Origin of the sequence: Bacteroides sp. ET336, assembly GCF_024733815.1 — a bacterium.
GTDB lineage: Bacteria > Bacteroidota > Bacteroidia > Bacteroidales > Bacteroidaceae > Phocaeicola > Phocaeicola cellulolyticus.
This window is the reverse complement of the sequence record NZ_JANRHK010000013.1, coordinates 1-57,671: the sequence shown is the minus strand read 5'-3', so window position 1 is coordinate 57,671 and position 57,671 is coordinate 1. Positions and strand designations below refer to the sequence as shown.

Annotated in this window: 39 protein-coding genes and 2 pseudogenes (1 of these 41 running past the window's edge); 14 read left to right on the top strand and 27 right to left on the bottom strand. The window is 41.2% G+C overall.

Features of this window, described 5'->3' with window-relative positions; all coding sequences use genetic code 11:
• From NW213_RS11830 to NW213_RS11820, 3 genes are all read right to left on the bottom strand, one after another.
• On the bottom strand, positions 1 to 563 hold the 5' end (the start) of the coding sequence (locus NW213_RS11830) for a hypothetical protein (protein WP_258322893.1). It extends 1,975 nt beyond the left edge of the window; the window shows 563 of its 2,538 coding nt (coding positions 1–563); the start codon lies at positions 561 to 563; the stop codon falls past the left edge of the window.
• 462 nt (positions 564 to 1,025) lie between these two features.
• Positions 1,026 to 1,307 carry an AraC family transcriptional regulator gene (locus NW213_RS11825; RefSeq protein ID WP_258322892.1) on the bottom strand — a complete coding sequence of 94 codons (282 nt, stop codon included), beginning with the start codon at positions 1,305 to 1,307 and terminating at the stop codon, positions 1,026 to 1,028.
• A 348-nt stretch (positions 1,308 to 1,655) separates the two neighbouring features.
• Positions 1,656 to 2,882 carry a pitrilysin family protein gene (locus NW213_RS11820; protein WP_258322891.1) on the bottom strand — a complete coding sequence of 409 codons (1,227 nt, stop codon included), beginning with the start codon at positions 2,880 to 2,882 and terminating at the stop codon, positions 1,656 to 1,658.
• Between the two features lie 180 nt (positions 2,883 to 3,062).
• On the opposite strand from NW213_RS11820, the gene NW213_RS11815 reads away from it, so the two are divergent.
• Positions 3,063 to 3,596 (top strand): TIGR00730 family Rossman fold protein, encoded by a 534-nt coding sequence (locus tag NW213_RS11815; protein WP_258322890.1) that lies wholly within the window; start codon positions 3,063 to 3,065, stop codon positions 3,594 to 3,596.
• A 74-nt stretch (positions 3,597 to 3,670) separates the two neighbouring features.
• Positions 3,671 to 4,591 (top strand): carbohydrate kinase, encoded by a 921-nt coding sequence (locus tag NW213_RS11810; RefSeq protein WP_258322889.1) that lies wholly within the window; start codon positions 3,671 to 3,673, stop codon positions 4,589 to 4,591.
• Here the strand turns inward: NW213_RS11810 and mnmA are convergent.
• The 5 genes from mnmA to polA all read right to left on the bottom strand — a co-directional run bounded on the left by mnmA (position 4,563) and on the right by polA (position 11,441).
• Positions 4,563 to 5,693, bottom strand: a complete 1,131-nt coding sequence (mnmA, locus tag NW213_RS11805; protein WP_258322888.1) for a tRNA 2-thiouridine(34) synthase MnmA — start codon at positions 5,691 to 5,693, stop codon at positions 4,563 to 4,565. The two genes, NW213_RS11810 and mnmA, sit on opposite strands and share 29 nt — an antisense overlap.
• Before the next feature lie 71 nt (positions 5,694 to 5,764).
• Entirely contained in the window at positions 5,765 to 6,679 is a 915-nt protein-coding gene (locus NW213_RS11800) for a ketopantoate reductase family protein (protein WP_258322887.1), read from the bottom strand.
• Between the two features lie 12 nt (positions 6,680 to 6,691).
• Positions 6,692 to 7,795 (bottom strand): redox-regulated ATPase YchF, encoded by a 1,104-nt coding sequence (gene ychF, locus NW213_RS11795; RefSeq protein WP_204403140.1) that lies wholly within the window; start codon positions 7,793 to 7,795, stop codon positions 6,692 to 6,694.
• Between the two features lie 323 nt (positions 7,796 to 8,118).
• A complete protein-coding gene (locus NW213_RS11790) occupies positions 8,119 to 8,505 on the bottom strand; it encodes a DUF3836 domain-containing protein (protein ID WP_204392886.1) in 387 nt (128 codons plus the stop codon).
• 152 nt (positions 8,506 to 8,657) lie between these two features.
• Positions 8,658 to 11,441: a DNA polymerase I gene (polA, locus tag NW213_RS11785; RefSeq protein WP_258322886.1), complete on the bottom strand. Its 2,784-nt coding sequence runs from the start codon at positions 11,439 to 11,441 to the stop codon at positions 8,658 to 8,660.
• Between the two features lie 94 nt (positions 11,442 to 11,535).
• Between polA and NW213_RS11780 the strand changes: the two genes are divergently transcribed.
• On the top strand, positions 11,536 to 12,510 hold the full coding sequence (locus NW213_RS11780; RefSeq protein ID WP_154044738.1) for a polyprenyl synthetase family protein: 975 nt from the start codon (positions 11,536 to 11,538) through the stop codon (positions 12,508 to 12,510).
• A 40-nt stretch (positions 12,511 to 12,550) separates the two neighbouring features.
• Here NW213_RS11780 and deoC read toward each other — a convergent pair whose 3' ends face one another.
• The 8 genes from deoC to NW213_RS11740 all read right to left on the bottom strand — a co-directional run bounded on the left by deoC (position 12,551) and on the right by NW213_RS11740 (position 20,604).
• Positions 12,551 to 13,441, bottom strand: coding sequence for a deoxyribose-phosphate aldolase (gene deoC / locus NW213_RS11775; RefSeq protein WP_258322926.1), 891 nt, complete (start codon positions 13,439 to 13,441; stop codon positions 12,551 to 12,553).
• Between the two features lie 71 nt (positions 13,442 to 13,512).
• The gene (locus NW213_RS11770; RefSeq protein ID WP_154044736.1) at positions 13,513 to 13,833 is read right to left on the bottom strand and encodes a nucleotide pyrophosphohydrolase; all 321 of its coding nucleotides are present in this window, start codon (positions 13,831 to 13,833) and stop codon (positions 13,513 to 13,515) included.
• A 137-nt stretch (positions 13,834 to 13,970) separates the two neighbouring features.
• On the bottom strand, positions 13,971 to 14,423 hold the full coding sequence (gene dtd / locus NW213_RS11765; RefSeq protein ID WP_235340757.1) for a D-aminoacyl-tRNA deacylase: 453 nt from the start codon (positions 14,421 to 14,423) through the stop codon (positions 13,971 to 13,973).
• A gap of 12 nt (positions 14,424 to 14,435) precedes the next feature.
• On the bottom strand, positions 14,436 to 16,262 hold the full coding sequence (gene uvrC, locus NW213_RS11760) for an excinuclease ABC subunit UvrC (RefSeq protein WP_258322885.1): 1,827 nt from the start codon (positions 16,260 to 16,262) through the stop codon (positions 14,436 to 14,438).
• 17 nt (positions 16,263 to 16,279) lie between these two features.
• The gene (locus NW213_RS11755) at positions 16,280 to 16,804 is read right to left on the bottom strand and encodes an adenine phosphoribosyltransferase (RefSeq protein ID WP_204392898.1); all 525 of its coding nucleotides are present in this window, start codon (positions 16,802 to 16,804) and stop codon (positions 16,280 to 16,282) included.
• A gap of 130 nt (positions 16,805 to 16,934) precedes the next feature.
• Positions 16,935 to 18,806 carry a tRNA uridine-5-carboxymethylaminomethyl(34) synthesis enzyme MnmG gene (mnmG, locus tag NW213_RS11750; RefSeq protein ID WP_258322884.1) on the bottom strand — a complete coding sequence of 624 codons (1,872 nt, stop codon included), beginning with the start codon at positions 18,804 to 18,806 and terminating at the stop codon, positions 16,935 to 16,937.
• A gap of 120 nt (positions 18,807 to 18,926) precedes the next feature.
• Positions 18,927 to 19,349, bottom strand: coding sequence for an rRNA maturation RNase YbeY (gene ybeY, locus NW213_RS11745; protein ID WP_154044731.1), 423 nt, complete (start codon positions 19,347 to 19,349; stop codon positions 18,927 to 18,929).
• Between the two features lie 22 nt (positions 19,350 to 19,371).
• Positions 19,372 to 20,604 carry a nucleoside recognition domain-containing protein gene (locus NW213_RS11740; protein WP_258322883.1) on the bottom strand — a complete coding sequence of 411 codons (1,233 nt, stop codon included), beginning with the start codon at positions 20,602 to 20,604 and terminating at the stop codon, positions 19,372 to 19,374.
• Positions 20,605 to 20,818: 214 nt separating this feature from the next.
• On the opposite strand from NW213_RS11740, the gene NW213_RS11735 reads away from it, so the two are divergent.
• Positions 20,819 to 21,880 (top strand): DUF3810 domain-containing protein, encoded by a 1,062-nt coding sequence (locus NW213_RS11735; protein ID WP_258322882.1) that lies wholly within the window; start codon positions 20,819 to 20,821, stop codon positions 21,878 to 21,880.
• 186 nt (positions 21,881 to 22,066) lie between these two features.
• Here NW213_RS11735 and NW213_RS11730 read toward each other — a convergent pair whose 3' ends face one another.
• The 3 genes from NW213_RS11730 to NW213_RS11720 form a co-directional block, all read right to left on the bottom strand.
• Entirely contained in the window at positions 22,067 to 23,302 is a 1,236-nt protein-coding gene (locus NW213_RS11730) for a TolC family protein (RefSeq protein WP_258322881.1), read from the bottom strand.
• A 138-nt stretch (positions 23,303 to 23,440) separates the two neighbouring features.
• On the bottom strand, positions 23,441 to 26,581 hold the full coding sequence (locus tag NW213_RS11725) for an efflux RND transporter permease subunit (RefSeq protein WP_258322880.1): 3,141 nt from the start codon (positions 26,579 to 26,581) through the stop codon (positions 23,441 to 23,443).
• Positions 26,578 to 27,651, bottom strand: a complete 1,074-nt coding sequence (locus NW213_RS11720; protein ID WP_258322879.1) for an efflux RND transporter periplasmic adaptor subunit — start codon at positions 27,649 to 27,651, stop codon at positions 26,578 to 26,580. Before NW213_RS11720 ends, NW213_RS11725 begins: the two co-directional genes overlap by 4 nt.
• Positions 27,652 to 27,824: 173 nt before the next feature.
• Between NW213_RS11720 and NW213_RS11715 the strand changes: the two genes are divergently transcribed.
• Entirely contained in the window at positions 27,825 to 28,736 is a 912-nt protein-coding gene (locus tag NW213_RS11715; protein ID WP_258322878.1) for an AraC family transcriptional regulator, read from the top strand.
• A 64-nt stretch (positions 28,737 to 28,800) separates the two neighbouring features.
• Here the strand turns inward: NW213_RS11715 and NW213_RS11710 are convergent.
• From NW213_RS11710 to NW213_RS11680, 7 genes and pseudogenes are all read right to left on the bottom strand, one after another.
• Positions 28,801 to 29,829: pseudogene (locus NW213_RS11710) on the bottom strand (arabinogalactan endo-beta-1,4-galactanase); the annotation flags it as partial.
• A gap of 57 nt (positions 29,830 to 29,886) precedes the next feature.
• Positions 29,887 to 32,319, bottom strand: a pseudogene (locus tag NW213_RS11705) (glycoside hydrolase family 2 TIM barrel-domain containing protein); the annotation flags it as partial.
• A 272-nt stretch (positions 32,320 to 32,591) separates the two neighbouring features.
• Positions 32,592 to 33,671, bottom strand: coding sequence for a glycosyl hydrolase 53 family protein (locus NW213_RS11700; RefSeq protein WP_204403169.1), 1,080 nt, complete (start codon positions 33,669 to 33,671; stop codon positions 32,592 to 32,594).
• 13 nt (positions 33,672 to 33,684) lie between these two features.
• Positions 33,685 to 35,445 carry a DUF5114 domain-containing protein gene (locus NW213_RS11695; RefSeq protein ID WP_204507512.1) on the bottom strand — a complete coding sequence of 587 codons (1,761 nt, stop codon included), beginning with the start codon at positions 35,443 to 35,445 and terminating at the stop codon, positions 33,685 to 33,687.
• A 21-nt stretch (positions 35,446 to 35,466) separates the two neighbouring features.
• Positions 35,467 to 37,044 carry a RagB/SusD family nutrient uptake outer membrane protein gene (locus tag NW213_RS11690; protein ID WP_204403173.1) on the bottom strand — a complete coding sequence of 526 codons (1,578 nt, stop codon included), beginning with the start codon at positions 37,042 to 37,044 and terminating at the stop codon, positions 35,467 to 35,469.
• An 18-nt stretch (positions 37,045 to 37,062) separates the two neighbouring features.
• Positions 37,063 to 40,023, bottom strand: coding sequence for a TonB-dependent receptor (locus tag NW213_RS11685; RefSeq protein ID WP_258322877.1), 2,961 nt, complete (start codon positions 40,021 to 40,023; stop codon positions 37,063 to 37,065).
• A 138-nt stretch (positions 40,024 to 40,161) separates the two neighbouring features.
• Positions 40,162 to 44,046, bottom strand: a complete 3,885-nt coding sequence (locus tag NW213_RS11680; RefSeq protein ID WP_258322876.1) for a two-component regulator propeller domain-containing protein — start codon at positions 44,044 to 44,046, stop codon at positions 40,162 to 40,164.
• Between the two features lie 223 nt (positions 44,047 to 44,269).
• Between NW213_RS11680 and NW213_RS11675 the strand changes: the two genes are divergently transcribed.
• Positions 44,270 to 44,803, top strand: coding sequence for a hypothetical protein (locus tag NW213_RS11675; protein ID WP_258322875.1), 534 nt, complete (start codon positions 44,270 to 44,272; stop codon positions 44,801 to 44,803).
• Positions 44,804 to 44,927: 124 nt separating this feature from the next.
• On the opposite strand, the gene NW213_RS11670 is transcribed toward NW213_RS11675, so the two are convergent.
• Positions 44,928 to 47,036 (bottom strand): HRDC domain-containing protein, encoded by a 2,109-nt coding sequence (locus NW213_RS11670; RefSeq protein ID WP_258322874.1) that lies wholly within the window; start codon positions 47,034 to 47,036, stop codon positions 44,928 to 44,930.
• Between the two features lie 226 nt (positions 47,037 to 47,262).
• On the opposite strand from NW213_RS11670, the gene NW213_RS11665 reads away from it, so the two are divergent.
• The 8 genes from NW213_RS11665 to NW213_RS11630 all read left to right on the top strand — a co-directional run bounded on the left by NW213_RS11665 (position 47,263) and on the right by NW213_RS11630 (position 57,601).
• Entirely contained in the window at positions 47,263 to 48,396 is a 1,134-nt protein-coding gene (locus NW213_RS11665) for an N-acetyltransferase (RefSeq protein ID WP_258322873.1), read from the top strand.
• An 87-nt stretch (positions 48,397 to 48,483) separates the two neighbouring features.
• Complete coding sequence (locus NW213_RS11660) at positions 48,484 to 50,424, top strand: DNA topoisomerase IV subunit B (protein ID WP_258322872.1); 1,941 nt, start codon at positions 48,484 to 48,486, stop codon at positions 50,422 to 50,424.
• A gap of 5 nt (positions 50,425 to 50,429) precedes the next feature.
• Entirely contained in the window at positions 50,430 to 50,882 is a 453-nt protein-coding gene (coaD, locus tag NW213_RS11655; RefSeq protein ID WP_154044722.1) for a pantetheine-phosphate adenylyltransferase, read from the top strand.
• Positions 50,883 to 51,147: 265 nt separating this feature from the next.
• On the top strand, positions 51,148 to 52,710 hold the full coding sequence (locus NW213_RS11650; protein ID WP_258322871.1) for a S41 family peptidase: 1,563 nt from the start codon (positions 51,148 to 51,150) through the stop codon (positions 52,708 to 52,710).
• Positions 52,711 to 52,944: 234 nt separating this feature from the next.
• The gene (locus NW213_RS11645) at positions 52,945 to 53,634 is read left to right on the top strand and encodes a succinate dehydrogenase/fumarate reductase cytochrome b subunit (protein WP_235339698.1); all 690 of its coding nucleotides are present in this window, start codon (positions 52,945 to 52,947) and stop codon (positions 53,632 to 53,634) included.
• A gap of 33 nt (positions 53,635 to 53,667) precedes the next feature.
• A complete protein-coding gene (locus NW213_RS11640) occupies positions 53,668 to 55,650 on the top strand; it encodes a fumarate reductase/succinate dehydrogenase flavoprotein subunit (RefSeq protein WP_204392579.1) in 1,983 nt (660 codons plus the stop codon).
• A gap of 48 nt (positions 55,651 to 55,698) precedes the next feature.
• Positions 55,699 to 56,454, top strand: coding sequence for a succinate dehydrogenase/fumarate reductase iron-sulfur subunit (locus tag NW213_RS11635; protein WP_204444126.1), 756 nt, complete (start codon positions 55,699 to 55,701; stop codon positions 56,452 to 56,454).
• Positions 56,455 to 56,935: 481 nt separating this feature from the next.
• Positions 56,936 to 57,601, top strand: coding sequence for a hypothetical protein (locus tag NW213_RS11630; RefSeq protein ID WP_258322870.1), 666 nt, complete (start codon positions 56,936 to 56,938; stop codon positions 57,599 to 57,601).
• The last annotated feature ends 70 nt before the right edge of the window (positions 57,602 to 57,671 follow it).

Sequence of the window (57,671 nt, the reverse complement as noted above, 5' to 3'; positions counted from 1 at the left end):
GCCACATAGTACTTATGGTTAGCAAGGTAGTTTAATTGATTAAGCTTTAATTGGCTCAAAGTATTTTGTTCATTGCTTAAATCTTGTAAAGCTGTACTTACAGCATTTCTTAAAGTTAAAATTTCCGATTGGAATTTGTTATCTCTATCTGTGAGTTGTGCTAATTCAAGTGAGTTCAATGCTTTTAATAATGCTTCTTGAGCAGTAGCAATATTTTTATCTGCATAAATCATTTGCTCTTCATACTGTTTTTGCATTAACTCAATCTGAAGTTGAATGTCAAGCTTGTCTTTTTCATTTTGAGCCTGAGCAAGTTCTAACTTCAGTTTTTCAGTTTCAAGAACAATATTGTCCAATTCCAACTGAACTTTTTCCCTATCTATTTTAACTTTTTGTATTTCAACTAAAGCTCTTTCATATTCAGCTTTAGCTTTAATAAAGTCAGCTTTCGCACCACGCAATGCTTCGATACCTGCAGGTTCGGTAGTGTCAATACAGCTTGTGAAAGTTGCAGCTGTTCCGCTCATGAGTAGAGCAGCCACGAGATAAGTCCATTTTCTCATACTGTTTCCTTTTTTAGGTTAATTAATAAGGTTATTAGTTTAAAGTTTTATCTTTAAGTTCGTTTCTAATAATAGGCAAAGTTGCGGGGGAACTTTGCATTTTAAATTAATATTTTATTGTTTTTGGTCTTTCTCGTTTTTTATCATCGTGTTTCCCAAAATTATTAAATAATAATACAAATTGTTTGTCTATTGGTAAAATTTTATTGATTGATGTTTCATAACATATTTTCGTTGCAATAAATAATTAATTTAAATATTTTAGTATAAAAGTGTAATTTTTACGCTATATATTCAGATTTTTTTGTTTATGTGTTTTATGCAAGTATAGTTAAATGGTATTTCTTATTATGTCGAATTTTATGATTTGTATAATAATAAATATTAAAGAGTTGATATTGTATTCTGTCTTTAATATCATTATTTCTTTTATATTTCCTATTAATATTAATAACAGTTCATTTACTTCTCAGCATTTTCCTTTTTCCATTTTGTAGGAGATATACCAGTGACGACTCTGAATTGCTTACAGAAGTGTGCCTGGTCAGTATAGCCTGTCATTGAAGCTATTTGTCCGAGTGATGTCTGAGGATTTTCCAAAATGAGTCGTTGTGCTTCGGCAATCCTCATCTTGTGAATCCACGTATTGAAGTTTGTCTGATAAGTATCGTTGATATAGTTTGATATATAAGTACGGTTTATCCCCAATACTTTACCCAGTTTCTCTACTCCTATGTCGTGCATAAGGTATTCTTTATTTCTGACCCATTGATCTACAAGATTCTTTATTTTTTCCGAATCTTTCGCCTTGCGTACTTTGTTTTCCTCACCAATAAATCTTTGATTTCGCTTTGTTTTCCCTTTGTTAAATTACTCCAAAATTAGTTTTTACTTTACTCTTTTACAAACGCACTTTTGTCGATTTGTTACTATCCGGTCGTATCTGTGTACTATTGTGTAAAAATTTGCGACTATGTGGTAAAAACTTTTTTCGAGTGTGTTTTTCTGGTGCGAAATTTAATGATTTATTAACAAGAAAAAACCACCGAAAACCGTGATTTTGGGTGGTTTGTAATTTAAAATGATATTTTTTTATTCATAAATCAGCGTAGATAGGCGTTCTTCGCTGAATATTTCATTGGATATTTCGAGAAGTTCTTTCGAAGTGATACTTTCTATTCGCTTATAGACTTTTTCTTTTTCTTCGTAGCGGTTATAGTGAAGGAAGCATTTTCCCATGTCGAGGGCACAGTTCTCAAAATTGTCTGATGCCACTCCCAGCTGTCCTATAATCTGCTTCTTTGCTGCCGAGAGTTGGCTCTCTTTCATCAGATTGTCTCTCAGTTTCTTGAGTTCCTTCCTTGTCAGCTCTATACAGCGGTCTCTGTCTTCCTGATCGCAACCGAAGTATATGCTGAACACTCCCGTGTCGGTGTATGATGAGAGGTTCGATTCTACGTTATATACAAGGGCGTTTTTCTCTCTGAGTACTACATTCAGACGGCTGTTCATTCCCGGACCGCCAAGTATATTGTTAAGCAGATAGAGGCCTGTCCGCCTGTTGTTATGTGCATCGTAGGCTCTTGTGCCTATCATGACGTGCGACTGATGGGTGTCTCGGCTCAGAATGAGGTCGCGTGGAACGTAAGGCAGGGGAGAGGTACGTCCGCCTACGGGAGATGTATATGGTGTGATGTCGCGAGTAAGTTTCCCTATTGTATCTGTAACTTTCCTGAACGGGATATTTCCCAAAATGAAAAATACCATGTTGCCGGTCTTGTATCTGTTGCCGGTGAAGCGCAGTGCGTCTTCCGGACCGAAGCCTCTGAGGAGCTCCGGTTTTCCGAGGATATTTCTTCCTAGCGGATGGTCGGGAAATATCAGTTCCTCGAAATCGTCGAATATAAGTTCGGCAGGGCTGTCTTCGTAACTCTGTATTTCGTCTATTATGACTTCCACTTCTTTCTCAATTTGGTTTTCCGGAAATGTGCTGTGGAACACGATGTCGGTCAGAAGTTCGGCGGCACGCATGAAATGCTGTCGCAGGAAAGCACTATAGACAACTGTCTCTTCCTTGTTGGTATAGGCATTGAGGTCGCCCCCTACGTTTTCCATACGGTTGAGTATGTGCCATGCGCGGCGGTGTGTGGTGCCCTTGAACAGGAGATGTTCCACAAAGTGGGCTATTCCCTGTTCGTTGTCTTTTTCATCGCGTGTGCCTGCGTTTATGGCGTATCCGCAATAGACTACGTCGGTTGGGCTAGGACAGTGTATTATCCTAAGTCCGTTAGCAAGTGTATATGTAGATATTGTGTTCATTTTTAAGTTATTGTACGGTGCAAATTTAAGAAAGGTTTTTGTTATAAAAAAACGTGGGCACGTTTAAGGTAAAATGGACGCACGTTTAAGGTGAAATGGACGCACGTTTAAAAAAAATGTATCGGGCATGCGAAAAGTGTCGTTTTTTATCTCCATATTTGTAAATAAAATTCATCTGAAATGGAACATATAGCAGTATTCTGTTCTGCATCGCAGGACATTGATAATATCTATGCCGAAAAGGCACGCGAGCTTGGTGCCTGGATGGGTGATAACGGCAAGACTCTGGTTTATGGCGGTACAAGTTCGGGACTGATGGAGGAGATTGCCGCCGAAGCTAAGGCACACGGAGCTATGGTGATGGGAGTGGTGCCTACCATAGTGGAGGAACGCGGGAAGACCAGTGACCTTTGCGACGTGGTTTTCCGTACTGACAATCTGAGTGAAAGGAAAGACGTGATGTTGCGTGAGTCGGATGTGTCGATAGCATTGCCCGGAGGAGTTGGAACATTGGACGAGGTGTTCAGCGTAATGGCATCGGCTACTATAGGATACCACAGGAAACAGGTGATTTTCTACAATATAAACGGATTCTGGGACGGAGTCATTGCATTCCTTGACGGACTGGAGAGGCAGCACTTTGCGCACTCGCCGCTGAAGAACTTTTATAAGGTGGCAAATTCGTTCGAAGAACTTGTGGAGATGATTAAATGAGATATTAGATACTAGGGGCTAGGGACTAGGACACCTCGTCAACTAGTAACTATTTAACTTGTAAACTAAAAAAGATGCGAAAGATTATAGGAATAGGAGAGACAATACTAGATATACTTTTCAGAGACGGACAGCCACAGGCAGCTGTGCCGGGAGGTTCGGTGTATAACGGTATTGTGTCGTTGGGAAGAATGGGCATGGACGTAACGTTCATAAGCGAAACAGGTAACGACAGGGTAGGACAGATTATCCTTGAGAATATGCGTGAAAACGGTGTGAAAACTGACAGTGTGAATGTTTTTCCAGACGGGAAATCGCCAGTATCACTGGCTTTCCTGAATGAGAGGAACGATGCGGAATATATTTTCTACAAGGATTATCCTAAGTTGAGGCTGGACGTAAAAATGCCGGAAATCGGTAGGGATGATATACTGATGATAGGTTCGTATTATGCTATATCGCCTTTGCTTCGTGACAAGATTAAGGAAGTAATGGACAAGGCCAAGGATAATGGCGCCATAATATATTATGACGTGAATTTCAGAAGCAATCATCTGTCGGAGGCTATTAAGCTTATGCCTACAGTGCTTGAGAACTTTGAGTATGCGGATATTCTGCGCGGCTCTACTGAGGACTTCCAGAACTTGTTCAAAATAAATGATCCGGATAAGGTTTATAAGAATAACGTAGGTTTCTATTGCAGGAACTTTATCTGTACTGATGCCGACAAGGATATACATCTTTATACAGGTAATTTCAGGAAGGAATATGGAATTGAGCCAGTTGAAACGGTAAGTACCGTAGGTGCTGGCGATAATTTTAATGCCGGAGTGGTATATGGGCTCATAAAGAACAATATCGGGAAAGATGATTTGTCCGGTCTTTCTGAAAGCGATTGGGACAAGATAATACGCTGCGGCATTGACTTCAGCGCTGAAGTGTGCCGCAGTGTACATAATTCTGTTTCTAAAGAGTTTGCTGCGTCATACCGCTGACAATCTTCTTCACTTCGTTCTGGAAGGCAATGAAACCGCCTCCCAGAACGCGGTTGCCGTCGTAGAACACGGCAGACTGTCCCGGTGTGATGGCCGATGCCTCGACGCTGAAATGCACCATCATGCGTCCGTCGTCCAATAGGGTAGCGGTGCATGGAATAGGTTTGCTTCTGTAGCGTATTCTTACCGATAGTTCTGGACATGTAAGAATCTCGTTTATGTCGGCAGCGTTGATATCCTCCACCAGCATGTATTCTGTCTTTAGCTGCTCGGCGTCGCCCAGCATTACAGTATTCTTTGCAGGGTTTATTTTCAGTACGTAGGCAGGTTTTCCCAGTGCTATTTCCAGACCTTTGCGCTGTCCTATGGTGTAATAGGCAAAACCCTTGTGCTGACCTAATTTCAGTCCCTTGCTGTCAACAAACCATCCCGGACCTATCTTCTCGTCAATGTCAGGACAATGCTCTTTCAGGAAGTCTCTGTAGTCCTTATCGATAAAGCATATTTCCATGCTTTCTCCTCCCTTGGCCTTGGCTTCGAAGCCTTTCGATGCAAGGTATTCCCTTACCTCTACCTTAGTCATTCCACCTAGCGGGAACATCATTCTGCGGAGTATTTCCTGAGGGAGTTTCCAAAGGAAATATGACTGGTCTTTTGTACTGTCATCGCCCGTGAGTATATATCTGTTGCCGTTTCTTTCCTCCATACGGCAGTAATGACCTGTTGCTATGTAGGCACAATTGGTCTTGTCTGCCCATTCGCACAATATCCTTTCCTTGAAAAGCGGATTGCACATAACGCATGGGTTAGGGGTGCGGCCACGCATGTATTCATCGATGAAATACTTCACTATCACCTGCCTGAATTCCTCGCGAACGTCTGCCACATGGTGTTCTATACCCAGTCTTTCTGCCAGTGCTTTTGCTTCGAGCACAAAGTTAGGCTCTTCCTGACCGGGGGTGGTGAACTGCGACGCTATGTCCCATGTGCGCATGGTTACGCCCACTACTTCATATCCTTTTTCCTGAAGCATGATGCATGTGGCAGAACTGTCTATTCCGCCGCTCATGCCTACTAGTACTCTCTTTTCTCTGTCTTTCATTCTTAGTGTCGTTTTGTATTAAATAACAGCAGGTGTGGCGATGATGTTCATACAATAGGAGCTACCTATACTTATTTTATGAACTTTTTGGCAACCTTATGATATGTATCAAGGTTTACTCCAAGCTTTTCGCCTAGGTCTATCATATCAAATAGCATTCCCTGTATTTCGGATTGGTGTCCGCGTGCTATATCTTTCTGCATCGATGCCGTGCTGTGAGGATCGAGCTTGTCTATAACCTTCAGATTATATTCTACAGGGTCTTCAGGGAATACTACTCCAAGGCGACGGCCTATCTCAGCACTTTCGGTTGACAGGCCTTTAAAGGTGTCGCGCACTTCGCCTTCGTGCTGTACTTCGCCCATCGGCACATCGTGATATGCTCCTGTACAGGCCATGGCAGAAATGAATGCCCATTTGATGAATGTATCACGGTTTATATCGTCGGACACATCTACCTTAATACCGCATTTGCGCAGCGTATCGGCTATTTCTTCCAGTCTTTCATGGGGAACACCCTGCTCCGGACGTGCACCGAATACGAGGCGGAAAATTGTTCCCATCTGGGTTATTTCGCCTTCGCCGGATACGAAACCTACTATGTAGATACATCCGTCGAGTACTTTCACTGATGGTGCGAGACGGCCTATTCTAGGGCCTGTACCATAGACATTAAGTATCGGAATAACCAGTGTGTCGGGTGTGGAAGCGCGCTCAAGGACATCTTTTATGGAATCGATGGAATATCCTTTCACGCATACAAAAATAACGTCGGCCTTGTCGTTGTATTCTTCGGATGTACAGGCCTTTACGTTCAGAAAGTGTTCTCCTTTAAGATCGGATTTCAGGTGCAGTCCTTTGCTTCGGATTGCCTCAAGGTGCGCGCCGCGTGCTATGCAGGTGACGTCCTCACCTTTTAATGCCAAAAAACCGGCGATGCTACCTCCAACGCCGCCGGTTCCTATGATTAGATATTTCTTTTGCATATATAATTGAAATTATACATTGAATCTGAAGTGCATGATGTCGCCGTCCTGAACTACATAGTCCTTTCCTTCGACATTCATCTTACCAGCTTCTTTTACAGCCGCTTCAGAACCGTATTTGATGTAATCGTCGTATTTGATTACTTCGGCACGGATAAAGCCTTTTTCGAAGTCTGTGTGGATGACACCGGCACATTGTGGAGCCTTCCAGCCTTTGCGGTATGTCCAAGCTCTTACTTCCTGCACTCCGGCTGTGAGGAATGTCTCAAGGTCAAGCAGTTTGTAGGCAGCCTTGATGAGTCGTGTAACGCCTGATTCTTCCAGACCTACTTCCTGAAGGAACATCTGGCGGTCTTCGTATGTTTCAAGTTCGGCAATGTCTGCTTCTGTCTTGGCTGCAACGATAAGGATTTCAGCATTTTCGTCTTTTACGGCTTCGCGAACCTGTTCAACGTATTTGTTTCCGTTTACAGCGCTTGCTTCATCCACATTGCATACATAAAGTACAGGTTTGCTGGTGATGAGGAACAGTTCTCTTGCTATCTTCTGTTCGTCTTTTGTCTCGAACTGTACTGTACGTGCCGATTTTCCCTGTTCAAGGGCTTCCTTGTACTGTACAAGTACCTCGTATGTCTGTTTTGCAACCTTGTCGCCACCTGTCTGTGCCTGTTTCTGCACTTTCTGTATGCGGCTTTCAATAGTTTCAAGGTCTTTCAACTGAAGTTCGGTATCGATAATCTCCTTGTCGCGTACAGGATCAACGCTTCCGTCAACGTGAGTGACGTTATCATCGTCGAAGCAACGCAAAACGTGGATGATTGCATCTGTTTCGCGGATATTTGCAAGGAATTTGTTACCAAGACCTTCGCCCTTGCTGGCTCCTTTTACCAGACCGGCGATATCAACTATTTCTACTGTTGTAGGAACTATTCGGTTAGGATTTATAAGTTCTGCCAGTTTGTTAAGACGTTCGTCAGGTACAGTGATTACACCTACGTTAGGTTCGATTGTACAGAATGGGAAATTGGCTGCCTGAGCCTTTGCATTAGATAAGCAATTGAAAAGTGTCGATTTGCCTACGTTAGGTAGGCCGACAATACCACATTGTAGAGCCATAAATATATTTAAGTTTTTTATTTTTAGATCTAAAACTCTGCAAAGGTACTTATTTCTAATAATATAACCAAAGAATGGTAGTCATATAGCAAAAAAGAGGGTGTGTCAAAATTCATTTTTTGAAAAAATGAACTTATAATTTGAAATTTGAGCACCCTAAAAGAGTAAAAAAGGGCCGCATCATTACTCAATACAGAGTTTGATACGGCCCCTTTTAAATATTATAGTTATAATCTGTAACTTTAGGGAGTAGTCATTTTAGTTTTGACACACCCTCTAAAATTTAGAGAGATTTATGTTTACTGATTTTATCTGCTTGTTTTTTATTTATCCATTGTAACTGTCATGTCAGGAATAAGGATGAATGTACCCTTCTTGCTGTTCCATTTGTAGTATTCTGTTGTAACGCTCTTGTTGTCATAAGTATAACAGATTTTCAAGTCGTTTACCCAACTGTTGCTTTCAGCATTCCATTTCTGTGACAAATTTTCAGTCATCTGGTTATTTTCATCATATTTATAGTTGTACTTCATGTATTTAGTTAGCAGATTGTTATCCATCTTATAGACTGTTTCTGCAACTTTCACTCCGTCAACTTCTTCTGCGTTGTAAATCAGGTTGTTATTCAACTTCGCAGCTGAAATAGTAGCATTAGCGATAAAAACTGTTACAATTACTAACAAGGTTTTGATAAAATTCATAGCTTTCATATTTTTATTGTTTTAGGTTTAACTTACATTTTGTTCTTGATTGCGGTGCAAATATAGATGTTATTTTGATATGTTGTATAGTTTATCCCTAAAAAATAGCTATAAATTAGCAAAATGTTAGTCATTTAACTTCTGTTTACAATTTAGATGAATTAGTGCGCTTCAAGCCAATTTTGACCCCAACCACAGTCTGCAAGCAAAGGTACTTTCATTTTGTAAGCAGCCTCCATTTCGGATATCACAATTTGCTGCACTTTTTCCTTTTCTTCTCTCAACACGCTGAAATTGAGTTCGTCGTGTACCTGTAGTATCATTTTAGACTTGATGCCTTCGTCCATGAAGCGTTTGTATATTCTTATCATGGCTACTTTGATAATATCGGCTGCACTACCCTGAATAGGGGCGTTAATTGCATTTCGTTCGGCATACCCTCTAACAACGGCATTTCTTGAGTTTATGTCAGGAAGATACCTTTTGCGCTTGAAAATTGTCTCAATGTAACCTTTGTCCCTTGCAGAACGTATGCTTTCGTCCATATATGCTTTTACTTTCGGATAGTTTTCGAAATATCCGTCAATAAGTTCCTTGGCTTCTTTGCGATCTACATTCAGACGTTCCGCAAGCCCGAAGACAGAAATACCGTATATAATTCCGAAGTTCGCAGTCTTAGCCTTGCTTCTTTGCTCTCTGGTCACTTCGTCTATATTTATCTTATATATTTTGGCTGCGGTTGCCGCATGAATATCCTGCTCCTCTCTGAATGCTTCAATCATATTGTCGTCTTCACTCAGGTGTGCCATTATTCTAAGCTCTATCTGAGAATAGTCGGCAGAAAAGAATTCGCATCCGTCATCTGGGATAAATGCTTTTCTGATTTCTTTTCCGTCATCGTCTCTGACAGGAATGTTCTGCAGGTTAGGATTGCTTGAGCTTAATCGTCCTGTAGCAGTTACTGTTTGGTTGAAAGATGTATGTATCCTTCCTGTCTTCGGATTGATAAGTTCAGGCAGTGCATCTACATATGTACTGAGCAGTTTTTTCAATCCTCTGTAGTCAAGAATTTTTTCTACTATCTGATGTTTGCCTTTCAGGCTTTCCAGAACCTCTTCCGATGTTACGTATTGTCCTGTTTTGGTTTTCTTGGCTTTTTCTACAATCTTAAGTCTGTCGAAAAGAACTTCGCCTACCTGTTTAGGGGAAGATACATTGAATTCCATTCCTGCTAGCTTGTAGATTTCTTCTTCTATTTCGCGCATTCTTATGGTGAAATGTCTGGAAGTTTCTTTCAGGGCCTCGGTATCAATTCTCACTCCGTTTCTTTCGATGTATGCAAGCACAGGAACAAGTGGCATCTCTATTTCTTCAAACAGTTCTTTCACACCGTTAGTCTCAAGTTCCTTTTCAAGAATGTTCTTAAGTTTGAGCGTTACGTCTGCATCCTCGCATGCATATTTATATATATCGGTAGGAGAGAGGTCGCGCATGTTCCGTTGGTTCTTTCCTTTTGCACCTATCAGCTCTTCTATCTTTATGGTGTCATATTTAAGATATACTTCAGCCAGGTAGTCCATGCCATGATGCAGTTCCGGCTGCAACACGTAATGAGCAATCATGGTGTCGAACATCTGTCCTTTAATGCTGACTCCATAATTGCCAAGGACAATCATATCATATTTTATGTTCTGTCCTACCTTTATGGATTTTTCATTTTCGAATACAGGTTTGAACTTATCGACGATTTTTTGAGCTTCTTCCCTGTCTTGCGGAACAGGAACATAAAAAGCCTGGTTTTCTTTGTAACTGAAGCTCATTCCTACCAGTTCTGCGCTCATTGCGTCGGTGCCTGTAGTCTCAGTATCTAGACTGATAATTTCCTTTGTAAGGATTATTCTTAAAAAATCGTTTATTTTATCCTCTGTATCAATGAGTTGATAGTCATAATCGGTGTCTTCAAGCCTTTTGAGACTTGAATTTTTCTGTTCTTCCGTATTGTCGTCGGCAAAAAATCCAAAGAGATTGCCTTGGAGTGCCTGTTTTTCGGGTGCCGGTTTTGCTGCCGGCTTTTTGTCGGATTTGAATACCCTTTCCAATAGGGTACGGAATTCCAGCTCCTCGAAAATGCTTCTGAGTTTTTCCTCATCCGGAGTTTCACGTTTCAGCGAATCCATGTCAAGTTCGATAGGAACGTCAGTTTTTATAGTGGCGAGGAACTTAGAGAATTTTATCTTTTCGACATTCGATTCTACCTTTGTCTTTATTGCCCCTTTCAACTGGTCTGTATGTTCAAGCAGGTTTTCTATGCTTCCGAATTCCGAAATAAGTTTCTGGGCGGTTTTCTCGCCAACGCCAGGACACCCCGGTATATTATCTGACGAGTCACCCATAAGTCCAAGCATATCGATTACCTGACTGGTAGATTCTATATTGAATTTTGCTTTTACTTCTTCGATACCCATTATGTCGAATTCCTTGTCGCCATACTTAGGTCTGTACATGAATACGTTCTCGCTTACCAGCTGACCGTAGTCTTTATCGGGAGTCATCATATAAGTTGTGATACCTCTTTTGCCGGCCTCTGTGGCAAGTGTGCCGATAACGTCGTCAGCTTCGTATCCCGGAACTTCCAGTATAGGAATCTTGTAAGCTCTGATTATATCCTTTATAATAGGAACTGACAATCGTATTGCTTCAGGAGTTTCTTCTCTCTGTGCTTTGTATTCCTTGTATGCTTCGTGTCTGAATGTCGGACCTGATGGGTCGAAAGCTACACCGATATGGGTAGGCGATTCTTTTTTCAATACATCTTCAAGTGTATTTACAAAACCCAGGATAGCCGATGTGTTGAAACCTTTCGAGTTTATTCTGGGACTTTTGATTAATGCGTAATATGCACGGTAGATTAATGCGTAGGCATCGAGTAGAAAAAGTTTATCCATATAGTGTGAATTAATAATGAAATTTCATGTAAAAGTACAAAAAAATACCGTATTCCCCGTTTTATTATTACTTTTGTACGCTAATTTATTCCCGATGAACACAGTAGATATAATAAAACAACCTATTACAAATGAGTTGGAGGCTTTCAGAGAGCTATTCGTTTCGTCATTAAAGAGTGATAATCCGCTTCTTGACAATGTACTTGCATATATAAAGAATAGGAGTGGCAAGATGATGAGACCGATATTGGTTATGCTTGTTGCCAAAGCTTATGGCGTTATAGATGATTCGGTAAGGCATGTAGCTCTGTCGCTTGAATTGCTTCATACGGCAAGTCTTGTTCATGATGATGTGGTGGATGAGAGTAGTGAACGTAGGGGACAGCAGTCTGTAAATGCTGTTTATAATAACAAACTTTCGGTTCTGGTTGGCGATTATATCCTGGCTACTTGTTTGAAACATGCCTCATTGACCAAAAACATAAAGCTGGTTGAACTGGTGTCCGATCTTGGTCAGGATCTTTCTTTGGGTGAAGTGATACAGTTGGCCAATCTTTCGAACAAGGAATTCTCAGAAGAAGATTATTTCAATGTAATACGCAGAAAAACTGCAGCGTTGTTTGCTGCTGCTGCAGAGTGTGGAGCAGTTGCTGTAGGAGCATCGGAAAAAGAGGTTAAAAGTGCAGCATCATTTGGAGAGATGCTTGGTATTGCATTTCAGATAAAGGATGATATCTTTGATTATTTTGAAGATGAAAACATAGGAAAGCCTACCGGAAACGATATGGTTGAAGGAAAACTTACCCTGCCTGCAATATATGTCCTGAATAAGATGAATGATGAAGCCTTGAATGCTTTGGCCTTGCGCATAAGAGGAATGAATGCCACCAAAGACGAAATTCTGTCGTTTGTTGAAACGGTTAAAAAAGAGGGTGGGATAGAGTATGCCGATAAGGTTATGCGTGACTATAGAAACAAGGCGCTAGACTTATTGCCTGAATATATACCACAGGATATAAGGCTTGCATTGACTGCTTATATTGATTATGTAATTGACAGAAAGAAATAAAAAAAGGACGGGAAACCGTCCTTTTTCGTTTTATGTAGATTTAGAAGAACTTGATGTCTTCACCTGTTATCTCCGAAAGCAAAAGGTTTGCAAGACGACTTGTTCCGATGCGGAATAGTCCCTCGTTCAGCCATTCTTCTCCAAGTACTTCTTTGGCTATTGTATAATATTTCAAGGCATCTTCCACTGTATTGATACCTCCGGCAGCTTTAAAACCAATCTTTATTCCTGTTTCAAGGAAGTATTCCTTTATTGCCTTACACATTATAAAAGCAGCCTCTGGAGTTGCTCCTATGCTTTCCTTTCCGGTAGAAGTCTTTATGAAGTCAGCACCTGCATACATCGCCAGGATAGAAGCTTTCTTTATGTTTGAAGCGCTTCCCAGTACTCCTGTCTCAAGTATTACTTTCAGTGGCTTTTCTCCACAAACGGCTTTCAGCTCCTCTATTTCGTCGCACATTCCCTCGTAATCTCCGCTAAGGAATTTGCCTATCGGCATAACGATATCTATCTCGTCGGCGCCTGCATGTATAGCCATGGCCGTTTCGGCTACTTTGACTTCGGTGAATGTCTGTGATGACGGGAAGCCTCCTGAAACGCATGCTATCTTGACATCGTCCGCTTCCAGAGCGTCGTTCACAATTTCTGCCATATTTGGGTAAACACAGATTGCGGCAACGTTTTTCAGGTCAGGATATTTGTCAACAAACTCATTAACCTTCTCTGTGAATTTAAGTATGCTTTCTTCGCTGTCTGTACATTTCAGACTTGTAAGGTCTATGCAATTGAATAAAAATTTCTTTACATCTTTTGTATTGTTCTCATGAAGATATTTATTCAGAATATTATCCGTTGCATAAGTTATTTCATCGTCCTTTATGGCGGTGTTATACTTGTTCAGTGCCTCTGTGTATTTATCACTTGTAGGCATCTCATGTTCATGCTCGTGGTCATGTTCCTGTTCAAAATCGTAGATGTTTTCTTCGTTGTAACTCATAAGCATTATAGTTTTGGATTGTTTTTATGTCTGTCTTTATCTCTTGAAGTTTTCTTTTCGATGTTCTTCTTGAATGCTTCCGTAAGGTTCACGCCTGTCTGGTTTGCCAGGCAGAGCAGTACCCATAATACATCGGCCATTTCGTCTGCCGGATCCTGGTTTTCGCCTTCTTTGAACGACTGGTCGCCGTATTTTCTTGACATCACTCTGGCCAGTTCTCCAACCTCTTCGGTAAGAACTGCCATATTGGTAAGTTCGCTGAAGTATCTTACTCCGTATTCCTTTATCCAGTTGTCAACTGTTTTCTGGGCTTCATCAAGTGTCATATTTTTTGAGTTTTTTGGTTCTTGAGTTTTTGAGTTACTAGTTGACTAGTTGACAAGTTGACGAGGTTACCATCCGGATGAAGAGCCTTGTCAACTTGTAACTGAAGCCTTGTAACTGTAGCCTTGTTAACTAAAATTCATTCCTTATTTTTAGAGTCGATTAAAATAGTAACAGGACCGTTGTTAAGCAGCTCTACTTTCATGTCTGCCCCGAATTCACCTGTGCCTACTTCTTTACCCAATGCCTTGCTTACTTCGCTGCAGAAGTATTCATAGAGTGGGATAGCGGTCTCATGTCCGGCAGCTCTGATGTACGACGGTCTGTTTCCTTTCTTTGTAGAAGCCATAAGAGTGAATTGGCTTACGATTAGAATCTCACCGTTTATGTCCATGATAGATTTGTTCATCACTCCGTTTTCATCGTCGAACACTCTCAGTCCGATAACCTTTTTGCACAGCCAGTCGGCATCTTCTTTAGTGTCGGCTTCCTCTATACCTACAAGTATCATGAAACCTTCCTTTATTGCCGATTTGCACACGCCGTTTATGGTTACCGATGCATGGCTTACTCTCTGTATAACTAGTCTCATATTCTGATAAAATTATTCCTTGTTTAATTCCTCTTTTACGGCCTTTGCAGAGGCTTCTCCTACAACTTTGGATAATTCCTCTATGCTGGCTTCCTTTATTCGTCTGACGCTCTTAAAAGCCTTCAGAAGCGCCGTTTTCTTTTTCTCTCCGATACCCTTGATGTTGTCCAGTGCCGATGCTATCTGGCTCTTGCTTCTCTTATCGCGATGGAAGGTGATGGCAAATCTGTGCACTTCGTCCTGAATGTTTTCAAGCAGATGGAATAGGGGAGTTCCCTGTTTTATTCCTATGGTCTGCGGTGGAAATCCGGCAAGTACTTCCGATGTCCTGTGGTGGTTGTCTTTTGCCAGTCCCACGATTGGAATGTTGAGGTGAAGCTCGTCTTCTATTACTTGTCTTACAACTTCCATCTGTCCTTTTCCACCATCTGTCAGAATAACGTCAGGCAGTTCGCCCTGCTCGTCCAAAATACGTGTATATCTTCGTCTCACCACCTCCTGCATCGAAGCATAATCATCCGGACCTTCCACGGTTTTTATAATGTATTTCCTATAGTCCTTTTTGCTTGGTTTCGCTTTCTTGAAAACTACACAGGCGGCTACAGCATCCGAGCCCTGAATGTTCGAGTTATCGAAGCATTCTATATGGACAGGCATTTTTTCCAGGTGAAGCTGTTCCTGAATTTCTTTCATCAGCCTTACACTCCTCTGCTCCGGATTAAGCTTTTCTGCCTGCTTCAGGCGATCTACTTTATACTGTTTTACGTTCAGGATAGACAGTTCCAAAAGATGTTTTTTGTCGCCTCTTTGCGGCACTGTAAATGTTACTCCGTTCATCTCCATATCCAGTTCGAACGGAACTATTATCTCTTTCGATTTGCTCTGGTATCTTTCGCGCATCTCCACAATACCCAACTGGAGCAGTTCCTCTTTTGTCTCGTTCATCCGCACTTTATATTCGAAAGTGAAGGCCTGGTTTATGCATCCGTTCGTGATGTGCAGATAGTTGATATATGCCACTCCCTCGTCAGTTTCTATAGAGAATACATCGATGTTGTGAAGTACTGAACTTACCACCTCGCTCTTCGATCTGTAGCTTTCCACCAGGTCGTATTTCAGCTTTATCTTATGCGCTTCTTCAAACTTAAGTTCGCTTGCCAGCTTCTGCATCTCGTCCATCAGCATGTCGCTTATGATTCGCGTATTGCCTTTCAGAATCTCTTTTATTTCTGCTATCTGCTTCATGTATTCTTCGTGGCTTTGAAGTCCTATACATGGCCCTTTGCAGTTCTTGATATGATATTCCAGGCAAACCTTGAATTTCCCTTGCGATATGTTTTCCGGTGTAAGTGCCAGATGACAAGTGCGCAGATTATAGAGTTTCTTTATAAGCTCCAATACTGCCATCATTGAAGGAACGTGGCTGTAAGGACCGAAGTATGTACCTTCTTTTCTGATTATCTTCCGTGTCTTGAAAACACGTGGAAAATACTCGTTGCTGATGCAGATAGAAGGGTAGCTCTTGTCGTCTTTAAGCAGGACGTTGTATCGTGGCTTATATTTTTTGATCAGGTTATTTTCCAGCAATAATGCATCCTCCTCTGAGTTTACCACGATGTATTTTATATCCGCAATCTTGCTTACCAGAATCCTTGTCTTTGCCGATTGGTGCTCCTTTGCAAAATACGAATATACGCGTCTTTTCAAGTTCTTTGCCTTACCCACATAAATGATAGTACCTTCGGTGTTCAGGTATTGATAAATCCCCGGACTGTCCGGCAGGTTCAAGACAATTCCCCTAAGATAATCGCTGGTTTTAAGTTCCTCTTTCGAATCCATTATTGCTGAAAAAATATTTAGAGTTCAAGTATCGTTGTGACATCAACATCGGAAGGGAAAGCCTTTCTTCCGTTAAGGTCTTTCAGCTCTATAACGAAGTTGATATATGTTTCTTTTGCTCCGGCTTTCTTAACAAGTCTGTGTGTAGCTGCCATAGTTCCGCCTGTGGCAAGAAGATCGTCATGAAGCAGTACCACATCGTCTTCGCTGATGGCATCCTTATGAAGTTGGATAGTGTCAGTTCCGTATTCCTTTTCGTAAGTCTCTTCAATTACTTCTGCCGGAAGTTTTCCCGGCTTGCGGGCCATGATAAAACCGGCTCCAAGTCTTGCAGCCAGAGCACCGCCAAGGATGAATCCTCTTGACTCGATTCCTACTACTTTAGTGATGCCTTTGTCCTTATACATTTCATACAGCTCGTCTATCAGACCGCTAAGGCACTCGCTGTTTTTGAATAGGGTAGTAACGTCATAGAACAGAATTCCCGGCTTTGGAAAGTCTGGAATCTCACGGAGGTTCTTTCTTAAAGTTTCTTTGTTCATTGGTTTTGATTTTATTTGTTCAAGCCTTAAAGTTTTACGTTAACCACACTTTAAACTTTAATGCGTTTTCCTTTATTTACAGTGATTTACGGGTAATCCTTAAACAAATTGTTTCACGTGAAACATCGTTTTATCGTCCCATGAGAACAAGTAGCACATTGATGTCGCTAGGAGATATACCCGGTATTCGGCTTGCCTGTGCCAGTGTTTCAGGGTCTATCTTCTTTAGCTTTTGTCTTGCCTCGGTTGACAGTGACTGGAGGGTATCATAGTCGAATTTGCCTTTTATCTTGATTGACTCCAGACGGTGTATCTTGTCGGCTATCATTCTCTCGCGGTCGATGTATCCTTTGTATTTAATCTGTACTTCGGCCGCCTCTATAATTTCTTCCTTGCGGTCTTCTATTCTGTCAAGAACAGCCTTGAATGCCGGAACAAGAGGAGCTATGTTTTCTATCGTAATTTGCGGACGGCTTATCAGGTCGATTAGCTTACATCCGTGAACCAGTCTTGCAGTTCCTAATGCTTCCAGACCATCGTTTATCTTGTCTGCCTTGATAGAGTAGGTCTTGGTGAATTCCACTATCTTTTCTATCTCTTCACGCTTCTTGCAGAGGATGTCGTATCTGTCCTGTTTTGCAAGTCCGAGCTTGTATGCCTTTTCTGTAAGTCTGAAGTCGGCATCATCCTGTCTCAGCAAGATTCTGTATTCTGCTCTTGAAGTAAACATACGGTAAGGTTCGTCCACACCTTTTGTCACAAGGTCGTCTATCAGAACGCCGATATAAGCTTCGTCTCTTCCCAATACGAAAGGCTCTCCGCCATGACAATTGATATGAGCATTGATACCTGCAATGATACCCTGACCGCCTGCTTCCTCGTAACCTGTAGTACCGTTCACCTGACCTGCAAAGAACAGGTTCTTGACAATCTTCGATTCGAGTGTATGCTTGAGTTGGGTAGGGTCGAAGTAGTCGTATTCTATGGCATATCCCGAGCGGTAAAGCACCACATCCTTAAAGCAAGGAATCTTTTTCAGAGCCTCAAGCTGGATGTCCATAGGTAGGGAAGAGGAGAACCCGTTGAGGTAAAGTTCCTGTGTAGTTTCTCCTTCCGGTTCCAGAAAAAGCTGGTGCTGCGGTTTGTCCGGGAAAGTTACGATTTTCGTTTCTATACTTGGGCAGTAGCGCGGACCGATACTCTGGATTTGTCCGTTGTAAAGAGGGGAGTCCGCCAGTCCGTTTCTCAGTGTGGCATGAACATCTTCGTTAGTAAAACAAGTCCAGCACTGAAGTTGTTTAAGTTCTCTTGGCTTACTTATGAATGAAAATCTATGGAAATCATTCTCGCCGTCCTGAGGCTCCATGAGGTCGAAGTGTACGCTTCTTGCGTCAATTCTTACCGGTGTACCTGTTTTCATTCTTCCGGCAGTGATGCCATGTCTGGTTATAGACTCAGTAAGATGATAAGAAGCAGGCTCTGCGCAACGTCCTCCGGCGAGCATCTTGCGTCCTATGTGCATAAGTCCGTTGAGGAATGTACCTGCAGTGAGAACAATACATTTTGCATAGAATGTCACGCCCCAGCAAGTGGTCAGTCCTTTAACTTCCCCATTTTCGATTATAAGTTCTTCCACTGTGTCCTGCCATATATGCAGGTTAGGAATGTTCTCAAGAATCTCTCTCCATGCCCAGATAAATTTGCCTCTGTCGCATTGCGCGCGAGGGCTCCACATGGCAGGACCTTTTGAACGGTTCAGCATTCGGAACTGTATGGCAGTCTTGTCTGTCACCAATCCCATATATCCGCCCAATGCGTCAATTTCTCTTACTATCTGTCCCTTTGCAATACCACCTACCGCAGGGTTGCAGCTCATCTGTGCAATCTTATTCATGTCCATTGTTATCAGACATGTCTTGGATCCAAGATTGGCTGCTGCCGCAGCAGCTTCACAACCTGCATGACCGGCACCGATTACAATAACGTCGTACTTAAATTCCATTGAATTATGATGTTTATTACTGGTTGCAAAATTAGTGAAAATTATCGTTGTTTTTCCCCCTTGCAAATATCATTTAACAAAGTAGGGCGAGAAATTCCCGCCCCACTACTTTTGTTCTAATTATTTCATTTCCTTAAGCATATCCAGTGCCTTGTTCTCTGCAGCTTCCATTATCTCTCTTTCTCCCGGTCCCTTGTCGTTTATTCCGCATAGGTGTAGGATTCCGTGGATAATCACTCGGTGCAGTTCCGTATCGTATTCCGCACCGAACTGTTCGGCATTCGTTCTTACAGTGTCAAGGCTGATGAACAGGTCGCCTGATATTCGCTTGCCTTCACAATAGTCGAATGTGATGATGTCAGTGTAATAATCATGTTGCAGATACTGTCTGTTCACTTCCAGAATTTTCTCGTCCGAGCAAAAGATGTAGGCAATCTCTCCCACGCGTAAACCGTACGAGGCGGCTACGGCCTTTATCCATTCTGTAGTTTCTCTCTTTTTGATGTCGGGCATTTCAACCCCGTCTGTCTGATAAGTAATCATACGTTATATAAGTTTTAGTTTTTTATCCGAAGAAAAGATAGCATATAAATATGGCTGAAATTATTCCTGCCAAGTCAGCCAATAGTCCGCAAGGAACAGCATGTCTTGTCTTGCTTATTCCTACACTTCCGAAGTAAACGGCGAGGATATAGAAAGTGGTATCTGTAGAGCCTTGGAAGATACAAGCCATACGTCCTACGAATGAATCTGCACCGTATGTTGTCATTGCATCAACCATCAGTCCGCGTGCCCCGCTTCCGCTCAATGGCTTCATAATTGCTGTAGGCAGTGCCGCCACAAATTCGCTGTCTATTCCACACCAGCCGACCAATGTGGCAACTCCGTTGATGATATAATCCATGCTTCCAGAAGCGCGGAACACCCCTATCGCCACAAGTATAGCTACCAGATATGGTATGATTCTTACGGCTGTGGTAAATCCTTCTTTCGCACCCTCAACAAACGCATCGTAAACATTTACTTTCTTGCGTATTCCGGCAAGTATAAAGCCGATAATAATCAGGAACAGGAATACATTTGCGGTCGTGGTGGAATATACGTCAATCATCTCTCTTGAAAGCGTAGTGAAGAAATATATTATACCTGCTATGAACAGGCTGGCTCCACCCAGAAACAGTAGTATAGTCCTGTTCAGAAGATTGATTTTCTGATAAACGCTTACGGCGATAATTCCTGCCAGGGTTGAAAAGAATGTTGCAAGCAGTATCGGTACGAATACATCTGTAGGCTGTGCGGCTCCAAGTTGCGCTCTGTAAACCATTATGCTTATTGGAATAATGGTAAGTCCGGAGGTATTCAGTACAAGGAACATTATCATCGGATTGCTGGCAGTATCCTTTTTTGTGTTCAGTTCCTGAAGTCCTTCCATAGCTTTCAGTCCTAACGGAGTGGCGGCATTGTCCAGTCCCAGCATATTGGCTGCAAGGTTCATGAAGATACTTCCTGTAACCGGATGTCCTTTCGGAATGTCAGGAAAGAGTTTAGAGAACAGCGGACTCAGTACTCTTGAGAACATATTTATCACTCCTCCAAGTTCTCCAATTTTCATAATTCCAAGCCATAAAGACAACACCCCTGTCAGTCCCAGTGAGATGTCGAAAGCTGTCTTAGCCGAGTCAAAAGTCGAATTGATGATAGCTGGAAAAACGCCTGTGTCGCCCATAAAGACCAGTCTTACTGCTGCCACTACGAATGCGATAAGGAAAAATGCTATCCAGATGTAGTTCAATACCATAAATCGTTTATCGTTTTTTGGTTATAAATCAGTTAGAAAAATCTTTTACAAAAATAAGTATTTTAATCAGAAAAAGATAATTTTGCCATTACTTAAACTTAATAATTAAAAAGTTGACAAGGCTTCAGTTACAAGTTGACAAGGTTCTATATCCGGATGGCAACCTCGTTAACTTGTCAACTCGTCAACTTCTAACCTAAAAACTCAAAAATATATGTTCAAGTTTAAATATTTACGTTGGACCCTGCTCATGCTGCTCTTTCTGTTTGTAATTCTCTCGTCGCTGAATGTCGGTGTCGCAGAGTTTTATTCACGTAGTATTTATCCGTCATTGTCATATGTGCTTTCTGCATTATCATCCGTTGTGCCGTTTTCTCTTGATGAGATAGGCGTCTTACTGATGATATTGTCAGTCGTAGTATTTCCGTTTGTATGGCGGATACGCAGAAAACTGAAATGGAAAACGGTTCTATTGCGTGAGGCAGAAATACTTTTATGGATATACGTGTGGTTTTATATCGGTTGGGGAATAAACTATTATCGTGAAAGTTTTTTCACAAGGGCCGGTGTCTCTCCTGCTAAATACGATGAACAGCGTTTTAAAGATTTTCTGTATTCATATACCGACAGTCTGAACAGTTACTGTTGCAATATTGATACCGTATCTGCGGAGCATGTTCATGAAGAGATAAAATTATCTTACAAAAAAGTATCTGATGTCTATGGGCTCACCACTCCCCGTTCGTTTCAGCATCCAAAGGCACTACTTTTCAATTCCCTTTATTCCGGTTCCGGTGTTCTCGGATTTATGGGACCGTTCTTTGCCGAGTCGCATATCAATATGCAGATTACTCCGTTGGAGTATCCTTTCACATATGCTCACGAACTTTCCCATCTTTTGGGAATAAGCAGCGAGGCGGAAGCAAATCTTTGGGCATATCAGACCTGTCTTCTTTCTTCCGATGCTGAGATTAAGTACAGTGGTTATTTCGGTCTCTTTCCATATGTGCTGATGAATGCGCGAGGTCTGTTGAATGAAGAGGATTATAAAAACTGGATTTCCGGTGTCCGGCCGGAAGTGATAAAACAGTATAAGGAGAAGCGCATGCATTGGTCCTCTCTCTATAGTCCGTTGCTTGGCGAAATTCAGTCGGCAATGTATGAAATCTATCTGAAGGGTAACAGAATTTCGTCCGGACAGAAAAATTATGCCGAGGTTATCGGTCTTTTGTTGTCGTTGCCCGATGAAGGTATAAAAATGCTTGCTGAGAATTGAAAAAATCGGGTATCTGTACGTGATGACTCTGATTTTTTAATTCTCGCAAGCCTGTCAATAACTGTATTATATACTATTTTATAGCATTCTGTTAATAAAATATTCGTAATACAGCACTATGTGTAACATAAGTATAAAGATTGTTTGTGTGTGGCTGTCTTTTTGATATTATTTATTTGAAAATAATTATTGATAATCCGGAGAGAAATTCTGATTTAGCCTTCCGGTTGCCCTTAAATACTCGGTTTCATAAATTTTATACTGTGTTTGTGCTTCGATGAGATTGCTTTTTGCCTGTTTCCACTGTGACTGTGCATCTAGCAAGTCTGTAAGCAGTGCCATCGAAACATTGTATTTGTTATTGGTTACTCTCAAATTCTCCTCCGCCTGTTTAAGTCCAACTTCTGCCGTCCTGATAAGTTGGTAACCGTCGTAAACATTTTTCAGAGCGCTTTGAGCTTCCAAAGTCATAAGCCGTGAGTTCCTGCTTAATTCCAGTTCTGCATTCTTGAAATCAAGCTTTGCTTTTTTTACTTTCTTCAGATTTGCACCCCACTCGAATATCGGAATATTCACAGACAGCATTACAGCCCCTAACCCGTCGCGGAATTCCTGTGAGTACGGCACCATGGTTCCGTTGCCTGCGTCAACCATACTGTTAAGCTTGATATTGCCGTAATATGTATATCCTGCTACAAGTCCTATTGTTGGCAGCATGTTTGCGCGCGACATCTGTATCTGCTTTTGAGTGGCATCCATCTGATGTTTGAGCAGATTGAGCTCCGGTCGTCCGTTAATATCCGCTGTCAGAAGTCCAGGCTCATTAACGTGTATCGTCGTGTCAGTAAGCTCAAGTTCTGCATTTGAGTCAATGCCGGTAATTCTGCATAGCGACATGCGGCATAAGTCCTCTCCGTTCTTTGCCTTCTGTATCTGGTATAAAATGTCACTCCTGCTTGCCTCTATCCTCAGAAGCTCATTCTCTGTGCTTAGCCCTGCCCCAACAGCGGTTTTCACTTGAGAATACAGCGAATCCATCTGTTCTTTATAACTGTCCAGCATTTTTACCTTTTGTCTGACGGCAATAAGTGTCCAGTATGCATTGTCAGCTTCCACCAGCACGTCCATCATTGTCATCCTTTTCTGTTCGGCAGCTATAGACTCTCCCAGTTTTGAGAGTTTCTTTCCTGTCATTATCTTTCCTCCTGCGTATAGTGGTTGAGTAAGGGTTATTCCTGCCATATACATTCCTCGCATTCTGAGGTCCATACCCATCATGTCCATATCCGGAAATACGTATGTTCCGGTGCCTGAAGCCTCGATTTTCGGAAGGAAAGCCGAAGTTGCTATTTTATTGTCCAGTTGCGACTGCTGGTATTTATGTTCTGCCTGTTGCAGGGATTCGCTTTGTGATAAAGCCATTTCCCGGCATGAAACCAGGCTTAGCTTTATTGTTTCCTGTGCTTTTATATTTATATTATGGATAAAAATAAAAGCTGTTGTTGTAAATAATATTTGAAAAAATCTGTATCTCATTTTTATAAAGATTGATGTATGTAATTAAGCTTTCTTTATATTGAAAAGTACCGTATATAAGACAGGCAATAATATCAATGTGATAATAGTTCCAACAGCCAGTCCTCCCATTATGGTGATAGCCATAGAGCTGTACATCGGGTCTGTGATGAGAGGTATCATACCAACTATAGTGGTGAGTGATGCCATCAATACCGGGCGTACTCTGGATACGGTAGCTTCTATAACTGCGGTATATGGCGTTTTCTTTTCTTCTGTCTGCAGTCTGTTTATTTCATCTACAAGTACAATTGCATTCTTGACCATCATGCCTATCAGTCCCATCATACCAATGATTGCCATAAATGTCATAGGCTGGTTTGTTGCCAACAGCGATGGCACTATGCCGCAGAATACGAACGGGAAGCATATCAGAATGAGTATAACCTTTTTCCAGCTGTTGAATAGCAACAGAAGTATTGCAAGAATTATAAAAATGGTAAGAGGTACATACTTCAAAAGGTTTGCAATGGCATCGCCTTGCAACTCTCCTTCGCCTACCCATCTCATGGAATATCCTGCCGGCAGTTCGATAGCTTCTATGTCTTTCTTTATTGTTTCCACCACTTTTGCCGGAGTCGCTTCATTGATTTCTGTATTAGGGTCACATTCCGCTTCAATGACTCTTTGACCGTTCAGACGCATAACCACATCTTCGTTCCATTCCATAGTGATGCTTTCCGCTACCCTGCTAAGAGGTGTTGAACGGAAAATCTTGTCTTGAAGTTCGCTCATGCCTTTTCCTCCGGCAATGGCTGAGTTGAGTTCATCATTTGAAAGATGCAGGTTCATCATGCTCCATACAGGAATATCGTTCAGGTCGCTTATGCGGCTTCCGTCTTCGTTTCTGACCAGCATGTTTACAATTATAGTCCTGTCCTGTTCGTTTATTACTCCTACAGGCATCCCGTCTGTAGCAGCCATAAGGGCGTTGGCTATGTCACTTCTTCCCACACCTGAACGCAGTGCGTCCTGTTGTAAATATTTTGTGACGTAAGATTTTCCGTAAGGTTTCCAGTTGTTTTGTACTGAATAAGGATCAACATATTCGCATTTCCTCATTATATCTTCCGCCTTGCCGCTCAATTCTTTCAGGACAGCCGGATCCGGACCGGCGAATTCCACTTCAACCGTATGCGATGTAGATATAGAGAAATTATATTTCCTGCAACGTATATATGCGTCAGGATATTTCTCCCTCAAAATACGTCTTACTTCCGGTATTTGTTTCATGACGGTATTGTAGTCCTTGCAGTCTATAATCAGTTCACCGTAACAATCACCGCCGGATGTCATAGGCCTTACAAGGCAGTAATGCGCGGGTGCGCTTCCCTGGCTGACAGCAATTCTTTCTATGTCTGGACGTTCTGATAACAGATTACTCATGTCCAGAAGTTTGTCGCGTACAACATTCGGACTGGTGGCAGAAGGGAAAAAGCATTCTACTACATATTGTTTATAATCGAAATCAGGGAAGAACATGTTTTTTACTTTCCCCATTCCTAAAACACATACAACCAGTATTGTGACTGCTATACCTATAGTTATTTTCTTATGTCCTATCAGTTGTGATATGGCATTACGTACAAACTTGTGTATCGGTGAATTCATTACAGTATTTGTTGCGTCGCCTACTGCATGTTCCCTTACAGGAAGCCACGTCTTGGCACATACCGGAACCTGTACGAGGGCCAAAATCCAACTTGCCAGAAGACTGACACATAATACAAGGAACAAGTCGCCTGCATATTCTCCCGCAGAGTCCGGCGAAAGGTAAACACACAAGAATGTGGAAGCAGCAATGACAGTAGCTCCAAGCAACGGCATGGCTGTGTTGTTCCCTATCCTATACAGGTAGTTTTTTGGTGACAGTCCGCGCTTTTTATCTATCAGAATACCGTCCATTATCACTACAGCATTGTCCACAAGCATACCCATAGCTACTATGAATGCTCCCAATGATATTCGTTGTAGTGTGGTTCCGCATACTAATAATATAGGGAAAGATACTGCAACAGTAAGTATAAGACCAAAACCTATAATCAGACCGCTACGGAATCCCATGGTGAATATCAGTACCAATATTACTATGGCTACTGATTCTACAAGATTCCACATGAATGATGATATGGCATCTTCTACCTTGTCAGGCTGGAAAAATATCTTCTCTGTATTCATTCCGGCAGGAATGCTTCTCATAATTTCACTGAGACGTTTATCCACTGCCTTACCTACATCGGGCACTATGGCTGACGATTCCATCGCGATACAGATTGCAAGCGCTGGCTTGCCGTTGACGAAGAAACCGTTCCTTTGAGGCTCGGAGTATGTCTTTTCAATTTTTGCTATGTCACCCAATCTTATCGTCTTGCCGTCTATAGTCTGTATCAGAAGATTCTTTATGTCGTTTTCATCCTTGCTTTCCGAGTCAACATAGATAGGAATAAGTTCGTTTCCGCCTTGATATTTTCCGGCATTTACTGTCTTGAAAGCACCTTGCAGAGTGGACATTATCTGTGTAGGTATTACCCCGTTCCTGGAAATCTGTTCTTTTGACAAAGTTATGTTTATAACCTCATCACGGTTACCTGCAATGTTTATTCTTTTTACCCCTTTTACACTTGACAGTTCACGTTTTATCAGTTTGGCGTATTTGTACATTTCAGGATAATCATATCCGTCGGCAGTAAAAGCGTAAAAAATGCCATAGACATCCATCATGTCGTCTATCACTATCGGGTCATAACATCCTTGAGGGAGTCTTGAGGATGCATCGTTTACCTTGCGGCGCATCAGGTCGAAGTGCTGTTCAAGGTCTTTTGTAAGGACTGTCATCTGGAATTCTACGGTAAACATAGCCATTCCGTTCCGGCATTCTGTCTTTATCTTGTTTACGTTTGGAAGAGCTCGTAATTCTTCTTCTATCATGAGTGCCACTTTGAGTTCAACCTCGTGTGCACTTGCTCCCGGATATGGCACTATCACCATTGCCTGCTTGGCAGAGACCGCAGGGTCCTCAAGTTTTGGCATCTGTATGAATGACAGTATTCCGGCAATTATTATAGCTGTTACGAACGACCAGAATAGCATTGGTCGTTTCATAAAGTATTCTGTAATTCTTGTCATATCAGTCCTCCGACATTACTCTTTTCCGGTTCTTCTATTACTGTTACCTTTTCTCCCTCCAGCAATGAGTTCACTCCTGCACGTACAATCCTTTCTGAGCCGTCCAGACCGTTGCTGACAATTACTTTCTCTCCTGAGAAATTGCTGTCAATGGTTATGATTCTTTTTTCTATCGTTGAATCTTCTTTCAGGACCCATACGCAAGAGTTGCCATCGCTCTTGAATACTGAACATAGCGGTATATTAAAGTTTCCGGTACTATCAGTATTCTCATTTACAGTCAAACATACCTCTATGTTCATGCCCGGAGTAATTTGTTTTTTCGGGTCTTCTTTAAATTTCAGACATAGTTGGTATAACTGGTTCCCGTCTGCTTTTGGTGATATGCTTATGAAATCCATAGGATATGTTTGTGATTCTTTTTCTGACGAAACCCTGCAGTCATAACTTATCACGTTATTGATGACTTTAAATGTACTTGACGGTAAATCGGTATTGACCTCCAGATGCGAGACATCAAGGAATGTAAATAATGGTGTACCTGCATCAACCATCTCTGCAGGCGAGAAATTTACTGTCTGTATGTATCCGTCAGTTGGTGAGTATAGTTTTGTATATTCAAGCTTGTTTTTGTTTACTTGAAGTTGAATTCCAAGTTGTTTCAGCCCGGCATTAGCTTTTTCGTAATCATTTGCCGAAACGCTTTTCTGTTCAAACAGCTTTCTTGTTCTTGCCACTTCATCTTTCAACTGGTCATATTGGATTTGAAGAGCATCAACGCCTAATTTATAATCTGCATCGTCAAGCTCTGCAAGAAGCTCGCCTTTCCTTACACGATCCCCTTCCTTTACGTGTATGTATTTTATCTGTCCGGCAGTTTTAAATCCTAAGCTGATTTCGTGTGCTTCACGGACTATTCCTGAATAACTTTTTGTAACAGTTTTACACGATGGTGAGGGACATGTTACTTCAACACTATGAACAGGTAAAGAGCTCTTTTGCGTTTTGCCGCATGAGCATAATATACATATTAATAATGTAGATGTACATACTAAATTCTTTTTTTTCATACTTAATATGTTTTTATGTTTATAATATACTCTTTTATTGTGCAAAATTGCCGATTTATTTATTCCCACATGTTATCAAAAAGGATGGCAAATTGGTCAAAAGGATTGAGAAATGGTGTATAATCATTTAATTTGTATATATTTGTTCTTCAAAAGGTATAATATGATTAGTTATGAAAAACGATAATATTTTTTTGAACTTAAATCTCAGTGATTTGTCAGCATTGCCGGATGCCATTCATATTGACAATAAGTTCATACTTATTGATAATTTTGATGATACGGAAAATGATGAGAACACTAAAGGATTGTCGTTTGCCAATTATCCTATGAAATTATCTTTTACAATAGTTATACTTATTGTTTCAGGAGGAATAAAAGTCAAGATTAATCTGGAAGATTTTGAGGCGGGTGCGGGTGATGCCATTACCGTATTCAAAGGGAATATAGGTGAATTCTGCAGCCTGTTGCCAAATACTCGTATTGCAGTTATTGCCTTTTCTGATGAATTTTTCAATGTGATGAAGCATATTGGTACTGCCATTTCCATACAGCAGCAGATTTATACAAACCCGGTGTCGCACATTGAAAAGGGATTCTTTGAAGATTCGCTTGACATATATAAAAAAATGAAATCAAAATTGTCCGAAGTTGATAATATATTTCGCGAAGGAGCTCTTCAGGGTTATACTCAGGTTTTGATGTTCAATGCCTACTATTATTTTACCAAAATGAAGAATAATGTGAATAGCTCTTCTGAATATAACAGGAACCAGGAAATCTATTCCCGTTTTATTCAGGCTGTTCAGAAGAATTACGTCCAAGAACGAAGTATAACGTATTATGCGGATTTGTTATGTATTTCGCCAAAATATCTTTCGCAGGTAATAAAGAATGTTACGGGAAGACTTGCCGGTGAGTGGATTTCCGATTATGTAATACTTGAAGCAAAAGCATTGCTGAAAAGTAATAAATATACGGTACAGCAGGTGTGTGATATGCTGAATTTTGCCAATCAGTCTTTCTTCGGAAAGTATTTTAAGAGGAAAACAGGAATGTCTCCTAAGGCTTATATGAAAAGCTAAAAGAAACGGATAGAATTGTTTTTGCGCAATCCTGTCCGTTTCTTTATTTTCTGTTCTGTATATGTTATGGCATGAATGCATCCATTATTTCTGTTGGTCTGCCATCCTCTGTAAATGCGCCGAGACGGTATTTGTTAGGTTTGCATTCAGGTTCCCAATAGAATACACCTTTGCAAATGCCATCAGTGCTTTCAATACATTTTGTTATTAACTTTCTCAGCAGTTTGTAACCTTTATTCAGTGTTTCCTTGTTGGCTAAGTTGCCATTATCGTCCGCACATTCCATTCCGGTTTCTACTATCATCACATCACAATTATATCTCTCATTTACGAGTCTTATATTCTCAATACAATCGTTTATGGTCTTTTCCGGAGTATATTCCGGTTTTTCCATCATTGTCCAGTAAGGATAGATAGACATTCCTATCATATCCCATTTGCCACCGTTTGCCTTCAGTTCATCGAAGAACCAGCGATACAGTTCTTTGTCGTATCCATTGTCAAGATGCACAATAACTGTAGAACCCGGAAAAACTGATTTTACTGCGTCATATCCAGAGTTAATAAGCTCTGCCAGGTTTTTCCAGTTCATTCTGAATTTTACAGCAGTTGATTTGCTTCCAGACTCTTTTACATCACATTCGCGGATATCATATGAAGCACCGCTTGTTTTCGGATTCTCATCCCAAAGCATACCCGGACGTATCTCATTGCCAACCTGTATCCATTTAGGAGTGATTCCTTCTGCTTTCAACGCTTCAAGAACATCTTTAGTATGGTCTGCCATTGCTGTCTTCAGCTTGTCAAAGCTGAGATTTTTCCATGCCGCAGGCTTATGCTGTTGCCCCGGGTCTGCCCACCAGTCACTGTAATGGAAATCTACCATCAGTTCCATTCCGTTTGCCTTGGCGCGGCGTGCCAGCTTAAGCATATCTTCCTTGCTGCTCCAACCTTCTTTAGGGTTAACCCATACACGAAGACGGATAGCATTAAGACCAAGTTCTTTCATCAGTGAGGTGCATTCCTTTTCTTCTCCTTTTTTATTGTAGAACTTGTGTCCTTGCGATTCCATTTCTGTGACCCAGCTGATGTCTGCACCTTTATAGAAAGGCTCATAATCTTCTTTTTCTGTCGAATATTCCGTTACAGGTATTTCAAACTCTCCTGTCTTCAATCCCTTGGCCGACGCGCGAAGACGAATCTTTCCAGGTTTCTCTCCTGCTTGTAGTATCACTGTCAGCATTCCGTTGAATGCATGCATCTCCGGTTTGTGGAACAAGTCAAGGCATGTAGGGTCACCATTGGCTGAGGCTCTGTACTTTCCGGCACCATCAACACGTAAGTTAACCAGACGTCCGTCTGTAGGACAGAGATTGCCGCCCTTGTCTTCAATGCGAAGAGTTACATAAGCCAAATCTTTACCATCGGCTTTAAGACTTGTGTAGTCTGAAACAAGTTTTATACGGTAAGGTTTTCCTGCGGTATGTATGGATTTTTCAGCGGCTTTACTACCGTCGCTGTTGTAAGCTATTACTTTTAGTTCTCCCGGCTGATATTTCACATTATGCCACATCAGACGATAACGGTTCACTACTGTAGAGCCGTTCTTTGTTCTTATTCCCTGGCTTACTCCGTTTACGAACAGTTCAGCCGAAGGATAGTTGGTATATACAAACACAGGTATATCTTTTCCTTCATATCCTTCCCAGTTCCAATGTGGCAATATATGGAGAGTTTCAACGTCTTTGTTCCATACACTTCTGTAAAGATAGTATCTGTCTTTAGGTATAGATGCAAGGTCTATTATACCGAACATTGAGCTATGGTTAGGCCATGCATCGGTGTCATATGGGCTTGGTTCGCCAAGATAGTCGAATCCGGTCCATACGAACTGTCCTATAGTCCATTCATGGTCTTCTGCAAGTGCGAAATCTATATCAGGAATGTTTGACCATGAACAGTATTCCAGGTCGTATGAAGAAGACTGGTGGTCATCGTATTTGGCGTCTGCTTTACTTTCAGCTGGGAACTTATACACTCCACGTGAGCTTACGGTTGAAGATGTCTCAGAGCCTAAAACTATGTTTTGAGGCAGTCTTTCATAAGCTTCTTCGTAGCGGTGTGCACGATAGTTGAATCCCGGGATATCAAGCATAGCTGCAAATCCATTGTTCAGTACACAGCTCACCTGGTCCATACCGCATGTAACAGGGCGTGTAGGGTCTTCCCTATGACAAATATCCTGCAGGAATTTTGCTACTTTATAACCCTCAGGACTACACTGTGTAGGCACTTCATTACCGATACTCCACATCACGACACATGCATTGTTACGATACTGTCTGAGCATGTTTACCATATCTTTTTCAGCCCATTCGTTGAAGAAACGATGATAGCCGTTGTCGCATTTTGCTATGTCCCATTCATCAAAAGGCTCAATCATCATCATAAAGCCCATTTCATCGCATAGCTTTACAAGTTCCGGAGCAGGCATATTGTGCGCAGTTCTGATAGCATCGCATCCCATGTCTTTCAGCAACTTCAACTGATGACGTAGAGCAGATACATTTACAGCTGCTCCAAGCGGACCTAAGTCATGGTGATTGCATACTCCCTGAAACTTACGGTGTTTTCCGTTAAGGAAGAAACCCTTGTCGGCTATATACTCTATTGTTCGTATTCCAAATGTTGTGGAGTATGTGTCCTGCAGAGTTCCGTTTGCGTAAATCTCTGAAACAGCTTTGTAAAGATTAGGTTCTTCAGGTGACCATAACAATGGATTGTTCACAACAAAATTCTGTGTGAACGGCTGTCCGTGATTTATAAATCCCTGGTTGTTCTTGATGGCAACAACCTTGCCTTCAGGGGAATATATTCTGGTGATTACTGTCAGTTTCTTTTTATCAGCATTTTTAATCTCTGTGCGAAGATTTACAGAAGCGTAATCCTTTCCTACATGAGGGGTAGTAATCTGTGTACCCCATACCGGAACATGTATCTTTTCTGTAGTTATTACATGCACATTTCTGTAAAGTCCGGCACCCGGATACCATCTTGAAGACTGAGGCCTGTTTTCAAGGCGTACGGCAAGGATGTTGTTTTTACCATCCTTGTTAATAAGGCTTGTAACGTCGCAGTGGAATGAGTTATATCCCAAAGGCCAGAAACATGCTTCCTGTCCGTTGACATATACACGAGCCTCACTCATTGCTCCATCGAATACGAGTGTAGTCTGTTTGTCATTGTCAACATTGAATGTGGTCCTATACCATCCCACACCTACATATGGCAGTCCTCCTGTACGTCCGGTTTTTACAGAAGCCTGTGTCTCAAAGTTCTGAGTGATAGCCACATTCTGCAAGTCATTGTTTCTGTCGAACGGACCGAATATAGCCCAGTCATGAGGAACTGTTACATTTTCCCATTTGCTGTCATTATAGTCAGATTCCTCAGCTCCGGAAGCCTCACCTTTAAAGAATTTCCATCCCTTTTCAAGGGTTTGAATGTTTCTTTGGGCATTTGCGTTGCCTGAGAATACAGGTACAAGAAAAAGTAATGCTGTTATTAATTTAGTCAGTTTCATTAAGTAAAAAGTTTATTATATTCAATAAGGTGTAAATAAAAAAGAAATAGATGATAAATGCCTTGTCGTTTTCTATAAATATAAGCTGTGTTTTTATATATATAACTTGTATTTATAAAAACATAAGTTGTGTTTATATATATACAGTCTGTATTTATAGAATATGTGCGTGCGGAATAAGTTTCTTTTCCGTTAGTAATGAAGATTTAAACAGCGCTTAAACACTGTTTAAACGCTGTTTAAATTTGTATTTGAATCTGATACCTATTGCATTATCTCTTGAAAGCGTTGAGTGAGTTCGTAGGATAGCCTTCATCATTGAACATACCTTTTTGGTATCCTTCCCATCCGGCATAGCATTGTGGTTCCCATGCGAACACTCCCAGGCATCCTTCAACTGCTTTAGCTTTCGTGATAAAATCTGTATAGAATGCTTCTGCTTCTTCGTAGTTCCATGGAATACCTATTTCACACATCATTACTTTAGTGTTGTATTTGCTTATTAGTGCTTGCATATTGGCTATGCAGTCATCATTCATCTTTTTCCAATCTTTTTTAGCCTCATTATCTCCATCCGGTTCCGGATAAAGTGACATTCCAATAATATCCCACTTAGCGCCATTTTCTTTTAATCCATCGAAAATCCAGTTATATCTGTTGGGATTATTACCTTCATCAATATGTATAATAACTTGTGCGTCTGGATATATTTCTTTTACAGCATTATATCCGCTTTTTACAAGTTCTGCAAAGTTTGCTGTATTTCCGTTTGATGCTTTTCCATCGTTCCAAAGCATACCAGTACGTGTTTCATTTCCAACTTGTACCCATTCTACATCAATTCCTTTATCTTTAAGTGCAGATAATACGTCTTTTGTATGTTCTGATACCGCATTTTTAAGTTCGTCAAAACTATAATTTTGCCATGCTGCCGGCTTTGTCTGATTTCCCGGATCAGCCCACGTATCACTATAGTGGAAGTCAATCATCAGTCTGTATCCTAGATTATGAGCTCTCCATGCTTTGATGATTACATCTTCTTTTGAGCACCATCCTTCTTCAGGGTCAACCCAGACACGCAGTCTTATGGCATTCATTCCGAGTTCACGAAGCAGTTCCATACATTCACGTTCTCTACCTTTTGAATCGTAGAATTTTCTGCCTGATGCCTCCATTTCTGTAAGCCAGCTTACGTCTGCTCCTCTTGCAAATCCGGTCATGTCATACCCATCTGTAGGATCATCTGTTCCTTCTGTTTCAGGGAATGTAGGTTTTTCATCATTGTTACATGATGTTGTCATGGCTCCGCATACTATTGCAAACGCCATGAATAAGTATTTAAGTTTTTTCATGATTTTATTCAGTTTATTCGGTTATTTCTTTATAACTCCATGTCATTGTATTTAAATCTACTGTTATTGAAATATTCAGTGTAACATTCCAATCATAACCATAAATCCAAAGGGCACCGGCACCTATAGATAATTCTTGTCCGTTAGGGTTGCTTTCACTCCATGTACTTCCGTATAAGGAATATGTGCTTTCATCTACGAATATGAAATCGAAATTATATAATCCATTGAATATACCTTTATAAACTCCTACTGACTCTTTGGATAATGTTATTATTTTTTCAGTGATGGTAGAGTTTGTCTTATCATACTTGTACATGGTTATTTCTTCTGGAAAATCTTCTTGATTATCTGTATAGCTCCATGTTCCTTCACTTAAATTTACTGTAATGGTTACGTTTACCGTATTACCGCCATTAAACCACATATCCCATTTATCTTCAGATGATGAGAGTTTAGTGTTGTCGTTGGGGGCACAACCATACCATACGGAGTTTGTTCTATCAATAATCTGGAAATCAAGTTTATCACCTGAATATGTACCAGTATAGATACCTTTGTCTTTATTTACCAGATTTAATGTCGTTAGAGCTACTTCACTGCCATCATCATTGTAATGTACTACATCAAGAGTCTGAGAATACGATGACGGTATGTCTGTTCCTCCAGCTTCAACATATACTTTTCTGTCGTTTGGATTTATTAAATCCAGTTTTATAGTACATTCTCCAGCCTCTGGTATTGTTACAGAAATATTTCCTGCGTTGTCAGCAAGTACAAGATTATTGTTTTCATTTGCAAATGCAACGTTTACAGGAATGCCTGCGCCGTCGTTTGTTCCGGTCTCTACATTCCATTGATCACCGTTTCCGGAGATTGTAATGGTCTTTTCTCCTGCCTCAGTAGCGGTGAATGATGCTATCCATAAATTGTTTTCCTTGTCCAAAGTCAGGTTGATAGGGTTTTCACCTAGTCCTGATATAGCTAGAGAAGATATATAAAGTGCATCCCAAGTAGCTTCCTTTGTATTGACATTTACGTAGTAGCAACCAGTACTTCCCGGGAACCACATATTTTGTCTGTTGTTTCCTGCGTCACTTGTTATGTGGAAAGCTCCTTCATCACCAGCTGTTCCCCACATCAATCCGTTTCCTTCCTTAAGGAAGTAATGATACCATCCGTATGGAGTAAACATGAAACCACTGTATATTCCATTAGCCTCTGGAGAATATAAGATTACACCTGTTTCTCCCAGGTTAGCATTGTCATTGTTAGACTCAACAACTATTCCCGTGTTCATATCTATAACATACGGTGTAATAGCAACTCTTACCACATTACTATAGGCATAAGGTATGTTTTCGCCTGTTGTGCTTCCGAGGCGGAAGAATACATTATTCGCTTCACCGACCTTTGCTCCAAGTTCGTTTACAATAGAGTTAAGTTCACCACCATTGTAAGCTATAGAGTTAGATGTAGTTTCATTTTTGTAAACCTGTCCGGAGAAATCCTCTGACAGTGAAATCTCCATATAGTTTTTTGCTTTTGCAGCTGTTCCTACAGTTGTGTCGCTTATCTGTACATCCTGTCCTTTCCACGCAAACGATAGAACAATTTTTTGTGACATTTCAGATGTTAGAACGACATTGTCTGTAGTAGCTATGAGTTCACCTGAACCTAAACTTTGGAGATAAATTTTGTCTCCATCCTTCTCGCAAGATATTAATGCAAAGATTGATGCGAGGGTTATAAATATTTTATTTAAAGTTTTCATTTTATCCATTACTGTTTAAGGTTAATACTCTTCATTTTTCAGATTTGGATTGGCTGTCAGTTCTGCCGATGGAATAGGATAGTAATTGTATTTACTGTCAACAGAAGTGCCGTTACTTGATCCTCCTTTGAACTCCCACATATATTCTGCAGTAGTAAAGCGGTTGAAACGTATAAGGTCTGTACGTCTGCTGCATTCCCAGTAAAGCTCACGGGCACGTTCATCAAGGAAGAACTGGAAATTATTTTCTTTAAGGTCTGTTTCTGTTACGTCCTGACTGTTATTGCCGAAAGCGCGTCCTCTCAATTCGTTTACATATCCCACTGCAATAGCTATATTTCCATTTCCTCCACGTGCAGTTGCTTCAGCATACATCAGATACACATCTGCTAATCTGAATAATGGATAGTCTGTATTTACCCCTCCTATATCTGTATTTGAGGCTGCTTCTCCATTGTCGTTCAGATTTGTCCATTTTTCAACAAGCCATCCGGTTGAAGCATCTTCCAGAGAGGTTACTTCTTGTGTCTGTCCGTCTGTGTAGAAACATCCTCTGCTGTCACCCTCTTCAAATAGGTCTGAAACAGCCTGACATATTCTCATTGACCCCCATCCTTTAGTCACTCCATAATCAGCAGGTTTCTGTGTAGCTGATGTTTGGCTTATAGCCCCGCATACCATATATGTTGATGAACCCCAAGAAATGGTGGTATTTGCATCAACAGGAAGAGTAAAAATTATTTCGTTTGTACGCAGATGGTTGTCTGCATTGAAAAGTTTTTTGTAGTCAGATTCAAGTGAATATCCCTGTCCTATTGCGCTTTGGCATGCAGCTACACATTCGTCGTATCTTGTATCTCCAATATAAGTTTGAGCATTTAGATATAGCTTCGCAAGCAGTGTATATGCAGCACCTTTTGAAGCACGTCCGTAAGGACATTCGTCTTTGCTCAGAAGGTCATTTTCTATCGCTTTAAGTTCAGACTCGATGTATCCGAACATATCCTTTGCCATATAGCGTGGAGGAATATAGCTTCCGACAGGATCGTTTTCTGTTACGAAAGGAATATTTCTGAACAAATCCATTGCGTGATAATAGAAAAGGGCACGCATAAAACGTGCTTCTGCACGATAATGAACTATTTCGCTGCGTTCGCTTTCTGAAAAACCACTTATTTTCTCGTCTGTCGCATTACGCAGAAATTCGTTACATAACGCGATATTATAATATATACGGTAATACATGTCGGCGACCCAAGGATTGTTGGCGTCCCATGAAAGGTTGCTTATATCAGTCAGATTATCACCACTGAGCCAAGTATATGCCACTTCATCTGTTCCTACTTCCTGAAGATTGAAATAGCAACGTATGTAGTCTTGTCCGTAATTGCTGGAGAGGTCCAGATTTCCATCTTTACCTTGTCCGGTTGTTACCATTGATACATATATTTTTCCCAATACGCTTTTATAGTTTTGCAGGTTGGTATATACACTTTCCGATGTAATATCTTCATGTGGATACTGGTCAAGGTCGCCTATACAAGATGTCGCAAACATTGCGGCTGTACACACTGACAATATGTAGATATATTTTTTCATGATTCTGTATTTTTATAATTAGAAATTAAGACCGATGTTTAAAGAGAATGTTCTTGGACGAGGATAGAACGTATTGTCCATTCCGTTTGGAACTTCCGGATCTACTCCGCTGTATTTTGTTATGCAGAATACGTTCTGTATCATTGCGCTTACATTCAGATTGCATGTATTGAATATCTTTCCGAAATTGTATCCCAAAGTAAGGTTGTCCATTTTCAGGAATGATGCATTCTCTACATAATAATCTGACAAATGCTGGCGTGTCTGGAAACCTGTTTCAAGATAACTTGCCGACAGGTTGTTGAGCTGTGCTGCGTTGTAGCTCATAGTTTCCATAGCTCCTGTGTTCATTGCCATTCCGTTATATACATAGTTGCCTATGTTTGCTCTGAAACTCATACCTAGGCTCCAGTTTTTCCAATTGAGCGATGTACTTAATCCCATAATATAGTCAGGGGCAGGAGAGTGATAACGGTATAAGTCGTCTGAGTTTATCACACCGTCCTTGTTAAGGTCGGCATATGCACCTTCGATAGGCTTTCCGGTCTTTTCATCGTAAAGCTGTTTGTAGACGTAGAACATGTAAGGTTCATATCCTTCAGTAAGTGTCTGGAACTGGTAACCGTCTATTGAAGGGCCTACAGGAGTATTTGTCACTTCTCCTCCTTCTACGATAGAAAGATTTTTAACCTTCATTTTCTGCCATGTCATATTGAAACTGATATCCCAGCTGAGATCCTTTGTCTTTATAGGAGTGGCATTCAGTGAGAATTCAATACCCTGGCTGTCAACATTACCTACGTTTGTAGTGATAGTCTTGTCGAATGTAGAACCAGCAGCTGCCGGAACAGTGGCAATAAGGTCTTTTGTCTGACGGGTATAATAATCGAAACTACCTGTGATACGGTCTTCAAGGAATCCGAAATCGAAACCATAGTTCCATGAAGTTGTAGTTTCCCATTTCAAGTCTGACACATATGCTTCAGGACGATAGGTATAGATGTATTCATTACCCATGATGGCTTGAGCGCCATCCTGGCTCTGTGTATATATAGGCAGATAATTGTAGTTTCCTATACCGTCCTGCTGTCCTGTTACACCATAGCTGGCACGCAGTTTCAATGTACTGAGTACATTCTGGTTTTTCATGAATTCTTCTTCAGAAATTCTCCATCCCAAAGCTACAGAAGGGAATGTACCCCATCTCTGTTCTTTGGCAAAACGTGAAGTGGCATCACGGCGCATAGTAGCTGTGAGCATGTATTTTGAGCCGAATGAATAATTCAAACGTCCATAGTATGACAGAAGTACGTGTCTCTCGTCTGTAGCTTTATATGATGTCTGTATTTCACCTGCCGCGTTCATGCTTGCCGAAGCCGGATTTACGGATTTCCAGTACTGATAGTCATAACCTATTGTCGCATCGAAACTGCTGTTCAGTGACTCTACCATCTTGTTGTAGTTGGCATAGATTGTAAGAAGTCTGTTCTCATTTTTTTGAGGGCCGTATGGATAGTAGTAACCGCCTGTAGTATAATATTGGGCAGCTTCAGGATTTACATAGTCTGAACCTTCGCCTTGTGCATAGTCGTAACCTAATGTAGCATGGAGTTTCAATTCCGGAAGGAAATGCATACGATAGTCAACATCGAAGTTACCGATGAAACGTATAACCTTACTGTGCGCATCGCGCTGTTCCAATAAGCCTAGAGGATTCAATACGCCACCTGTTACAGGTTTTCCATCGCTTGCAAGTCCTTCGGTATATCCTCCGAATGCGTCATTTCCTGAATAAACCGGTATGGTAGGATTCATTGTAGAGGCTCCCCATATTGCACTTGTATTTGCAAACTGGTTTTTATTCATTGAAGCCTTTGCATTGATGTTGAATTTCAGATGGTCGTCAAAGAATGACGGTGACAATGACAAGCTGCCTGTTACCCTGTTTGCGTTGTCGGTCTTGAGCAGACCGTCCTGATTGTAATATCCTACAGAAACACGTATTGGAAGATTAGGAAGCACCTTACCTGATAGGCTAAGGTTATTATCAGTGCCAAAGGCATTGTGATAAATATAGTCGTTCCAGTCAGTTCTTTCAGTACCTAACAATGCCTGTTGTGCTGCCGAGCCCTGAGTCTTTACTACATTCACAAATTCATCGTAGCTAAGCATATCAGCCATGCGCGTGCGTGTCTGTATTGAGTTAGTTGTACTGAATGTTACTTTCAATTTGTCCGAAGCACCTTTCTTGGTCGTTATAATGATAACACCGTTTGATGCACGAGAACCATAGATTGCCGTAGAAGAAGCATCCTTAAGGATTGTCATGCTCTCGATGTCGTTTGGATTGATGAGGCTTAGGAAATTACCGTCGTTACCGCTGATACCTCCCTGTTCCAAAGGTACACCATCGAGTACGATAAGCGGGTCGTTGCTGGCATTAAGTGAAGCACCTCCACGTACACGTATTGTGCTACCTGCAGTTGGCGAACCACTGTTTGACATAATCTGTACACCGGAAATCTTACCGTTGATAAGCTGTTCTGGAGAACTTACCAGACCTGTGTTGAAGTCTTCGCTTGAAACGTTTGTTACCGAACCTGTAAGGTCGCTCTTCCTTTGAGTTCCATATCCGATAACAACTACATCGCTAAGCATTTGTGTGTCCGGTACAAGTTTTATGTTTATGGTATTCTGGTTGGAGTCCATAACCTGTGTATTATATCCAATATATGAAAACTGGATATTGCTTCCTTTGGGAACTTCAAGTGTGAATTTTCCGTCGAAGTCTGTAATTGTACCGATTGTTGTGCCTACCGCAAGGACACTTGCCCCTATAAGCGGCTCGTTGTTTTCGTCTAAAACTGTACCTGTGATAATTACGTTTCCTGCTTGTTGCGCGAGGACTGCGAAAGTATTTCCGGCCCATATTACCGAGAGTAACAATACTTTCAGAAGAATTTTAGTGTTGCCTTTCATATTACGTATTAATTTTTTGTTATCGCAAAAGTAAGGAACATGTTATTAGTTAAGGGAAAAATATTGGACATATGAAGACAGAAATAGGACAAAAAGCACAAATGTCCTATTTCTTGTCCTTTTTATTGCTTATGTTGTTTATTCTGTCTGTCCGTTACCGGCTGAGTATTGTTTTGGCGTTTTGCCGAATATACTTTGGAAACTTTTCGAGAAGTACGAAGGATTTGAATATCCTACCATGTACATAACTTCGGCCACAGAGAACTTCTTTTGCTGTAATAGCATTGCCGCTTTTTTCATCCTTATGGATTTTATATATTCCACTGGTGAAAAGCCTGTCAGTTGCTTTATTTTCCTGTATATTTGTTTGCTTCCTGTTCCTGACAGTTCGGAGAGGGCGTTTACGTTAAGATCGCTGTCGGCTATGTGGTCTTCTATTATTTTTGTTATGTTGATAAGGAACTTTTCATCGGCCGAGGCACTGTTTTCTACCTGTTTTGGTGAGCCTATTTTTTCTATTCTGGCCTGTGCCTCAAATGTCTCTTTCTTATGTATTAGCAACTCAACTTTTCCGGTCAGTATTTCAGCGTCGAAAGGCTTTTGTATGAATGCGTCTATTTGTAGCTTTATACTGTTTCTTATAGTCTCCGAGTCGTCTTTTGCCGAGAGCATGATTATAGGTATGGTGGCTGTAGGCATGTTTTTCTTCAATATTTTACACATCTCCAGCCCGTTCATTACCGGCATCATATAATCGGTTATAATAAGGTCTGGTTTGTTTGTGTTCAGTATTTCCAATGCCTGCTTTCCGTTTTGTGCATATATACATTTATATTTGTCGGATAATATATTTTTAATCAGATTGTAAACATCTTTGTTGTCATCCACTATCAGGATTGTTGGCAAATCTTGTTTGTCTGTCGCATCGTTTTCTTCGCATATTGTTTCATTGTCCGTATTTAATGCCTTGTCAATCGGGAATGTCAGCGAGAAAACCGTTTTCTCTTTGTTGGAGAATACATTTACCGTTCCATTGTGCAGTTCCGTATATGTTTTTACGAGATATAGTCCTATGCCTGTTCCTTCATAGTGTTTCTTTGTAGCCGACGACTGGAAGAATCTCTGGAAAATGTATGCCTGTTCGCTTTCAGGAATACCTATTCCATTGTCTGAAACTTTTATATTAACTTCTCCTTTTTCGTCATCATAGATTATTTCTATAGATATTTTTCCTCCCGTTGGAGTATATTTCATGGCATTCGACAACAAGTTCCCTATTATCGATTCTAGTTTTATTACATCCATGTCAACAAACAGTTTATCCACATTCGCGGAAAAATTCCATATATGATTTCCTTCCGTTTCTGCGTCTTTCTGCTTTTCATATATCTCATGTATTGAAGATATAAGCTCTATTCTTGAGGTTATAAGTATATGCTCATTATCTTCCACCCTGTTCATTTCTATCAGTTTGTGGATTTTGGCGTTTAGGTTTACTGCATTCTTATAAACTAAGTTCAGCATTTCTTTCTGTTTCGGATCTTTTGTTTCCAGCAGCAGTTTGCTGACAGGTGTAACAATCATTCCTACCGGATTTTTCAGGTCATGCGAAAGGTTCGACATAAATCTTATCTTTTGTCGTGTCTGTTCCAGAATTTTCTTTTTCTCAAGTTTTTCAATGTGAAGCCTGTTTTTTACCACGAAGAAATTTATTATCCAGCATACCAGTCCTATTGCAAGCAATATATACAATACTTTAGCCTCTATTGACAGATATATAGGAGGCAATATTTTTATATTGGCTATTTTGTATTTGATATCGCTGTTTTCCATATGCTTTACATACAATTCAAAATTTCCGTAAGGCATATTGTTATATACAATTATGTTTGAATTGTTGTTTACGTAATGCCATTCCGAGTCAATTCCAGACATCATGTACATGAAACCGTTTCTTTGTGAAGTGTTGTACTGAAAGTCCGAGAACTCAAATTTAAGGTTATTCTCCTTATAGTTGAAAGTAAAATGTTGACTGGCTGTAATGCCTTTTGATATATGGTCATTGTTTACCGACAATGCTGTGAGGTATATCCTGCCGGCATTTCCTGTGTCGTTTATTATTTCTGGCTCGCAGTATCCTATACCGTCATAACTGCCCATATAGACTTTTCTGTTATCTTTATCATAATACAAGCTGCTGAATATTTTTCCGTTGATATTTATCTTTTTCACATCAAGCGTTTCCTTGTTTACATAAAACAGCCCTTTAGCGGATGAAATCCATATGTTACCGTCTATTTCTGCAAGATGAAGTACATTGTTTTCCTTCCACTCTGTTCCTGTTTTTGATATGATTCCGGAATTAGGGTCAATTCTGGAAATACTTTTGTTTGTGCTAATCCATATCATCCCTTTCGAGTCGCATATAAGGAATTCCGGGTATTCGTCATTCTCTGTACATACAGAATAATTATAAATTTTTCCGTTTTCGGAGTCTATTTTCTGTACTTCTTTTGTGTTATACATTACCACCCATGCATTACCTTTCTTGTCTGTTACGGTTTGTTTCACGAACATACTTTTCAGGCCGTTGGCTGTTGTATAGTTCTTGTCAGCTATACATATTCCGGAACTGCATTTACGCAATTTGTTTTTATTCACTACAAATATACCTCCAAGACAACTGCTAATCCATAGATTGTTGTCGTTGTCTTCTGAAATGTAATAAGCCCAGTTTGAGTTGTGTGTGTATGTGGAATCCATTATGGAATAGTGTATAAACTTGCCGAATTTGTCGTCATACCGTTCTATACTGCCGTCAGTAGCAATCCACAGGTCATTTGATTTATCCTCGAATATATGCCGTATTCTGTTGTGCGACAGTTCCGAGTTTTTCTCTCCAACTTTAAACCATCTGCTTTTCTCTATATTGTTTGTTCCTTCCGTCTGTAATAATCCGTCAGTACCTCCAAACCAGTATCTTCCCTTACTATCCTTAAGAATGGTATAAAACATATTACCGTCATTGGTATTGCTTAATTCCCAAACCGGAATGAATGTATATTTATTGCTATTGTCTGTATATGATATACCGTTATCTGTACCGAGCCAGATATTTTGTGCTTTGTCTGTAGTTATGCACCATATAATGTTGTTTGATATAGACTGGCTGTTCCTTGAGTCGTGGATATAGTGCTTTTGTGTCTGTCCATCGGAAGAATATACGTACAGTCCGTTGTCGGTACCTATCAGCAGGTTCTTTTCGGAATCGTAACTCAGAGATTTTATTGAATTTCCGGTAAAATACGGTATTAGTATTGTAGTTCCGTTATTAATGTCATGACGGAACAGATTTCCTTCTGTACCTATCCAGATTATTCCTTTTTCTTTATTTTCTAACAGAACGTTTACGAAGATGTTTTTCCATGTCCTGTCTGTTGGGATATTTATAGAAGTTATGTTGTTGGAGTTGTCTATTTTGCATAATCCGTTGTAAGTGCCTACATACATATTTCCGTCTGCGGCTTTTATTATGGAATATATGGTTTTATGTGGTAATTTGTCTGTAGGAAATTCATATGTCGTCTTTGTTTCTATGTTATAGCGGAACAGTCCGTCCAGGGTTCCTATCCATAGCTCATTTCCGGAGAGTGTGAAACATCTGATGTCTTTAATCTTCTCTTGTCTGTGGTCATAGTACGTCCCTTTGGGGGTATTGTATGAAAAAAGTCCGTTATCTGTTCCTATAAATATTGAGTCAGAATGTATAAGTCCACAATATATTCTGGTTTCATATTTTTCTTTTTCTGTATTATGCTGAAAGAATGAATATCCATCATAGCTGAAAAGTCCTTTATTTGTTCCTGCCCATATCATTCCCAAAGAATCCTGCATTATGCATCCAAAGACTGAGGCGTTTGTGTTTGTATGCATTCTGCTGAACTGCATGTATGACACAACTTGTCCTGAGAGTACAGAAAAATATGATATGAATAGGATTATTATGTATATGGTATTTTTCATTTAGTGTATGGATAGTATAGTTGTTTTATACAAAAATAGGGACTTTTCTTAAAAAACCATTTTAATGTATGTTCTTTTTTTATTTATAATCTCTCTTTTTTGCAGTTCGCCACTATATTCTGTACGTTTGCCACTATTCAAGGTAACGTCTGTTTTTCATCATTATATAATCATTAATTTTGTATCAGACAATTGAAAGTTGAACATCTAATTTTATACGATTATGAAAACAAGATTAATGACATTAGTAGTTATGATGGCTGTTTCAATAAGCAGCTTTAGTGTAATGGCACAGAACGCTCAAGATGTACCTGCACAAAGACGTGTAAAACAGAAACCTACACCTGAACAGATGATGGACAGACATGTTAAGATGATGGAGAAAAAACTTGTGATGGACGATGAGACTGCTGCAAAATTCACTCCATTATATAAGGAGTATCTTCAGGCCATGAAAGACTGTCGTCCAGCTGTGAACAAGGATGTAAAAAAGGCGGAAATGACAGATGCCGAAATAGAAAAAGCTATTCAGGACAGATTTGATGCAAGACAGAAAGCATTGGATGTTCAGAAAAAGTATTTCAAGAAGTTCAAGGAAGTGCTAAATGCAAAACAATTGCAGAAAGTATTCCAACAGCCATGTATGGATGGAAAGATGAATCCTGATATGAGAGATCATAAAATGATGAAGCGTGGTGATAAACCTGGATGTATGAATCGTCCTCACTGTGACAAGTGTCCTATGCAGGCTAAATAAAATTTTTTCATAATATAACTTAGAAAAAGATCCTGTCAATCAAATATAGTGGTGACAGGATCTTTTCTGATATGAAGGTGCGTTTTCTCCAAAAAAAACATCTGTTTTTGGTGCGTTTTCCCTGTTATCTGTATTTCTCCAATATCTCCATAATATCCTTGCCATATTTCTCCACAGTCTTCTTGCCGATACATTTGACGCGGAGAAGTTCGCGCTTATTCTTTGGCATTAGGTTGGACAGGCCGATAATGGCTTTCTGCTGGAGCACTGTATATGCCGGCAGTCCTTGGTCGGCAGCCTCTTTTCTGCGCCATTCCACCAGTGCACGATACAGTTCCATATTTCCGATATCGCTGCTTTCAAACGGAATTTTCTTTTCTGTCTTTTCACGTTTTTTGCTTGCTGTGGCTTTTGTCTCTTCCATACTTAGTATGGCACGTTTGCGAAGAAAATCCTGTACGTGGAAACCTTTGTCGTGTACATGCTCCATGAGGGCACACTTTATTCTTACTGCATCCGTCAGTTCTTCGAATGCCGTTTCTATTCTTTTCCTTATTTCCTTGTTGTCCGATGTTATGTCCGTACTGTCCAGCAAGTCCTGAAGTGGCCTGAGCATCTCGGCAAAATATTGTGATGCGCTGTATATGCGCTCCTGTAGGGCTTTGTCAGTCTCGCAGTCGGAGGCCAGTGTGGTCATACGCGTGTATTGGTTTTCGAATTTGGAACTAACTTCCGTTATAGACTGTTTGAAGCGCTCGGCTTCATTCTTATACATTTCAAGCTGTTTGGGATATGTCCTGTACAGATGTTCGTCTATAAGCCTGATATAATGGTTGAGTGATATTTCCATCTGCCTGAATCCGAATAGCTGTTTCAGCAGGTCAGTGAAATACGCTCTTTGCATGGCAGAGCATTGCTCCATGGTAGGAGTGGTTTTGCGTTGTTCGTCGGTAAACGAATCTATCACCCTGTCGCTTATTACAGCTCCGGCAGAGATTGGCGAGCTGAGTACCAGACCTTCAAGAGTGCGGCATCGGCTCAGTGCGACATATGCCTGACCGTGTGCAAAGGATGATGAAACATCTATTATGGCCTTGTCGAATGTAAGCCCCTGACTCTTGTGGACTGTTATCGCCCATGCCAGTTTCAGAGGATACTGTTTGAATGTGCCTTCCACTTCTTCCACTATCTCTTTTGTCTCTTCATCCAGTGTGTATTTGGCATTCGCCCATTCGGCTTCTTCAAGATTGACCTTGGTTCCGGTTTCGTTTACAGTCACTTCTATTCCTTCATTCGAAATATTTGTAATGAGGCCTATAGTTCCGTTGGCATAACGGTGCATACCCGATATGTCGTTCTTCACGAACATCACCTGTGCACCTTTCTTCAACTCCAGTTCAAGTTCGGTGGGGTATGAATAGTCCGGAAAATTCCCCTCTATGGTCGCTTTGAACTTATAGCTGCGTGTAGGCAGTTCGTCCAGCTTTCTTTGGTTTATCTGCTGTGCCTGCACATTATGTGTAGTGAGGCGGATATATCCATCGTCATTATTAGGATTGAAGCCGGGTATATATCTGCTGTTCAGCTCTTTTATGTCATTGGCCGTACAGCGGTTTTCCCTTATGGCATTCAGCAAAGAGAGGAAGTGGGTATCACTTTGTCGATATACTTTCTTAAGTTCTATGGTGCAGAATGAAGTCTCTCTTAGCGCATGGCTTGAGAAGAAATACGGCGAGTCGTAGTATTCCGAAAGCATCTGCCACTCGTCGTTCTTGGCTACGGGTGGAAGCTGCTGTATGTCTCCTATCAGGAGAAGTTGCACTCCTCCGAACGGCTTGCTGTTTCGTCTGAAGCGTCGAAGTACATCGTCTATGGCATCCAGAAGGTCGGCACGAACCATACTTATCTCGTCTATCACAAGCAGGTCGATACTTCGCATGATGTTCAGCTTCTCCTTTCCGAAGCGGAAACGGTATTTGGCATCACCTCCGAAAGCAGTTCCCGGAATGTACGGTGCAAAAGGAAGTTGGAAGAAAGAGTGTATAGTCATTCCTCCTGCATTGATTGCGGCTATACCGGTAGGTGCAAGGATAATCATTCTCTTGGGAGATTCTTTTACCAGTGTCCTCAGGAATGTGGTTTTACCTGTACCGGCTTTTCCTGTCAGGAATATGTTTGTACCTGTCTGTGCTATCAGTGTATTGGCGAGTTCGAGTTCCGGATTTGTATTCATGTGCTATTCGCTTTAATTAAAGTCTATATGGCAAATATAATCTATTTGTTTCTTTCACAAACCGATAAAATTCATTTTTATTTTATCTATAAATATAACTTGTAATTATATAGACGAACCATATTGCTAATTTCTTATTTCGGGTAAATCCCTTATTTTTACCGTAACAGTCATGAAATAAGCACAAAAAATATTAACTTTACGCCGAAATTTCAATTTAACAAAAATGGCCATTATCATTAAGAAAGTCAGGACGAAGAAAGATTTTCGCACTTTCATTCGTCTCAATTATGAATTATACAAAAACAATCCTTATTCCGTACCTGATTTGTACGACGACATGGTGAACACTCTAAGCAAGGACAAGAATGCCGCATTCGAGTTCTGTGAGGCTGAATATTTCCTTGCATTTAAGGATGACAAACCGGTGGGTCGTGTAGCAGCCATTATCAATAACCGTGCCAACGAGACATGGAACAAGAAAGAGGTACGTTTCGGTTGGATTGACTTTATCGACGACGCGGAGGTGTCGAAAGCTCTTATCGATGAAGTGGAAAAATGGGGCAAGGAAAGAGGTATGGAATATATTGTAGGTCCGCTTGGATTTACCGATATGGATCCTGAAGGAATGCTTATAGAGGGATTCGACCAGCTGAGTACCATGGCAACTATATATAATTACCCATATTATCCTGTCCATATTGAGAAACTTGGTTTCGAAAAGGAAGCAGACTGGGTGGAATTCAAACTCAAAGTGCCTGAAAAACTCCCTGAAAAGTTTGTACGTATATCGGAAATAATTCTTCAGAAATATAATCTCAAGATCAAGAAACTCACCCGTAAGGAACTGAATGAGAAAAATTACGGTCAGAGAATATTCGATCTTATCAATGAGGCTTATGCTCCGCTTTATGGTTTCTCAAAGATGACTCAGGGACAGATAGACCAGTACATAAAGATGTATCTGCCTGTGATAGACCTCCGTATGGTATCGCTTGTGGAAGATGCCCAAGGTGAGCTGGTGGCAGTAGGTATATCAATGCCTTCATTGTCTGTAGCTCTTCAGAAAGCTAAGGGAAAGATGTTGCCTTTCGGATGGTGGCACTTGCTTAAAGCCCTGTTTATCAAGAAACCTAAGATACTTGATTTGCTGCTCGTAGGAGTGAAGCAGGAATATCAGAGCAAGGGTGTGAATGCGTTGCTGTTCTACGATCTTGTACCGGTATATAAGGAAATGGGATTCGAATACGGAGAAAGTAATCCTGAACTGGAAGACAATAAGAAAGTACAGTCGCAGTGGAGTGCATTCGAACCTGTACAGCACAAGCGTCGTCGCGCTTATAAGAGAAAAATAAATTGATACAGTTGACAAGTTGACTAGGTATTAGATACTAGGGGAACCTGGTCAACTGGTAACTCGTCAACTAGTAACTAAACTCAAAATACAATGGATGAACTGAATCAGAATATTAATGCTTCGGAACCTCAGGTGTCATATACGGAAGAGAACATCCGTCACTTGAGCGACATGGAACACGTGCGTATCCGTCCGGGTATGTACATCGGACGTCTGGGCGACGGCTCGCAGGCGGAGGACGGTATATATGTGTTGCTCAAGGAAGTGGTGGACAACAGTATTGACGAATTCAAGATGGGGGTAGGAAAGCGTATCGACATCACTCTGGAGGATAATCTCAGGGTGTCAGTGCGCGACTATGGCCGTGGTATCCCTTTGGGAAGCCTTGTGGATGCAGTGTCCATGTTGAATACCGGAGGTAAATACGATACCAAGGCTTTCAAGAAGAGTGTCGGACTTAACGGTGTGGGCGCTAAGGCAGTGAATGCACTGAGTGTGAAATTCATTGCACGAAGCGTACGCGACGGACAGATGCGTGAGGCAATTTTCGAAAGGGGAGAGCTGGTGAGTGATACCACTTCGACTACTGACGAGGAGAACGGTACGTTTATCTTTTTCGAACCGGACAATACCCTCTTCCTGAACTATCATTTCCGTCCGGAGTTTATCGAAACGATGCTCCGCAACTACACTTACCTCAATACCGGTTTGTCTATCTATTACAACGGACGGCGTATCGTCAGCCGTAATGGACTTGAGGACCTGCTGAACGACAATATGACTGCACAGGGTATATATCCTATAGTGCATATCACAGGCGAGGACATTGAAATAGCATTCACTCACAGTCCTCAATATGGCGAGGAGTATTATTCGTTCGTCAACGGACAGCACACCACTCAGGGAGGTACGCATCAGAGCGCGTTCAAGGAACATATCGCACGTACCATAAAGGAATTCTATGGCAAGAACCTTGAATTCCAGGACATACGTAACGGTCTGGTGGCTGCCATCGCGATAAATGTTATAGAACCAACATTCGAGAGCCAGACAAAAATCAAGCTCGGTTCGCTTACAATGGCTCCTGAAAAAGACTCTGACGGCAATCCTTATCCGCTTTCGGGAGTGAGTGTGAATAAGTTTGTTGGCGATTTCATAAAGGAAAATGTAGATAACTATCTCCACAAGCATCCTGATGTGGCAGAAGTATTGCTGCAGAAGATACAGGAATCGGAGAAAGAAAGAAAAGCCATTGCCGGAGTGACAAAGATAGCACGCGAAAGGGCAAAGAAGGCAAATCTGCATAACCGTAAGTTGCGCGACTGCCGCATACATCTGAATGATGTGAAGTCCGGCAAGAAGGACGAAGAAAAAGACCCGCGTCTGGACAGTGCCATATTCATCACCGAGGGTGACTCTGCCAGTGGCTCAATAACAAAGAGCCGCGATGTGAATACACAGGCTGTCTTCAGTTTGCGTGGTAAACCGCTCAATTCTTTCGGTCTTACCAAGAAGGTGGTTTACGAAAATGAGGAATTCAATCTCCTTCAGGCCGCACTCAATATCGAGGACGGTCTGGACGGACTTAGATATAATAAGGTGATTGTGGCTACCGATGCCGATGTCGATGGTATGCACATACGCCTGCTCATGATAACATTCTTCCTGCAGTTCTTCCCCGATCTGATAAAGAAAGGTCACGTGTATATACTTCAGACTCCTTTGTTCCGTGTGAGAAACAGGAAAAAAGGTACATACGTTACACGATACTGTTACACCGACGAGGAAAGACTTGCCGCTATTGATGAACTCGGACCTAATCCGGAAATAACCCGATTCAAAGGTTTGGGAGAAATTTCTCCTGATGAGTTCCGTAACTTTATCGGCGAAGATATGCGTCTGGAACAGGTGACTCTGAGAAAGACTGATGCCGTGAAGGAACTCCTGGAATTTTATATGGGAAAGAACACCATGGAGAGACAGAACTTCATCATTGAAAATCTGGTGGTAGAGGAAGACGTAAATTTATAGATTAAATGAAAAAAGCAATATTTCCCGGTACCTTCGACCCGTTTACTATCGGACACTTCTCGGTAGTGAAACGTGCCCTTACCTTTATGGACGAGGTGGTGATAGGTATCGGTATAAACGACAGCAAGCGCACATGGTTTCCTACAGAGAAACGTGTGGAGATGATAAGCAAGCTCTATGCAGACGAACCTAGAATAAAGGTTGCTGCATATTCAGGTCTGACAATAGACTTTGCCCGCGAGTGTGGCGCGCAGTTTATAGTGCGCGGCATACGTACAGTGCGCGATTTTGAATACGAGGAAACCATTGCCGACATTAACCGCAAGATGGCAGGCATAGAAACTATTCTGCTGTTTACCGAGCCGGAACTGACTTCGGTAAGCTCCACTATCGTGCGCGAACTTCTCCAGTTCGGCAAGGATGTAAGTCCTTTCCTGCCGGAAAGTATGAAACTTTAATCTTACTTTATCTACCTGGGAATACAGTAAAAAGGAGTTATACTTAATCTGCTGATTTTCAGGTATGTTAAAGACGCTGCAGATATTCAATATAAAATGGACGCACGCTTTGATTAAAACGGACGCCCGTTTAAACTGAAACGGACGCACGTTTTGACTAAAACGACATAGCGTTTTTGGGAGTCTCTTGAGGCCCTGATTCAGGTGCCTGTTTTTTCGCATTTGGATGATGTCATTTTGACCTCATCGTCTAAAAAAATAAGATATGAAACTGAAATTGTTTTTTACATTATCCTTGTTATTGGGAGCAACTTTTATGGTTGAGGCTCAGAATAAATTATTGAATTCTCCTGCCAGAAAACTACAGCTGGCAGAATTCGCCATTGCCAATCTATATGTTGACGATGTAGATGAAGACAAGTTGGTGGAAGACGCCATAATCAAGATGCTCGAGGAACTGGATCCGCATTCCACTTATTCCGATCCTGAAGAAGTCAAGAAACTGAACGAGCCGTTGGTAGGTAATTTCGACGGTATTGGAGTTCAGTTCAATATGGCTACAGATACACTTTTCGTTATCCAGCCGGTGTCTGGAGGTCCATCTGAGAAAGTCGGTATTCTGGCAGGCGACCGTATCATAGAAGTCAATGATACTGTAATAGCCGGAGTGAAGATGAGCACAGAGGAAATAATGCGTCGTCTTCGTGGCCCTAAAGGAACAAAAGTCAATCTGAAAATTATGCGTCGCGGAGTGAAGGAACTGTTGCCTTTCACCGTGAAGCGCGACAAGATACCTGTCTATAGTCTTGATGCTTCGTATATGATGACCAAGACTACAGGCTACATACGTATAAGCCGATTTGCAGCCACCACTGCCGATGAGTTTGAAGATGCATTGCATAAGCTTCAGGAAAAAGGTATGCGCAACCTTATTCTCGATCTTCAGGGAAACGGAGGCGGCTATCTGAATGCAGCCATCGAAATAGCCAATCATGTGTTGGAGAAAGGCGAACTGATAGTCTATACCGAAGGAAAGCGTAATCCGCGTACAGAGTTCAAGGCCCGTGGAAACGGCGATTTCCGCAATGGCAAGCTCGTGGTTCTGGTAGATGAGTTCTCCGCTTCGGCAAGTGAAATCGTTACGGGAGCCATTCAGGATTGGGACAGAGGAACTGTAGTGGGCAGACGTACATTCGGAAAGGGACTTGTGCAAAGACCGATTGACCTTCCTGACGGTTCTATGATACGTCTTACTGTGGCACGCTATTATACTCCTTCCGGCAGATGCATACAGAAACCATACGAAAGCATAGAACAGTATAACAGAGACCTTATAGAGAGATATAACCGCGGCGAGATGCAGAGTGCCGACAGCATCCACTTCCCTGACTCTCTGAAAACCAAGACATTGAAAAAAGGACGCATAGTATATGGCGGAGGAGGTATAATGCCTGACTACTTTGTGCCTATCGACACTACTTATTATACCGACTATTATCTGGCATTGCGCGACAAGGGAGCCATCGTGCAGCAAAACCTGAAACTGATAGACGCAAACCGCAGCGAATGGAAAGAAAAATACAAGACATTCGACCGTTTCAACAAGCGTTTTGAAGTTACTGACAAGATGCTAGCCGATCTGATAGCCCTTGGCAAGACTCTGGGTGTGGAATATAAGGAGGACGAATACAAGACTGCACTTCCTCTTATAAAAACTCAGCTTAAAGCCCTTATTGCCCGCGACCTATGGGATATGAACGAGTATTTCCAGGTTATAAACTCGATGAACGAAACGGTGCAGAAAGGACTTGAGTTGGTAGAAGATTAGTTACGAGTTGACAAGTTGACGAGTTGACAAGGCTACCATCCGGATGGAGAATCTCGTCAACTTGTAACTGAAGCCTTGTCAACTAATACCTGAAATCTTGTCCCCTCAAATTAAAGAATTATTTCCTTAATTGTTTGTAATAATGATGGAAATAGCCTAACTTTGCCAAGTCTAAGAACCATTAATAAGGACTATTTTAGTTTTAATTATTAAATAATTTAAAATCAATCATTTATGTGGTTAAGTAATTCATCTATTGGTAGGAAAGTGGTGATGAGCGTTACCGGTATCGCCCTTGTCCTGTTTCTGACATTTCACATGGCGATGAACCTTGTTGCATTGTTCTCAGGTGAGGCATACAACATGATTTGCGAATTCCTGGGTGCTAACTGGTACGCATTGGTTGCAACAGTAGGTTTGGCTGCCTTGTTTGTAATTCACATCATTTACGCTTTCTGGTTGACTATCCAGAACCGTGCTGCACGCGGTAGCGAACGCTATGCAGTGACAGCTAAGCCAAAGAACGTAGAATGGGCTTCACAGAACATGCTTGTTCTTGGTATCATCGTGATTTTGGGATTGGCACTTCACTTTGTCAATTTCTGGTACAAGATGCAGTTTGCAGAAATCGTAGGTAACCCAATGTTGGGCGGTCTTCACGCAACAGACGGTTACGGTTACATCATGCAGACATTCTCTAATCCTGTATTCTTCGTATTGTACCTCGTTTGGTTGGCAGCTCTCTGGTTCCACCTTACTCACGGATTCTGGAGCTCTATGCAGTCATTGGGTTGGAACAATAAGACTTGGATCAACCGTTGGAAATGCATCTCTAACATCTATTCAACAATCATCGTGTTGGGATTTGCTCTTGTAGCAGTAGTATTCTTCCTGAAAAACATGATGGGTTGCGGTGCTTGCTAATTGAAAAGTGTAACTGATTAAATTAAGAACATTATGACTAAAGTTTTAGATTCTAAGATTCCTGAAGGCCCAATAGCTGAGAAATGGACTAACTATAAAGCTCACCAGAAATTGGTGAACCCGGCTAACAAACGCCGCTTGGATATCATCGTTGTAGGTACAGGTTTGGCAGGTGCTTCTGCTGCCGCTTCACTTGGTGAAATGGGATTTCGTGTATTCAACTTCTGTATCCAGGACTCTCCACGTCGTGCACACTCTATCGCTGCACAGGGTGGTATCAACGCTGCTAAGAACTATCAGAACGACGGTGACTCTGTATATCGTCTTTTCTACGATACAGTGAAAGGTGGTGACTATCGTGCTCGTGAAGCTAACGTTTACCGTCTTGCCGAAGTTTCAAACAATATTATCGACCAGTGCGTGGCACAGGGTGTTCCTTTCGCTCGTGAATACGGCGGTACACTTGCCAACCGTTCTTTCGGTGGTGCTCAGGTATCACGTACTTTCTATGCTAAAGGTCAGACTGGCCAGCAGTTGCTTCTTGGTGCATACTCTGCATTGAGCCGCCAGGTAGGTGCCGGTACAGTTAAATTATATACTCGTTACGAAATGCTTGACGTGGTTTTGGTTGACGGCCGTGCTCGCGGTATCATCGCAAAGAACCTCGTAACAGGTAAACTTGAACGTTTCGCTGCTCACGCAGTAGTTATCGCTACTGGTGGTTACGGTAACACTTACTTCCTTTCTACTAACGCTATGGCATGTAACGTAACAGCTGCTATGTCTTGCTACCGTAAGGGAGCTATGTTTGCTAACCCTGCTTACGTTCAGATCCACCCGACATGTATTCCTGTACACGGTGACAAGCAGTCTAAGCTTACATTGATGTCAGAATCACTTCGTAACGACGGTCGTATCTGGGTTCCTAAGAAACTTGAAGACGCTAAAGCACTTCAGGCTGGAACTAAGAAGGGTAGCGATATCCCTGAAGAAGACCGTGACTACTATTTGGAACGCCGTTATCCAGCATTCGGTAACCTTGTTCCACGTGACGTTGCTTCACGTGCTGCCAAGGAACGTTGCGACCACGGATTCGGTGTTAACAACACAGGTCTTGCCGTATTCCTTGACTTCTCTGAAAGTATCGAACGTCTCGGTCTTGATGTAGTTCGTCAGCGTTACGGTAACCTCTTCGATATGTACGAAGAAATCACAGACGTTAATCCGGGTGAACTTGCAAAAGAAATCAACGGACGCAAATATTACAACCCAATGATGATTTATCCTGCTATCCACTATACAATGGGTGGTATTTGGGTTGACTACGAACTTCAGACAACTATCAAGGGTCTGTTCGCAATCGGTGAATGTAACTTCTCTGACCACGGTGCAAACCGTCTTGGTGCATCTGCATTGATGCAGGGTCTTGCTGACGGTTACTTCGTATTGCCATACACAATCCAGAACTACTTGTCAGACCAGATCACTGTTCCTCGCTTCTCTACAGATCTTCCTGAATTCGCTGAAGCTGAAAAGGCTGTTCAGGCTAAGATTGACCACCTGATGAACATCAAGGGTAAGAAGTCAGTTGACTCAATCCACAAGGAATTGGGCCGCGTAATGTGGGAATATGTAGGTATGGGACGTACTGCAGAAGGCTTGAAGACAGGTTTGGCTCGTCTGAAAGAAATCCGCAAGGAATTCGAAACAGAACTGTTTATCCCTGGCTCAAAAGAAGGTATGAACATCGAGCTTGACAAGGCATTCCGTCTTGACGACTTCATTACAATGGGTCAGCTTATCGCTTACGATGCTTTGAACCGTGAAGAATCTTGCGGTGGTCACTTCCGTGAAGAACACCAGACAGAAGAAGGTGAAGCTAAGCGTGATGACGAAAACTTCTTCTATGTAGCTTGCTGGGAATACCAGGGAAGCGACGACAAGGCTCCTGTACTTTATAAGGAACCATTGGTTTACGAAGCAATCAAAGTACAGACTCGTAACTACAAGAGCTAATTGAGCTAATCTGAGACGAAGTAAAACAATTTAAAGAAAAGAAGTAAAATGGATAAAAATATATCATTTACGCTGAAAGTATGGCGTCAGAACGGACCTAAGGACAAAGGTCATTTCGATACATTCCAGATGAAAGACATTCCGGGTGATACTTCATTCCTCGAAATGCTCGATATCTTGAATGAAATGTTGATTGAAGAAGGTAAAGAACCTATAGTATTCGACCACGACTGCCGTGAAGGTATCTGCGGTATGTGCTCATTGTACATCAACGGACATCCACACGGACCTGCAACAGGTGCTACTACTTGCCAGATCTACATGCGTCGTTTCAAAGACGGTGACACTATCACAGTTGAACCATGGCGTTCTGCAGGTTTCCCTGTAATCAAAGACTTGATGGTTGACCGTTCTGCATACGACAAGATTATGCAGGCTGGTGGTTTCGTAAGCGTATCTACAGGTGCTCCTCAGGATGCAAACGCTATCCTTATCCCTAAGACAGTTGCTGACGAAGCTATGGATGCTGCTACATGTATCGGTTGCGGTGCTTGTGTAGCTGCATGTAAGAACGGTTCTGCTATGCTTTTCGTTTCTGCAAAAGTCAGCCAGTTGAACCTTCTCCCTCAGGGTAAACCAGAAGCTTTGCGTCGTGCAAAAGCTATGTTGTCTAAGATGGACGAACTTGGTTTTGGTAACTGTACAAACACTCGTGCTTGTGAAGCAGAATGTCCGAAATGCGTTTCTATCAGCAACATTGCCCGCTTGAACCGCGACTTCATTAAGGCAAAACTGAAAGACTAATATCAGTCATATAGACAAATATCAAAATCCGGTTTCATTGGTTTGAAGCCGGATTTTTTTGTGACATTTTGTGCTGATTTTGCTATATATACTTTGCTTCCGGATTGTAATAATATGGTAAGTATATCTTTTAATGTGAAATATTTTTAAATGAATAACTTTTGTCAGAGAAATATTTGCAAATAATGCGTGTATGTTGTACATTTGCAACGTGATTTTTTTCATAGTATTAGATTTAAGGTTAACAAGGTACGGGGACAAGGCGTTGTCCCCTTTTTTTTATTATAATACTGCAGATTTCGATAATGCTTCCCTATAGAATTTTTTTTACGAATAAGAAATTTTAATGTTAAAGTTAAAAATGCAATAGTTAAATATAGTTAACGAAGTTAAATAGCTTTTTCTATTTTTATTGAGAAAAAATATTATATTTTTAGTGCCTGAAAACTAATTAGTAGAACCTATAAATTCTAAATATAACATGTGGTTTGTCATATTGTTACTATTGGTGTTCAATGCTTCACCCTCTTGGGCCTTGGGTGATGTAACGGGTACAATAAAATTGCGGGAGATATATGAGACCCCTGAACGTTTGTTGAATAGACTGGACAGTTTGGAAAAGAGCGGTTTTCAACCGACTTATAAAATAGATTTTCTCCGCAGTTATGCCTATTATTCAATGTCAAGGTTCAGCATCGCTTATGATTATGCCTTGTCTGCAATTAAGGATGATAGACTAAGAGAAGGTGAAGAGCTGTTTGATCGTATAATTATCTTATTGGCAGAAAATGCCATTTTCTCCTATAGAATTGAAGAAGCATGTAACATTGTGACAAATAGTCTTATGTATGCCGATAAGAATAACAATGAAATGTTGAAAGGTAATATGCTTTTCATGGAAGGCCTGTTATATCGGAAAATAAACAGCCTTGACAAAAGTTATGAGTATCTTAACCGTGCAATTGATATTTTGAACAAGGAACCGGGAATAGGAAATTTGTTAAGGATTTCTCAGATACAAGGTGTACTTTGCGATATATATATTGCTGATGGCAAATATAATGAAGCATGGAAGGAAGCGAGAAAAAGAGAGACGCTGCTTAGTGATTTACGCAGTAAAAGTAAGCTTCCAAAATTGGCGTATTGACTAGCATGGTTCTTTCCCATACCTTCGTGCTAAACTTAAAACTCGAAAGATTATGTTTAGCGAAAAAGAC

Excerpts from the sequence above, each read along its gene's own strand:
- NW213_RS11825 (WP_258322892.1), bottom strand. The coding sequence starts at position 1,307 with ATGCACGACATAGGAGTAGAGAAACTGGGTAAAGTATTGGGGATAAAC.
- NW213_RS11820 (WP_258322891.1), bottom strand. The coding sequence starts at position 2,882 with ATGAACACAATATCTACATATACACTTGCTAACGGACTTAGGATAATA.
- NW213_RS11815 (WP_258322890.1), top strand. The coding sequence starts at position 3,063 with ATGGAACATATAGCAGTATTCTGTTCTGCATCGCAGGACATTGATAAT.
- NW213_RS11810 (WP_258322889.1), top strand. The coding sequence starts at position 3,671 with ATGCGAAAGATTATAGGAATAGGAGAGACAATACTAGATATACTTTTC.
- mnmA (WP_258322888.1), bottom strand. The coding sequence starts at position 5,693 with ATGAAAGACAGAGAAAAGAGAGTACTAGTAGGCATGAGCGGCGGAATA.
- NW213_RS11800 (WP_258322887.1), bottom strand. The coding sequence starts at position 6,679 with ATGCAAAAGAAATATCTAATCATAGGAACCGGCGGCGTTGGAGGTAGC.
- ychF (WP_204403140.1), bottom strand. The coding sequence starts at position 7,795 with ATGGCTCTACAATGTGGTATTGTCGGCCTACCTAACGTAGGCAAATCG.
- NW213_RS11790 (WP_204392886.1), bottom strand. The coding sequence starts at position 8,505 with ATGAAAGCTATGAATTTTATCAAAACCTTGTTAGTAATTGTAACAGTT.
- polA (WP_258322886.1), bottom strand. The coding sequence starts at position 11,441 with ATGGATAAACTTTTTCTACTCGATGCCTACGCATTAATCTACCGTGCA.
- NW213_RS11780 (WP_154044738.1), top strand. The coding sequence starts at position 11,536 with ATGAACACAGTAGATATAATAAAACAACCTATTACAAATGAGTTGGAG.
- deoC (WP_258322926.1), bottom strand. The coding sequence starts at position 13,441 with ATGCCTACAAGTGATAAATACACAGAGGCACTGAACAAGTATAACACC.
- NW213_RS11770 (WP_154044736.1), bottom strand. The coding sequence starts at position 13,833 with ATGACACTTGATGAAGCCCAGAAAACAGTTGACAACTGGATAAAGGAA.
- dtd (WP_235340757.1), bottom strand. The coding sequence starts at position 14,423 with ATGAGACTAGTTATACAGAGAGTAAGCCATGCATCGGTAACCATAAAC.
- uvrC (WP_258322885.1), bottom strand. The coding sequence starts at position 16,262 with ATGGATTCGAAAGAGGAACTTAAAACCAGCGATTATCTTAGGGGAATT.
- NW213_RS11755 (WP_204392898.1), bottom strand. The coding sequence starts at position 16,804 with ATGAACAAAGAAACTTTAAGAAAGAACCTCCGTGAGATTCCAGACTTT.
- mnmG (WP_258322884.1), bottom strand. The coding sequence starts at position 18,806 with ATGGAATTTAAGTACGACGTTATTGTAATCGGTGCCGGTCATGCAGGT.
- ybeY (WP_154044731.1), bottom strand. The coding sequence starts at position 19,349 with ATGATTACTTATCAGACAGACGGGGTTGAAATGCCCGACATCAAAAAG.
- NW213_RS11740 (WP_258322883.1), bottom strand. The coding sequence starts at position 20,604 with ATGGTATTGAACTACATCTGGATAGCATTTTTCCTTATCGCATTCGTA.
- NW213_RS11735 (WP_258322882.1), top strand. The coding sequence starts at position 20,819 with ATGTTCAAGTTTAAATATTTACGTTGGACCCTGCTCATGCTGCTCTTT.
- NW213_RS11730 (WP_258322881.1), bottom strand. The coding sequence starts at position 23,302 with ATGGCTTTATCACAAAGCGAATCCCTGCAACAGGCAGAACATAAATAC.
- NW213_RS11725 (WP_258322880.1), bottom strand. The coding sequence starts at position 26,581 with ATGACAAGAATTACAGAATACTTTATGAAACGACCAATGCTATTCTGG.
- NW213_RS11720 (WP_258322879.1), bottom strand. The coding sequence starts at position 27,651 with ATGAAAAAAAAGAATTTAGTATGTACATCTACATTATTAATATGTATA.
- NW213_RS11715 (WP_258322878.1), top strand. The coding sequence starts at position 27,825 with ATGAAAAACGATAATATTTTTTTGAACTTAAATCTCAGTGATTTGTCA.
- NW213_RS11700 (WP_204403169.1), bottom strand. The coding sequence starts at position 33,671 with ATGAAAAAACTTAAATACTTATTCATGGCGTTTGCAATAGTATGCGGA.
- NW213_RS11695 (WP_204507512.1), bottom strand. The coding sequence starts at position 35,445 with ATGAAAACTTTAAATAAAATATTTATAACCCTCGCATCAATCTTTGCA.
- NW213_RS11690 (WP_204403173.1), bottom strand. The coding sequence starts at position 37,044 with ATGAAAAAATATATCTACATATTGTCAGTGTGTACAGCCGCAATGTTT.
- NW213_RS11685 (WP_258322877.1), bottom strand. The coding sequence starts at position 40,023 with ATGAAAGGCAACACTAAAATTCTTCTGAAAGTATTGTTACTCTCGGTA.
- NW213_RS11680 (WP_258322876.1), bottom strand. The coding sequence starts at position 44,046 with ATGAAAAATACCATATACATAATAATCCTATTCATATCATATTTTTCT.
- NW213_RS11675 (WP_258322875.1), top strand. The coding sequence starts at position 44,270 with ATGAAAACAAGATTAATGACATTAGTAGTTATGATGGCTGTTTCAATA.
- NW213_RS11670 (WP_258322874.1), bottom strand. The coding sequence starts at position 47,036 with ATGAATACAAATCCGGAACTCGAACTCGCCAATACACTGATAGCACAG.
- NW213_RS11665 (WP_258322873.1), top strand. The coding sequence starts at position 47,263 with ATGGCCATTATCATTAAGAAAGTCAGGACGAAGAAAGATTTTCGCACT.
- NW213_RS11660 (WP_258322872.1), top strand. The coding sequence starts at position 48,484 with ATGGATGAACTGAATCAGAATATTAATGCTTCGGAACCTCAGGTGTCA.
- coaD (WP_154044722.1), top strand. The coding sequence starts at position 50,430 with ATGAAAAAAGCAATATTTCCCGGTACCTTCGACCCGTTTACTATCGGA.
- NW213_RS11650 (WP_258322871.1), top strand. The coding sequence starts at position 51,148 with ATGAAACTGAAATTGTTTTTTACATTATCCTTGTTATTGGGAGCAACT.
- NW213_RS11645 (WP_235339698.1), top strand. The coding sequence starts at position 52,945 with ATGTGGTTAAGTAATTCATCTATTGGTAGGAAAGTGGTGATGAGCGTT.
- NW213_RS11640 (WP_204392579.1), top strand. The coding sequence starts at position 53,668 with ATGACTAAAGTTTTAGATTCTAAGATTCCTGAAGGCCCAATAGCTGAG.
- NW213_RS11635 (WP_204444126.1), top strand. The coding sequence starts at position 55,699 with ATGGATAAAAATATATCATTTACGCTGAAAGTATGGCGTCAGAACGGA.
- NW213_RS11630 (WP_258322870.1), top strand. The coding sequence starts at position 56,936 with ATGTGGTTTGTCATATTGTTACTATTGGTGTTCAATGCTTCACCCTCT.